Raw genomic sequence first — 57671 nt, 5'->3', positions numbered from 1 at the left:
GAATCGTCCCGATCGCGCCGACGATGCCCGGCCGGTCGGGGTAGCGGAAGAACAAGAGCACCCCGTCGGCGGTCAGGTCGAGGTCGAAGTCGTCGACGCCGGTCAGCTTGCAGATCTCGCGGGGACCCGCGGTGGTCAGGATGCCGGCGACACTGACCGTACGGCCGTCGGGGAGCGCACCGCGCACCGTCACCAGGTCTTGCCCGAGGTCGTCGCCGTCGGTGACCACCAACTCGACCTCGACGCCGCGGTCGGCGGCGAGCTGAGGAGCGTTCACATACGTCACCCGCTCGTCGACCACCGAGGTGAACAGGCCCTTGGTGGTAGCGAGCCGGAGCACGCCGACGTCGTGCGAGACGATCGCGCCGCTCACCTCGACCGTGACGCTGGCGGCGACGCCCCCGGCCACCGCGGTGAAGACCTTGCCGAGCTTCTCGGCCAGCGTGAGCAGCGGGCGTACGTCCTCGTCGACCACCCCGCCGGCCTGCACGTTGACCGCGTCGGGCACGAATTCGCCCTGGAGCGCGAGCTTGACGCTGCGCGCGACCGCGAGACCGGCCTTGTCCTGCGCCTCGGCGGTCGAGGCGCCCAGGTGCGGGGTGCAGACGACGTTGTCGAACTCGAACAGCGGCAGCCCGGTGGCCGGCTCGGTGGAATAGACGTCGAGGCCGGCCCCGGCCACGCGCCCGTCGCGCAGCGCGTCGGCGAGGGCCTGTTCGTCGACCAGGCCGCCGCGGGCCGCGTTGACGATGCGGACGCCCGGCTTGACCGTGGCCAGCTCCTTCTCGCCGATCAGGCCGACCGTCTCCGGGGTCTTGGGCAGGTGCACGGAGATGAAGTCGCTCTCGCGCAGCAGCTCGTCGAGGCCGACCAGGCGGACGCCCAGCTGGGCCGCCCGGGCGGGCTGGATGTAGGGGTCGTAGGCGATCAGGCGCGTGCCGAACGCGGCCATCCGCTGGGCGAACAACACGCCGATGCGGCCCAGCCCGACCACCCCGACCGTCTTGCCCTGCACTTCGACGCCGGTGTATTTGGAACGCTTCCACTCGCCCTGTTTGAGCGCGGCGCTGGCGCTCGCGGTGTGCCGGGCGACCGACAGCAGCAGCGCGATCGCCTGCTCGGCGGCCGAAACGATGTTGCTGGTCGGCGCGTTGACCACCATGACGCCGCGCGCGGTGGCCGCCGGGACGTCGACGTTGTCGAGCCCGACGCCGGCCCGCGCGATCACCTTGAGACGACCGGCTGCGGCGACCAGCTCGGCGTCGACCCGGGTGGCGCTGCGGATGATCAGCGCGTCGGCCTCGGCCACCTCGCGCAGCAGGGCGGCCCGGTCGGTGCCGTCGACGTGCCGCACATCGAAGTCGTAGGCGAGCACGTCGATGGCGGACGGGGCGAGCTCCTCGGCGATCAGGACGACGGGAGTCACATGCGCCTCCAACCGGGTGTTTCACGCGGAGACCGACCGCCGTTGGCCGCCTTTCCGCGATCGTAGGCCGCCCCGGACTCCCACCGTCAGCTCATCGCAGAGTGACCGACATCACACTCCGCGTACAGAAAACGCCCGGGCCTCCGCAGAGGCCCGGGCGTCGCCGAAAAGCCTTCTCAGGCCGTCTCGGTGATCGGGCGGTCGACCCAGCTCATCATGTCGCGGAGCTTCTTGCCGGTGACCTCGATCGGGTGCTGGGCGCCCTGCTCGCGGTACTTGGCGAGCAGCGGGCCGCCGTTGTCGTCGTCCTCGATCAGCTCGCGGGTGAACTCGCCCGACTGGATCTCGGAGAGGATCTTCTTCATCTCCTCCTTGACCGACGCGTTGATCACGCGCGGGCCGCGGGTGTAGTCACCGAACTCCGCGGTGTCGGAGACGCTGTAGCGCATCCGGGAGATGCCGCCCTCGTACATCAGGTCGACGATCAGCTTGAGCTCGTGCAGGCACTCGAAGTAGGCGATCTCGGGCGCGTAGCCCGCCTCGGTGAGCACCTCGAAACCGGTCTGCACCAGCGCCGCGGTGCCGCCGCAGAGCACGGCCTGCTCGCCGAACAGGTCGGTCTCGGTCTCCTCCTTGAAGGTGGTCTTGATGACGCCGGCCCGGGCGCCACCGATCGCCTTCGCGTACGAGAGAGCGAGCGCCAGGCCCTCGCCGGTCGGGTCCTGCTCGACCGCGACCAGGCAGGGCACGCCCTTGCCGTCGACGTACTGACGGCGGACCAGGTGGCCCGGGCCCTTGGGGGCGACCATCGCCACGGTCACGTCGGCCGGCGGCTGGATCAGCTCGAACCGGATGTTGAGGCCGTGGCCGAAGAAGATCGCCTTGCCGGCGGAGAGGTTCGGGGCGATCGACTCGGTGTAGATCTTGCGCTGGGCGGTGTCCGGCGCCAGCACCATGATCACGTCGGCCCAGGCCGACGCCTCGAACGGCGTCTTGACCTCGAGGCCCTGCTCCTCGGCCTTGGCGCGGCTCTTGGAGCCCTCCTTGAGGCCGACGACCACCTCGACGCCCGAGTCACGCAGCGACAACGAGTGGGCGTGACCCTGGCTGCCGTAGCCGATCACCGCGACCTTCTTGCCCTGGATGATCGAGAGGTCGGCGTCGTCGTCGTAAAAAACTTCCGCGGTCATTTCTTACCTTCTTGTCGGCGGCGCAGAGCGCCGAGCTTTACGCGGCGCGGAGCGCCGGGCCGGTCGTGATGGAGCGGGATCCGCGGCCGATGGCCACGAGGCCCGACTGGACCATCTCCTTGATGCCGTACGGCTCGAGGTCGCGCAGCAACGCATCCAGTTTGTCGGGATTACCGGTCGCCTCGATCGTGAGGGTGTCCGGGGCGACGTCGATCACCTTCGCCCGGAACAGCTCGACCGTCTCGAGCACCTGCGTGCGCTGCGCGCGATCGGCGCGCACCTTGACCAGCAGGAGCTCGCGCTGAACCGACTGCTGCTGGTCCAGCTCGACGATCTTCAGGACGTTGACCAGCTTGTTGAGCTGCTTGGTCACCTGCTCCAGGGGTGAGGAGTCGGCGTTGACCACGATCGTGATGCGGGAGACGTCCGGGTTCTCCGTCTCGCCCACCGCCAGCGAATCGATATTGAAACTGCGCCGGGAGAAGAGGCCGGCCACTCGCGCGAGGACACTCGGCTTGTTCTCCACCAGCACCGACAGGGTGTGCTTGTTCATCAGAGTTCATCCTCGTCGAAGGCGGGACGCAGGTCCCGGGCGTGCATGATCTCGTCGTTGCTGGTGCCGGCCGCGACCATCGGCCAGACCATGGCGTCCTTGCCGACCGTGAAGTCGATGACCACGGGCGCGTCGTTGATCTCCATCGCCTGCTTGATGATCTTGTCGACGTCGTCCTTCGACTCGCAGCGCAGCCCGATGCAACCGAGCGCCTCGGCCAGCTTCACGAAGTCGGGAATGCGGTGCTTGTGGGTGCCCAGCTCGGTGTTGGAGTAACGCCCCTCGTAGAACAGGGTCTGCCACTGCCGGACCATGCCCAGGTTGCCGTTGTTGATGACGGCCACCTTGATCGGGATGCCCTCGAGCGCGCAGGTCGCCAGCTCCTGATTGGTCATCTGGAAGCAGCCGTCGCCGTCGATCGCCCAGACCTGGGTGTCCTTCGCGCCGACCTTGGCCCCCATCGCGGCCGGCACGGCGTAGCCCATCGTGCCCGCGCCGCCGGAGTTGAGCCAGGTGCCCGGCTTCTCGTACGAGATGAACTGCGAGGCCCACATCTGGTGCTGCCCGACGCCGGCGACATAGATCGCGTCCGGGCCGACCAGCTTGCCGATCCGCTCGATCACGTATTGCGGGGCCAGGGTGCCGTCGGTCGGTTCGTCATAGCCCAGCGGGTAGCGCTCGCGGATGTCGTTGAGCGTGCGCCACCAGGCCTCGTATTCGCCGGGGCCGTCGGCGGTGGCCGACACCGCGGCGATCAGCTCGTCGATCACATGCCGGGCGTCGCCCACGATCGGGACGTCGGCGTGCCGGTTCTTGCCGATCTCGGCCGGGTCGATGTCGGCGTGCACGACCTTGGCGTCGGGCGCGAACGAGTCGAGCTTGCCGGTCACCCGGTCGTCGAACCGGGCGCCCAGCGTGATCAGCAGGTCGGACTTCTGCAACGCGTAGACCGCCGGGACCGTGCCGTGCATGCCGGGCATGCCCAGATGCTGCGGGTGCGAGTCGGGGAACGCGCCGAGCGCCATCAGCGTGGTGACGACCGGGATCCCGGTCAGCTCGGCCAGCTTGCGCAGCCCGTCGGTGGCGCCCGCCTTGAGCACGCCGCCGCCCACATAGAGCACGGGGCGCTTGGCCGCCGCGATCAGCCGGGCCGCCTCGCGGATCTGCTTGCCGTGCGGGTGCAGGGTCGGCCGGTAGCCGGGCAGATCGAGGGTCGGCGGCCAGATGAACGTGGTCTGCGCCTGCATCACGTCCTTCGGGATGTCGACCAGCACCGGGCCCGGCCGTCCGGTCGCCGCCAGATGGAACGCCTCGGCGATGATCCGCGGGATCTCCTCGGGCGTCTGGATCAGGAAGTTGTGCTTGGTGATCGGCAGGGTGATGCCCTGGATGTCGGCCTCCTGGAAGGCGTCGGTGCCGATCGACGGGCGGGCCACCTGGCCGGTGATCGCGACGATCGGAACCGAGTCCATATAGGCGTCGGCAATCGGGGTCACCAGGTTGGTCGCGCCCGGGCCGCTGGTCGCGATGCAGACGCCGACCTTGCCGGTGGCCTGCGCGTAACCGGTCGCGGCGTGGCCTGCGCCCTGCTCGTGGCGGACCAGGATGTGGCGCACCTTGGAGTCGTAGAGCGGGTCGTACGCCGGGAGGATGGCACCGCCCGGGATGCCGAACGCGACTTCGACGCCGAGGGCCTCGAGCGACCGAACGAGCGAACCGGCGCCCGAGGTGGCGACGGGAGAGGCTACGGCCGGGGCCGGGTTGACGGCCGCCGCGACAGTGGCCGGGTTGGCTCGGTGGGCGAGGGTCTCGGGAGTGGGTCTCGTCATGGCAGTTCCGTTTCAATCGGCCGGGCTTCTTTTGAGCATTAAAAAAGGCCCTCGTGCTTTAACAGCACGGGACCTAGCGCACTCAGACCAGTTGTTCAAACGGTCGGAGTGCGCTCACATAAGTACTCGGGTGAAGCACATGCCGCTAACCCTGCCCCATCTCACGCGGTGAGTCAACTGATCCCACATTTTGATCACCGGAGAGTGCCTCGAACGCGGGATCGGTCGGCAACAACGCTCTGAGCTGCCGCATCCCGGGACCCAGCATGACGACCTGACTGCGGGGCGCGGCGTCTCTCGGCGCCTCCTTGGCGGCCACCGGGACGGCCGCCGGGCGTCCGCGCAGCGTCTGCAGCTGGGCCTCCAGGTGCTCGGCCGGCACACCCCAGCCGAACAGCGAGCCCTGCCCGAGCCGGCAGCCCGCCTCCTCGACCACCGCCCGCTGGGCCGGGGTGCCGATGCCCTCGGCCAGCACCTCGAGGCCGAGCCGGTGCCCGAGGCGCACCACGACGTCGACCAGCGGAGCGGCCGTGCCGGTGCGCGACTCCGGCTCGGCGACCAGCGCGTGGTCGATCTTGAGAATGTCGACCGGGAGCGTGCGCAGCTGGCCGAGCGAGGAATAGCCGGCGCCGAAGTCGTCGAGCGCGATCCGTACGCCGGTCGCGCGCAGCTCGGCCAGGCGGCTGATCAGCTCCTCCATGTCGGTCGCGACCGCGTGCTCGGTCACCTCGAGGACCAGGCGCTGGGCCGGCACGCCGTACGTCGCGAGCACGTCGGCGACCTGACCCGCATAGTCGGCCGCGTGCAGCTCCTTGGGCGACAGGTTGACCGAGACCCAGACGTCGTGGCCCCGGGACAGCCACTCGGCGAGCTGCCGGCACGCCTGCTCGAGCACCCACGAGCCGATCCGGTTGATCAGCCCGGACTCCTCGGCGACCGGGATGAACTCGTCGGGCCGCACCGCGCCGAGCCGCGGGTGGTGCCAGCGCAGCAGAGCCTCGGCCCCGACCAGCCGCATCGACGGCAGCGCGACCACCGGCTGGAAGACCAGGCGGAACTCGTCGCGGTCGATCGCGTGCCGCAGCTCGCTCACGAGCGTGCCCCGCCGGCGCAGGAGCTCGTCGTATCGCGCCTGGTAGCGCTCGACCCGGTTTTTGCCCCGCTGCTTGGCATAGCGCAGCGCGAGGTCGGCGTCGCGCAGCAACTGGCCGGTGTCGGCCACGCCGAGGCTGGCCGAGAGGAAGACCGCGCCGCCGTCGAGCTCGTAGGGCTCGCCGAGCACGGCCAGCAGCCGGTGCGCGGTGAGCATCGCCTCGTCGGCCGAGCCGCGCATCAGGATCGCGAACTCGTCGCCACCCAGCCGGGCCGCCACGTCGCCGTCGAGCAGGTTGCGCCGCAGGCGGTCACCGACCTCGCTGAGCACCGCGTCGCCGACGTCGTGCCCGCGCATGTCGTTGACCGTCTTGAAGCCGTCCAGGTCGATGCCGACGAGCACCGATGAGCCGCCGGATTCGCGCAGCGCCCGCTGGAGACCGCGGCGGTTGGCCAGACCGGTCAACGGGTCGGTGTGGGCGAGCTCGCGGAAGTGGGCCTCGCGCTGGCCGAGCTGCAACGTGTAGCGGCGGACGTCGGTCAGCGCCAGGTATTGCCGGGCGACCAGGGCGAAACCCTCGACCGCGGCGCCGGCGAACGCGTAGGCGTCGAAGCTGCCACCGCGGGCCAGGTGATAACCGAGAGCCGTGACGATGACGGCCATCGGGAACACCGCGTACGCCCGGTTGCGCTCGACCACGTTGCCGATCGGCTGGACCGGGCGGTCGGCCGCCTTGACCGCGCGGGAGATCACGAACAGCCCGGCCGGCAGCAGCACCGCGCTGAGCATCTCGATCAGCGGCCAGTCCTGGCAGATGCTGCCGGCGATGCCGGTCGCCGCGATCGCGACCAGGCTCACCCCGCCGGCCACCCGCACGGTGATGCGCCGCGGCCGGTGGGCGTGCAGCATGAGCTCGCTGGTCAGGCCGAGGGAGATCACCGCGACGGCGGCCGGCAGCAGCAGCGACGGGCAGGCCATCGGGGTGTGGTCGCCGAGAATGCGGGTCGGCGAGGTCAGCAGGGTCCAGCCGGCGAGCCAGAGGGCGGCCGCGATGATCAGACCGTCGAGCAGGTGCCGCACGGCCGCGCCGGCACTCTCGGCCGCCCCGGGCAGCGCGGCCGTGCCCGCGAGGAGAACGGTCGTGCCGATCGCCATGCCCAGCGCGACCGCCGCGCCGAGACCCATCCGGGGCGGCGGGGTGTCGGTCATCAGCGCGCTCAGCACCCCGGCCAGGGCGGCCGCGGTGGCGACAGCGCCGCCGGCGGCCAGTAAGAGGTGGGCCCGGCGGGCCGGCCCGGTGTGCCGGCGACCGGAATCGGCCAGCACGGCGACCGCGGGCACGGCGACCAGAACGATCGCCAGGCCCGCAAGCTCCACGCCGGACGGTGACTGCACGGGAACACTGTGCCGGATCTCGCACCGTTTAAGAAGCCCCAGCCCATCCAACCGCCCCGCCCACCACCCAAAGCCGACTAAAGACTCGTCTCGCGTTGTGGACGTCCCTGGTCTCTGCCCCCGTGGCCGGTGGCACTATGAGGGGATGCCTGACCTGCGTTCCCGGACTTCGACCCACGGCCGGACCATGGCCGGCGCGCGCGCCCTCTGGCGCGCCACCGGGATGACCGACGACGACTTCGGCAAGCCCATCGTGGCGATCGCCAACAGCTATACCCAGTTCGTACCGGGCCACGTCCACCTCAAGGACCTCGGTGGCCTGGTGGCGGACTCGATCGCCGAGGCGGGCGGCGTCGGGCGCGAGTTCAACACGATCGCGGTCGACGACGGCATCGCGATGGGGCACGGCGGCATGCTCTATTCGCTGCCCAGCCGCGAGCTGATCGCCGACGCGGTGGAATACATGGTGAACGCGCACTGCGCCGACGCCCTGGTCTGCATCTCGAACTGCGACAAGATCACGCCGGGCATGCTGATCGCCGCGCTCCGGCTCAACATCCCGACCGTCTTCGTCTCCGGCGGGCCGATGGAGGCCGGCAAGACGGTGGCGATCGAGGGCGTCGTGCACGAGAAGCTCGACCTGATCGACGCGATGACCGCGAGCGCCAACGACAACGTCACCGACGAGCAGCTGAGCACCATCGAGCAGGCGGCCTGCCCGACCTGCGGCTCCTGCTCCGGCATGTTCACGGCCAACTCGATGAACTGCCTGACCGAGGCCATCGGGCTTGCCCTTCCGGGCAACGGCTCGACGCTGGCGACGCACGCCTCGCGCAAGGCGCTCTTCGAAAAGGCCGGCGCGCTGATCGTCGACATCGCCAAGCAGTACTACAAGAACGACGACGAGTCGGTGCTGCCGCGCTCGATCGCCAACCGGTCCGCTTTCGAGAACGCGGTCGCCCTCGACGTGGCGATGGGCGGCTCGACCAACACGGTGCTGCACCTGCTGGCGGCGGCCCGCGAGGCCGAGCTCGACTTCTCGGTCGCCGACATCGACGCGATCTCGCGCCGGGTGCCGTGCCTGTCCAAGGTCGCGCCCAACTCGCCGAAATACCACATGGAAGACGTGCACCGGGCCGGCGGCATCCCGGCCCTGCTGGGGGAGCTCCACCGGGGTGGCGCCCTGCGCACGGACGTCCGTTCCGTGCACTCCTCCTCTCTCGATGACTGGCTCGGCGAGTGGGACATCCGCGGCGAATCGCCCTCCGAAGCGGCGCTCGAGTTGTTCCACGCGGCGCCGGGCGGCGTGCGCACCACACAGCCGTTCAGCACTTCCAACCGCTGGGCGACGCTCGACACCGACGCGGTCGACGGCTGCATCCGGTCGGTCGAACACGCCTACACGGTCGACGGCGGCCTGGCGATCCTCTTCGGCAACCTCGCGCCCGACGGCTGCGTGGTCAAGACGGCCGGCGTCGACGAGTCGCTGTGGAAATTCAGCGGCCCGGCCCGCGTCTTCGAATCACAGGAGCAGGCGGTCGACGGCATCCTCGGCAAGCAGGTCGTCGAGGGCGACGTGGTGGTCATCCGCTACGAGGGCCCCAAGGGCGGCCCGGGCATGCAGGAAATGCTCTACCCGACCTCGTTCCTCAAGGGCCGCGGGCTCGGCAAGGCGTGCGCGCTGATCACCGACGGCCGGTTCTCCGGCGGCACCAGCGGCCTGTCGATCGGCCACGTCTCCCCCGAGGCGGCGGCCGGCGGCCTGATCGCCCTGGTCGAGACCGGCGACGAGATCACGATCGACATCCCGGGCCGCTCGATCACCCTCAACGTCGACGACGAGACGCTGGCCCAGCGGCGGCACGAGCAGGAACGGCGCGCCCGGCCCTACTCGCCGGCCGACCGGCAGCGCTCGGTGTCGGCGGCCCTGCGGGCCTACGCCTCGATGGCGACAAGCGCCAGCGACGGCGCCTACCGCAAGGTTCCCGAATAGGTCAGGCCCTCTTGACGTACGCCGGCGACGGTCCCGTTGGGGCCGTCGCCGGCGGCGTTCCCGGTGTCGGCGGGCCGCCCCCACCCGGCCGCCCACCGCCCCTCGCCTGCCGACCGTGGCTTCCCGCGCCCGGCCGCCCACCGCCCCCTCGCCTGCCGACCACTGCGCTCCGCGCCCGGCCGACCACCGTTTCCCACCCGCCCGGCCGACCATCGCGCCTCCCGCCGACCATCGCCTCCCACCCGCCAGGGCGACCACCGCGCCCTCACCCGGCCAACCACCAAGCACCCGACCGAGCCGACCACCACGCCGCCGCCCAGCCGACCACCACATCCCGCGCCCGGCGAACCACCCCGCCGCGCCTGGCCGCCCGCCCGAATCCCCGCCCGGCCGACCGCCGCGCCCCGCGCCCCGCCGACCACCGCGCCCCGCGCCTGGCCGACCACCCCGCCGCGCCTGGCCGTCTGCCCGCATGCCCGCCCAGCCGACCGCCGCGCCCGCGCCCAGCCGACCACCGCGCCCCGCGCCCAGCCGACCACCCGACCCGCGCCCGGCCGACCACCCGCCCCGCCTGGCCGCCTGCCTGCCCAGCCGACCGCCGCGCCGCGCCCGGCCGACCACCCGCCCCGTCTGGCCGCCCGCCCGCATCCCCGCCCAGCCGACCGCGGCACCGTCCGGCCGACCGCCGCCTCCCCGCCCGATGACCGCGCCCCGCCCGGCCAACCGCCGCCTCCCCACTCGACGGACTGCCCCATTGGCCGACTGCCGCCGTCCGACCCCACAGACCGCCGTCTCCCACCCGGGCAGACCGCCGCCTACCGCCCGGCGGACCGCCACGTCCCGCCCGGTCACCGCGTCCCGGCCCGGTCGACCGCCGCCTCAACACCCTGCCAACCGCCACGTCGCCGCCCGGTCACCGCGCCCGCCCGGTCGGCTGCGCCCCCGCCCGGTCAAGCGCCGCCTCCGACTCGACGGCCCGCTCCATTGGGCCGACCGCCGCCGTCCCACCCCGCGGACCACCGTCTCCTCACCCGGGCAGACCGCCGCCTGCCGGCCGGCGGACCGCCGCCTCCCCCACCCCGGCACTGGGTGGGCTGAGTAAAGCCGGGAGGCACGACAGTTCCCGGGCGCTATCCACAGTCGGAGCAGCCGGAGTGGCGGACTGATTCGCAGTTCTTCTATACAGACAGCTCAGCGCCACGACACGCAATCACGCGCATTGGGCAATGACGGACGTCACTTCGGCGTGTGAATTCGGGCGGTCGCGGGGGGAGGCCTTCGGCTCGTGACTGGGCCACAACTACCCGCCAGAATCGCCTTGAGCTGGGGAAATGCGCTGCCCTCACCCTGACCCACCGCATGGCCGGAGGCTGGGTGCGGCCTGGGGTGGCAGCGCCGTTTCCGCTGACGTGGGGACGAATATCGCTGCGGTTGGGGACGGCGCCGTGGCGTACGTTTCAAAGGTCCTCGGTTTTCGATTGATCTTGATCCTGGTAGCGGATTGAGAGCTTCCACACTCGTCTGACACCCGCGGGGTTGCTGTCTCGTTTGTGGGTAGTCCCCATGGCGTCGACGAAGGAGTTCAGCAATGAGCAGCAGTGCAGTCGCGGCGCCGGCCCAGGGCACGCCGCCGCCCCCATCCGCTTCGGCGGCCGGCGCATCGTCGGCGCAGTTGAGTCACCGGCAGATCCTCGAGATTCTCGGCGGGTTGATGCTCGGCATGTTCCTGGCCGCGCTCGACCAGACGATCGTCACGTCGGCCATCCGCACCATCGGTGACGACCTGCACGGGCTGTCGGTGCAGGCGTGGGTGACCACGGCCTACCTGATCACGGCCACGATCTCGACGCCGCTCTACGGCAAGCTCTCCGACATCTACGGGCGCAAGCGGTTCTTCCTCGCCGCCATCACGATTTTCGTGATCGGGTCGGCGGCCTGCTCGTTCGCGACGTCGATGTACATGCTGGCCGGGTTCCGCGCCTTCCAGGGTCTCGGTGCGGGTGGTCTGTTCTCGCTCGCGCTGGCGATCATCGGTGACATCGTGCCGCCCCGGGAACGGGCCCGCTACCAGGGCTACTTCCTGGCCGTCTTCGGCACCTCGAGCGTGCTCGGGCCGGTGATCGGCGGCTTCTTCGCGGGGACCCACAGCATCCTCGGCATCACCGGCTGGCGCTGGGTCTTTCTGGTCAACGTGCCGATCGGCGTGGTCGCGCTGGCCGTGGTGGCGCGCGTGCTGCAGATCGAGCACCGCCGCCGCAACCACCGCATCGACTGGTGGGGCGCGCTGACCATCTGCATCTGCCTGGTGCCGCTGTTGACCGTGGCCGAGCAGGGCCGCACCTGGGGCTGGGGCAGCGGGCGCTCGATCGTCCTCTACGCGATCGGCGCGGCCGGGCTGGTGCTGTTCATCGTCGCCGAGGCGCTGATGAAGGAGGACGCGCTCATTCCGCTGCGCCTCTTCCGTAACCGCACCTTCAGCCTCACCGCGATCGGCGGCTTCATCGTCGGTATGGGCATGTTCGGCGGTCTCGCGCTGCTGCCGCTCTATCTGCAGATCGTGCGCGGTGCCACACCGACCCAGTCCGGCCTGCAGCTGCTGCCGCTGACCGGCGGCCTCATGATCGGCTCGGTGATCTCCGGCCAGCTGATCAGCCGGACCGGGCGTTACAAGATCTTCCCGGTCCTCGGTTCGCTGCTGATGGTCGGCGGCCTGGTGCTCATGTACTGGATCCGGGTGGACACGCCGTACTGGCGCACCGCGATCTTCATGGCCGTCTTCGGGCTCGGGCTGGGCCTCATCATGCAGCCGATCACGCTGGCGGTGCAGAACGCGATGGCGCCGTCCGAGATCGGCGTCGCCACCTCGTCGGTGACGTTCTTCCGGCAGATGGGGGCCACGGCCGGCACGGCGATCTTCCTGTCGATCCTGTTCTCCTCGGTCGGCGACAAGATCGCGCACGCCTTCCGGACCGCCGGTCCCGGTCTGCAGCAGGCGTTGGGCGACAAGTCGATAACCAGCGACCCGAAAAACCGGCAGATCCTGGCGATCCTGCACGGTGGCGGGGGCGTCAACTCGTCGGCCCTCAACGACACCTCGTTCCTGTCCAAGGTGACGCCGGTGCTGGCCCGGCCGTTCAAGGTCGGGTTCTCCGACTCGATGGACATGATCTTCCTGGTCGCGGCCGGGGTCGTGCTGCTGGCATTCCTGCTGTTCCTGTTCCTGCCGCAGATTCCGCTGCGGACCCAGTCGGCGGCGGCCGCGCGCGAAACGCCGCCGCCGGCCCCTGAAGCCGCGCCGACCGAGCCCACACCTCCTGAAGCCGACATTCTGCGGCCCGCCATCCCGGTCAGCCCGGCCGCGGAACATCGACCACAAACGCTCGCCGACGTGCCCGCGCCCGCGCATCACGCCCCGGCCGCCCTCTCCAACGAGGCCGTCGTCAGCGGCCGCGTCGAGGGCGCCGACCACAACCCGGTCGCCGGCGCCACCCTGACGGTCACCGACTTCAGCGGCGGCCAACTGGCCCGCGCGGTCACCGCGACCGACGGCTCCTACCGGATGGTTCTCCCCACCGGCGGATCCTTCCTGCTCATCTGCGCGGCCGAGAACCACCAGCCGGCCGCCTCGATGATCACCGTCGTGGCGGGCGAGGTCCAGCGCGACGTGTCGCTCTCCGGCGCCGGCCAACTCGAAGGCCGCGTCGCCGACCAGGCCGGACGCCCGATCACCGGCGCGGCGATCACCCTCACCGACGCGCGCGGCGAGGTCGTGGCGACCGCGGTCACCACCAGCGAGGGCACCTACGCGCTGCCCGACCTCTACCCGGCTGAATACACGCTGACCGCCACCGCCGAGGGCACCCGCCCGGCGGCCCGCACGGTGTCGCTCGGCGCGGGCGGCGACAACCGGATCGACATCGTGCTGGTCACCAACGGGACGCTCGCCGGGGTCATCCGGGCCGCCGCCTCGGGTCAGCCGGTGCCGGACGCTTCGGTGCTCGCGGTCGACGGCTACGGCACGGTCGTCGGCGCCACGGTGACGGGGGCGGACGGGCGCTACGAGTTCGACGATCTGCAGCCGGGGACCTACACGGTGACCGCGAGCGGCTACGCGCCGGTGGCGACCCGGGTCCAGCTGGCCGGCGACCGCACCGACCACGACATCCTGCTCGGGCAGCCGTCGGCCAACGGCTCCTCGGCCAACGGCAAAACGCCCCACATCACGGCCTTCCCGGTCCCGGCCGAGAGCGGCGGCGAACGGTGACGGAGCAGGTCACCGGCCAAACGGCGACATCCGACGGCTGGCCCCTGCCCGGCGCCATGGTCACCCTGATCGGCCCGGACGGCCGCCAGATCGGCCGGACCGCCGCCGACGCGACCGGCCGTTTCGCGGTGCCGGCCGACGCCACCGGTCCGGCCACCCTGATCGTCGCGGCGGCCGGGCTCGACCCGGTCGCCCGCTCGGTCTCGCTGCCCGGCCGCGACCTCGGCACCATAGTTCTGCAGGCGGCCGGCCACGGCCGCCTGCCCACCCCGGGGTCCTGGACCATCGACCCGGCCCACTCGATCGTCCGCGCGACCGCCCGCCACCTCGGCATGTCCCGCGTCGAGGGCCGCTTCACCGAACTCGCGGGCACCATCACGGTCACCGACCCGATCGAAAGCTCCCACGTCACGGTCGTCATCGAGGCCGCGAGCATCGACACCGGCAGCCGCGACCGCGACACCCACCTGCGCTCGCCCGACTTCCTCGACGTCAAACAGTTCCCGACGCTCCGCTACCGCAGCAGCGGCCTGACCCGCCTGAGCGACGACCACTGGCAACTCGACGGCGGCCTGACGATCCGCGACATCACCCGGCCGGTCGCCCTCGACGTCCACTACGGCGGCAGCGGGCCCGACCCTTGGGGCGGCACCCGTATGGCCGCCACCGCCACCACCCAGCTGCACCGCAGCGACTACGAAATAAACTGGAACATGGGCCTGCCGGGCGGCCTCACCCTGATCGGCCCCACCCTCCGGATCGAACTGGATATCCAAGCGGTCCTCGGGGAATGACCCTCTTGGGAAGTACGCGTCGTGGCAGCCCTCAACCGCAGGGCAGGCCGCTCTCGGCCCGACAGCGCGACCCGCTGCCGGGTCAAGGCCGCAGCGCGACCTCCGGCCATGGAAAACTGCGGCTCGCTCGGTGTCGGTGGTCACTGCTCTCTACGCGATCCGGGCCCGGCACAGCGGTGCGGTGGACGCCGGCCGATCTCGTCCCGCCCGGCCGGCCGTGACCGTGGCGGGACGCCTCGCGGCGTACACCGACTCCGCCCTGGCCACCCTGGTCGAACCCGTGCGCGCAGCCAGCATCGGCGGCGCCTCGGGGGTGATCGACGTCGGTGACGTGCCGGTGTTCGTCAAGCGGATCCCGTTGACGCGACGGGAACTCGACCATCCGGGCAGCACCGCGAATCTGTTCGACCTGCCGCTCTACTGCCAGTACGGATTCGGCGGCCCGAGCTTCAACGCCTGGCGCGAGCTGGCGGCCAACCAGATCGTCACTGCCGCGGAGCCCGGCCTGTTCCCGCGGCTCTACCACTGGCGGGTGTTGCCGGGGCGGCCACCGTCGACGGTGGCCGGATACGGCCAGGCCGACCCGCTGGTGCACCACCGGCTGGACGAACTGGCCACGGCACCGGCCGGCCTGGTCCTGTTCCTCGAGTACGTCCGCTATCCGCTGCAGGATTGGCTGGACGCCGACCCGGCCGGACGGGCATCGACGCTCGAACAGCAGTTGGCGCAGATTGTCGGAGCGCTCCGGCAACACGAGCTGCTGCACATGGACGGGCACTTCGGCAACATGCGGTCCGACGGCCACCGGATCTACCTGACCGACTTCGGCCTGGCCACGTCACCCCGGTTCGAGCTGTCGGCGCCCGAACGCGAATTCGCCGCCCGCCACGCCGGCCACGATGCCGACTACGCCGCGATGAGGCTGGTCAACTGGATCGTCACGCGGCTCCGCAACGTGCCGGTTCCCACCGACGGCAGCGCCCCGGTGGCACGCAACGAATACGTTCGCCGGTGCGCCGAGGGCGACATCCCTCCGGGCCCCGCCGCGGCCGTACTCGCGCGGCACGCGCCGGCGGCGGCCCGGATGAACGCCCTGTATCGGAAGTTGTTCGGGGGCGACATCCACGCCGAATACGGCCGCTGATCAGTCTTCGTCGTCGTCGTCGAAGGGTTCGTCGCTCCAGCGCCACCAAGCCTCGTCACCCTGGATGTGCAACAGGAACTCCGGCACCTCGTTGCCCTCCGGGTAGCGCAGGGTCACCGCCACCCGCACCGCCTCCTCGCCGCCTCCCACTCGTCGACGGCGTCCTCGATGTGCTCGAGCAGCGCCAGCTCGGCGTCGAACAGCGGCCGGAACTCGTCAAGCCCTTCCGGCGCCTCCACCTTGGCGTTCACCCAGGGAAAATCCGAGTCGTAGATCACCAGGTCGGCCAACCTCGACCCATCGGTCTTGCGGTGCAGCGTCCACTTGTCGCCCTTCACCGCCCTCATCCTAAGTGGACCGGATCGAGCGCCGGGCGGGAACAGCGGCCGCCGCAACGGCCAGCACCAGCGTGCCGCCGAGGATGCCGGCGATCGTCACCCACGGCACCACGAGCGGCACGTGGGCGCCCATCTGCTCGCTGAGCCCGGCCCGGATGCCGAGCAGCGCCGGCACCGTGATCACCGCCGCCAGCAGCGCACCGATCACCACCACGAGGACCGCCTCACCCGCGGCGGCCCGGCCGATCTGCCCCGGGGTGGCCCCGGCCCGGCGCAGCAGCCGAAAGTCGGGCGCCCGGCCGGCGGCCGCCATGAGCAAGGTGTTGACGAGGGCAAGCGCGCCATAACCGGCCGACACCCCCATCAACAGCAGCACGAGCGTCCAGGCGACCCGGTCGTCCTGCGCGTCCTGCTCACCGGCCCACGTCGCGACGCTGATCACCCGCGCGCCGGGGCCAGACGCCCAACGTTTCGCCGGCAAATCCGCCGCCGTCGCGGGGCCGGAGCCGACCTCAGCCGGGCGTTCCGACGGCGAGCCTGCCGGCGTCGCGGGGCCGGAGCCGGCCTTAGCTGGAGGTTCCGACGGTGAGCCCGCCGGCGTCGCAGGGTCGGAGCCCGCCTCAGCCGGGCGTTCCGACGGCGAGCCTGCTGGCGTCGCGGGGGCGGAGACGGACGCGGCTGGGCGGCCCGAGGGCGAAGCCGCTGGGGGTGAGGTGCTGGAGTGGGGACCGGACGGTGGGTGAGCGGGCAGCAGCACGGCCGACGTCAGGGCGCCCGGGTCGTGGGACCGCAGCGTTGCCCGGTCGACCAGTACGTCGGCGGGGACGACGTTGTCTGGCAGCACGACCACGATGTGCAGCGGCATCGTCGTGCCGTCGGCGAACGTCAACCGCAGGGTGCCGCCCGGGGCCGCGGCGAGGCGGGTCGCCGCGGCCTGGCTGACGGCGGCCGCGTCCGGGGTGGTCAGCGCGGTCAGGGCGCGGGCCCGGTTGTCGGCCGCCGCGAGGGCGGCCGGGTCGGCGCCCAGCAGTTGCAGCGCCTGGCGGTCGGCGGTGTAAGCCACCGACGGCAGCAACACCGCGCCCCCGGAGTCGAGGATGGGCGCCACCGCCGCGTCGGAGAGGCCGGGCGTGCCGTCGGGTGCGAGCACCGAGCCGGCCTCGACCGCGGCCGTGCGGCGGGCCGCATAGGAGGCCGTCGTGGTGGCGAACAGGCCGGACACCAGCACCGAGAAGGCCAGGGTGAGAAGCACCGGCGCGGCGACCGAGGCGGTTCGGCGCGGGGCCGCGGCGGCTCCTTCGCGTACGAGCAGGCCGATCGCCCCGGGCCCCCGCGCCGGAATCGCGCCGAGCAGGCGGGCCAGCGGCGGGACCACGGCCGGGGCGAGCAGGGCCGCCGCGCTGATCAACGCCATCGCGGCCAGTGACGCCAGGTTGCCCAGCGACTGCAGGCTCCCGGCGGTGGCCATCAGCACGACCAGCCCGAGCCCGAGCGCGGCGAACAGCAACCCGGCGGTCCACCGCACCCGGCCCATCGGTCTTTCCTCGACGGCCGCGTCGCGCAGCGCGTCGAGCGGCGGCACACGCGAGGCGCGCCAGGACGCGGTCAGCGCGCCCGCGGTCGCCAGCAGCGGCCCGATCACCAGCGACACGGCGATCGGCCACCACGTCGGGCCGACGGTGTAGCCGGCCGGCTCGGCCCCCGCCGCGACGAGCGGGCCGGCCAGCAGCGGCGCGACGACGGCGCCGAGGACGGTGCCGGTCACCGAGGCCAGGGCGCCGACGGTGAGGGCCTCGGCGTAAAGCGATCGGCGCAGCTGGCGGGGTGTCGCGCCGAGCGTGCGCAGCAGGGCGAACTCGCGGCGGCGCTGGGCGACCGAGAACGCGTATGTCCCGGCCACGACGAAGATGGTCACGAAGCCGGACAGGGCGGCGACCGCGGTCAGGACCTGCAGACCGATCCAGCGGGTGCGCGCGTCCGCCGGAGGCTCCAGGGCGGTTCGCTCGGCGTGGATCAGGACCTTCCCGTCCGTACGCAAAAGGGCGCGCGCCGCGTCGGCGACCGCAACCACGTCGGCGCCCGGCGTGAGCCGGAGCCCGATGGACCGCACGCCCGGCGCGAGCGTCTCGGCGGAATGATCGCTCAGCCAGAGGCCGTCGTCGCCGTGGGCCACGACGCCGGTGACCAGGTAGTCGGCCGGACCGGCGGCGGTGAGCACGGTGAGGTGGTCGCCGGGACGGGCCCCGAGGCCGGAATCCACGACGGCTTCCCGGTCGGCGCGCGGCGGCATTCCCTCGGACAGGCGGTAACCGCCGAGCGTCGCGGCCGCCCAGCCGTGCCCGACCGTGGCGTCGGCGACCGCGTGGCCGCCCCGCATCGGCTGGGCGTAGAACTGGTGCACCGGAACGGCGGCGGCGACCCCGTCGAGCCGGGCCAGGCGGGCGGCGAGGGCGGTGGCGGTGGTTTGCGGCCACGGGACGGTCTCGGCGAAGTCTCCCGACGCGGCCGGACTCTGCACCACGACGGCCGCGTCGCGGTAGGCGGGCGGAATCTGGGGACGACTCGACGCGTAGAGCAGAGTGCTGATGCAGACCGCGGCCACGCCGAGCAGGGCGGCCACGAAGGCGCCGGCCAGCGAGCGACGGCGACCGCTCAACATGCCGCCTCCAGAGCGGCCATGCGGGCGGCGATCCGGCCGGCGTCCACTTCGGACAGCTCGTCGACCACCCGGCCGTCGGCCAGCAGCAGAACCCGCTCGGCATAGCCGGCCGCCACCGGGTCGTGGGTGACCAGCACGACTGTGTGCCCGTGCCCGTCGACCAGCCCCCGCAGCAGGTCGAGCACGTGCCGGGACGCGTTGCTGTCGAGGGCACCGGTCGGCTCGTCGGCCAGCACCACCGCCGGTCGCGCCACAACGGTTCGCGCGATCGCCACCCGCTGCCGCTCGCCGCCCGACAACTCGCTCGGCCGATGCCGTGCCCGGCCCGCGAGGCCGACGGATTCGAGCGCTTCGGCGATCGCCTCGGGCTCCGGCTTGTGGCCGGCGAGCCGCAGCGGCAGGGCGACGTTTTGGGCGGCGGTGAGGGACGACACCAGGTTGTAGTCCTGGAAGATCACGCCGATCCGGTCGCGGCGCAGGCGGGTCAGGGCGGTCTCGTTCAGCCCGGTGAGATCGGTGCCCTCGATGGTGACGGTGCCGCCGGACGGCCGCTCCAACCCGGCCGCGCAGTGCAGCAGGGTCGACTTGCCGGAACCGGACGGCCCCATCACGGCGGTGAACGTGCCGGCGGCGAACTCGGCGCTCACGCCGTCGAGGGCGGTCACCCGTCGTTGGCCGGTGCCGTAGCCGGCGCGTACCTCGTGCAGCGCGACTGATGTGGTCATGCCGGACAGGCTCCCGCACGGCGGGTCCGGGAGGCATCGGACCGTGGGCGGCTCTTGCGGCTCCTCCTCCGGGAGGACGCCCCGACGAGCTCGTCCTCCCAGAGGATGAGGGACCGTAGGCTGACGCGCCCCGGGTGTGCGGACGGCTAACGTCGGGGCGTGACCCTCACCCCCGGCCTGCTCGTGCGCGGTCTGCGCCCCCGCGGCCTCTACCTGCTCGACGCGCTGCTGGCCGCCGCGCTGACGGTGGCGTGCGGGCTGTCGGCGGGCGAACCGCCACGTTCCGGCGGCTGGCACGAACCGGTCGGCGTCACCCTGCTCGCCGCACTGCTGATCGGCGCGCCCGTCGCCGCGCGACGCCTTCGGCCCGTCCCGGCGCTGGCGCTCTCGCTCACGTTCTCGGCCGCCGCGCTGGCGAGCGGGGTCATCCCCGACTACGCCTCCGGCTCGGTCGTGGCGGTCCTCGCGTTCGAGCTCTATCTGGTCGGCTCCGAGGTGGCCACGCGGTCGGTGCCGACGCTGCTCGTGACGCTGGTCGTCCTCACGGTGGCGGTGATCCGCTCGGCGGGCGGCCGGGGTTCGCTGCTCGGCACGGCGTTCGTCTGCCTGGTGGCGGCCGGCGCCTGGCTGCTGGGGTGGATCCGGCGCGAGCGACGCCGGCACGCGGCACAGGTGGCCGAGCAGCTCACCCAGGGCGCGGTCGGCGACGAGCGGTTGCGCATCGCCCGCGAGCTGCACGACATCGTCGCCCACAGCATGAGCCTGATCGCGGTGCGGGCGGGGGTGGCCGACCACGTGTTCGAGGCGCGGCCACAGGAGGCTCGGGCGGCGCTGCGCGACATCGAGGCGACCAGCCGGAGTGCGCTCGGGCAGCTGCGGCAGGTGGTGGAGGTGCTGCGCGAGGAGGACCGTCCCTATGCACCGGCGCCCGGGCTCGCCGACCTGCGCACACTGGCCGACCGGGCGGCCTCCGGTGGCGTCACCGTGCGGCTGACGATCACGGACGATTCGATGCCGGGCGGGTCGGAGGCGGTCGGGCCGGCCGTGCGGGTCGCGAGTGAAGAAGCGAGGCAGCAGGCGCCGCCAGGGGTCGGGCCCGAGACGGCCGGGCGGAGCGCGCGGGTCACTGGTGCGGGTGGAGAGGTGACTGCGCGGGTGCCGGAGGCGGTGGGACTGTCGGCCTATCGGATTGTGCAGGAGGCACTGACCAATGTGGTCAAACACGCGGCTCCGGCCGCCTGCACGGTCACGGTGACCGTGACGGGGGCCGAGGTGCGCGTCCGCGTGGCGAACGACGGTGTGCGGCTGGCGACGACGCGCGCGCCGGGCGGTGGACACGGGCTGATCGGAATGCGGGAGCGGGTGGCGGCCTGGGGTGGTGAGTTCTCGGCCGGGCCGGGCGACGACGAGGGCTTCGTGGTGACGGCCACGCTGCCCTACCGGGGCGCCGACTCATGAGGGTGGCAACTCGACACGGCCGCCGACTCATCGGGGCCGATGACTCGCGAACGGCTGCGACTCGCGAACGGCCGCGGCCCGCGAACGGCCACGGCTCGTGAGGGGTGACTGCGGGTGATCCGGGTGCTTATCGCCGACGATCAGGCGCTGCTGCGGGGCAGCTTTCGGCTGCTGGTCGACCTGTCGGGGGATTTGACCACGGTGGCCGAGGCGGCGGACGGGGTTGAGGCGGTGCGGGCCGCGCTGGAGTGCCGGCCCGATGTGGTGCTGATGGACATCCGGATGCCGAGCATGAACGGCATCGAGGCGACCGAGCGGATCTGTGCGGCCACCGACGCCCGGGTGCTCATGCTGACGACGTTCGACCTGGACGAATATGTCTATGCCGCGCTGCGGGCGGGCGCCAGCGGCTTCCTGCTCAAGGACACCCCGCCGGCCGAGCTGCTCGCCGCGGTCCGGGTGGTGGCGGCGGGCGATGCTCTGCTGTCGCCCCGGGTGACGCGGCGGTTGATCACCGCGTTCACCCGGGCGCCCGGTCCGGTTCCGGTGAGTCGGGCCGGGCTGGAGACGATCACCGAGCGGGAGCGGGAGGTGCTGGTGCTGGTAGCGCGCGGGTTGTCGAACGCCGAGATCGCCGAGCATCTGACGCTGAGCCCCGCCACCGTGAAGACCCACGTGGGGCGGCTACTGACCAAGTTGGACGTCCGTGACCGGGCCCAGTTGGTCATCGTCGCCTACGAGACCGGGCTGATCACGCCGGCCGCCGGCAACCGATGAGGCCGGATGCCCGCGCAACGGCCTCGGGTGGCAGACGGTCGCGCTGTGCATTCGGGACGGGGTTGATGCGGTTGGGGGCGGGCAACGCCGTACGTTATCCGCGGTGCCATTTTTGATTGGCCGAGCCGCCGCAATCCCAGATCTGGAGGGCGGCGCCGTCGTTGCCGTTCCAGTCCTTGATGTCGACGCAGCGGTTGGCCTGCGGGTTGACCAGGTCGCCGGCGCCCGAGAGGGTGAATTGCTGGGCCGGGTTGCCGCTGCAGGTGGCGATCTGGAGGGCGGCGCCGTTGGCGGTCGAGCCGCCGGCGACGTCCATGCACATGTTGTTCTGGGTGCGCACCGTGCCGCCGGTGAAGGTCCAGCCCTGGGCGGCGGTGCCGTTGCAGCCGTACATCTGCAGGTGGGAGCCGTCGGCGAAGTTGGCGCCGGGCACGTCGACGCATTTGCCGTTCCAGTTGCTGACCAGCGACCCGCCGGACGGAGAGCCGCCTCCGCCGACCTGGTTGACCGCGGCCTGGGCTTCGGCCATGTGCGACTGGTAGGCGCCGTTGATGTACGTCGTCCACTGTGACCAGCCGCCGTTGGCCCAGATCGTGTGCGTGGACTGGGCGTTGCAGGTCGGGTCGAAGGCGCAGGAGTCGCTGACCTCGCCGTGCCAGAACGAGTTGATCTGCCACAGGCCGCGGTCGACGCTGCAGTCGGTGTTGATCAGGCGGGCGTGGGTCCAGCCGCCGCTTTCGGCTTCGGCGACCGCGACCGAGATGACCCAGTCGTTGCCGGAGAAGCCGGCCTGCTGGGCGAGTTGGGCGACCTGGACGGCCGAGTAGTGGTCGCCTTCGAGGAAGCTCTGCTGGGTGCAGGAGGCCAGCGGCTGCACGGTGCCGGCGTTGGCGGCTGTGCCCTGGACGATGGTCGCGCCGGCGAGCATGGCTAGGACGGCGACGGCGCGGCGGAGGAACGGCATGACGACCACCTCAAAAGGGAGCCAATTGTTAACAAGCTTCCTAGTAGGCGTATCGGCATGTGTCAATACGCGAACGGCCCGCCGGACATGCCGGCGGGCCGCGCTCGCGGCGGGAAGTCGCGGCGGGAACTAGCGGAGCGAGAGCTTCTTGGCCTTCGCCTTACCGGTCTCCAGCTTGCGGAGTGCCGGCTTGTTCGCGGTGATCTTGGCGTTCGCCTTGGCCGCCGCGCCGGCGGTCGGCAGCGGGTACGCCGTGTTCGGGGCGAAGTAGAAGTAGTACGGCGCCTCGGCGCCCGGGTCCTTGGTGCTGAACGCGACACCGAAGTCCGAGCCGGACGGGGCCAGGTAGGAGAAGAGCGTCGGGTCGCTGTTCGACTGCGACGCCGGGTCGGCCGGGTCGGACAGCAGGTGCCAGTCGGTGAGCGTGCCGGAAGCCTCCGACGTCTCGGCCGCGTAGTAGACGTTGCCGTCCGCGTCGCGGACAGCGACGGTAGCCGCGTTGTTCGCGGGCTGCATGACGGACGACGGGCTGCCGACCGCGGTCAGACCGGGGGCCGACTTCCAGTCGCCGGGCCACGACAGGTCGGCGTTCTGCTCCTTGTAGACGATCGTCCCCGCCGTGGTGTTGGAGAAGACGATGTGCCGGTAGCCGGTGAAGACCGACACCGCCGGCGTGCCGGTCAGGCCGGTGCCGCCCAGGCTGACCCAGTCGGACAGGGTGGTGTTGTCGGTGAACGTGGCCGTCTGGATCTGGCCGGCCGAGTTCAGCGCGAACACCTGGGTGCCGGTGCGGGTCTGGCTCGACACCGGGGTGCCGACCAGGCCGGAGCCACCGAGGTTGCGCCAGCCGCCGATCACGGGCAGCGCGTCGCCGACCGTCTCGGGAGCGGCCCACAGAACGCCGTTGACCGTGGTGAAGACGGCGAGCGATTTGGTGGTCGGGTTGCTCAGACCGACGCTCGGGTGGGTGGCACTGGTGCCGCCCATGTCCTCGGGGTAGGGGTATTCGCCCGAGCCGACCGCCTGCTCGTCGGTCACGAACGCGTCACCGGTCTGGGCGTCATGGGCGACGATCTGCACGCGGCCGTCGTTGAGCAGGGCGCTCGAGGTCGGGCCGGTGAGGCCGTACAGGTCCTGGGTGGCGATCCAGTTCGGATCCTGCTGGGTGCCGCTGGACGGGTCGAACGCGAAGTCGGTCAGCATGTTGAGCTGGTGCTCGCTGTCGACCCAGCTGAAGTGGACCGGCGCCTCGGCCGCCCCGGACGGCAGGCCGCCCTGGAGCACCGCGATCGGACGGTCCGGGGTGAACGGGCGCGCGACCGGGCTCGGCGAGGTGGTCGGCGGGAAGTAGAGCCGCTCGTTGCCCGCGCCGTTGGCCGTGCAGGCGTACTGCACCAGCTGGACGTTGTTGGCGGTTGAGGCGCCCGGCACGTTGACGCATTTGTCGGTGGCCGCGGAGTGCAACCGCACGGTGGGCCGGCCGGCGACCGCCTCGGGCCACCAGAGTTCGTTAGCCCCGGTGGTGCAGGTGTAGATGATGAGCGGGGCGTTGTTGGCGGTCGAGGCGTTGGTAACGGTCAGGCACTTGCCCGAGCCGACGCCCTTGACCTGGTAGCCCTTGCTGGTCGGAATCAGCTGCCAGCGGTCGTTGGTCGCGGCGGCGGTGCAGGTGTACTGCACGACCTTCGCGCCGTTGGCGGTGCTGGCGCCGCTGACGTTGAGGCACTTGCCGCCGGTTTCGACCTGGATCGTGATGCCGGCCGCGGCGGTCGTGGAGGCCAGGGCCTGCGACGCCGGAAGGCCGGCCGCGACCAGGGCACTGGCGGAGAGGATGGACAGCGTGAAGGCACGCCTGCGTGATGCCATGTGGCGATTCCCCCGAAGGATCGGATGCCTCGGATAGCCGAGGTCGAGAATCGTATTTGTCGATCATCGTCGGCCGGATCCGGTTCGGGAAACGCATGGACAACCGAGCATGAACTTGGAACCCCGTCGGAGCGAACTTCAGAGCGGCAGTGATCCGAGCAGCGCCAGCGCATCCTCGGTGGGCGATCCCGGCAGCGCCCGATAGACCACAAGCAACTGTCCACTGCCCTCGGTGACCTCGAACTTCTCGTAGTACAGCTCGAGATCGCCGACGATCGGATGTCGCATGTGATGCTTGCCGCCGCCCGGATGCTGCCGGGCGTCGTGCCGCGGCCACAGCCGCCGGAACAGATCACTCTTCACCGACAACTCGCCGACCAGGTCGGTCAGCCGCGGGTCGTCGACGTCCGGGCCGACCATCGCGCGCAGCGCCGCGATCAGACTGCCGACCCGGTGCCGCCAGTCGGGCAGGAACTCCTGCACCTCCGGGTCGAGCAGGACCGAACGCAGGATGTTGCCGCCGGGCCGGAAGACCGGCGACAACATGACGGCCAGGCGGTTCGCCGCCAGCACATCCTGCAACGGGCTTTGGACGTACGCCGGGGTGCTGGTCCATGCGTCGAGGAGTTGCTGCACGCCCGGCCGGACCCGCTCGGCGCGACGTCGCCGGGGCGCCTCCGGGGTGCCGAGCGCATGCAGGTACGCGGTGGCGTCGCCGTCGAGGCCGAGCGCGCGGGCGACCGCGTCGAGCACCTGGGCCGAGGGCCGGCGGTCGCGCCCCTGTTCGAGCCGCGTGTAGTACTCGGTGCTGATCCCGGCGAGCATGGCCAACTCGTCGCGCCGCAGACCGGGCACCCGTCGATGGCCGTTGTCGGGCAGTCCGACGTCCTCGGGGCGGATCAGCTCGCGGCGGGCCCGCAGATATTCGCCGATCAGGTTCACCCTTCCGACGATAGGCCGGGTGGCGGGCCGGGAGGGTAGCCCTGACAGCACCCCTCTCAGCAGGGGAATGGCTGTTATGCCGGATTCGCCGCAGGCTGTTGCCATGACTACACGAACCTGGTTGATCACCGGCGCGAACAGTGGCTTCGGCCGGCACCTCGCCTCCCAGTTGTTGTCGCGCGGCGACCGCGTCGCCGGCACGTTCCGGGCCGCCGGCAGCGTCGACGATCTGGCCGGCGAGAACTTTCGCGCCTACCACCTGGACGTCACCGATCCGGCCGAGATCACCGCGGTGGTCGACCGGGCCTTCGCCGACCTGGGCCGCATCGACGTCGTCGTGAGCAACGCCGGGTACGGGCTGATGGGCGCGGCGGAGGAGCTGACGGACGAGCAGGTCGAGCACCAGATCGCGACCAACCTGACCGGATCGGTACGGCTGATCCGGGCCGCCCTGCCGCATCTTCGCGCGCAGGGAGGCGGGCGGATCCTCCAGTTGTCGTCGGTCGGCGGGCAGGCGGCGTGGCCGGGCGGATCGCTCTATCACGCCACGAAGTGGGGCGTGGAAGGCTTCGCCGAGTCGCTGGCGGGCGAGGTGGCGCCGTTCGGCATCGGCGTGACGATCGTCGAGCCGGGTGGGGCCCGAACCAACTTCCGGTACGGCAGTTCCGTTCTGGCCGCCCGGATTCCCGCCTATGACGGCACGCCGGTGGCCGGGATCCGCCGCATCCTGACCGAGCGGACGACCCAGGGCGTCGGTGACCCGGCCCGGATGGCCACGGCGATGATCGAGAGTGTCGAGCGGGAGCCGGCGCCGCTGCGGTTGGTCCTGGGCAGCGACGCGGCGCAGGCGATGGAGGGCGCTCTGACCGCGCGGCTGGCCGACGTGCGGTCACAGCGCGAGACGGCGGCGGTGACCGACGCGCCTCTGAGCGACGCGGTCACCGGCGGCCCGGCCGACCTGAACGACTGAACCGGCGGCGCAGGCTCTGGACGGCCAGCAGACAGATGACGACCGCTGACAGCCCGGTGACCCCGTAGCTCAGGCCGTACTCCTGGGTGCCGTCAACGATCCCGATCGCGCCGTAGAACAGCACCAACAGGCCGAGCACCCCGAACGGGACGGCGAGCGCCAGCCCGATCGTGGTCCGGGACGGGGTCCAGTCGGCCGCACCCATGCCGGTCCGCCGGCGCAGCATCACCAGCGACCCGACGAGGACGAGCCCCGCCAGCCCGACCGCCAGGAACGGGAAGTCGGCGCCACCCCAGGGGACCACGGTGAGCTGACCACGCCGGTACGTGAAGCAGTCGACGTCGGACGGAATCCATCCCCGCTCGCACATCGCATGGAAGCCGAACGAGTGGGTCCAGATGAGCAGCCGGACCCACGGCCCGGCGAGGAGCCAGGTCAGGACGCCGCTCAGGCCGTACCACGCCAGGCCGATGCCGGTGAGCGCCCACGTGCCCGCCGCGAGCCGGCGCAGCGAGATGCGCAGGGTGCCGGAAGCGACCGGCAGCTGGCGGACGATGTCGGTCGCGGCGCCGAAGCGCTGGACGGCTTCCCGCTCGGCCGCTTCGGTGTCGAGGCCCCGTCCGCGGGCCTCGGCCACGGCGTCGGCCAGGTGTTGCTCGGCCTCGACCAGCAGTCGCCGGCCGTCCGGCCCGGTGCCGGCGAGGCGCTCGAACAGGTCGTCGAGGTAACTGTCGACGCTCGTCATGCCGATCCTTCCAGGGTCAGGGGGCCGATGACGGCCTGCATGCCGCCGACGAAGCCCCGCCACTCGCGCTTCTTCTCGGCCCGGGCGCGGTGGCCGTCGTCGGTCAGCCGGTAGACCCGCCGTCTGCGGGACGTCGACTCATCCCAGCCGCTGGTCACGAGCCCGGCGCGCTCGAGCCGCTGGAGGGCCGGATAGACGGTGCCCTCGGGGAGGTCGAAGACTCCCTCGGAACGGTCGCGCAATGCGGTGATCACCGCATAGCCGTGCACGGGGCCGGAGTCGGCGAGCACGGAGAGCAGGAGCAGGTCGAGGTGGCCTCGGACGTCCATACCCAGGCAGCCTAGGCATAGGCGGCCTAGGCGTCAACGGGGACAATGGCGCGATGCGAACCTCGCGGCTGGATCTCCGGCGACCGGTTGAGGCCGACATCGACGCCGTCTGGCGCATCCACACCGATCCACTGGCGTGCGCGCACAACCCGGGCGACGCGATCTCGACCCGGGACGAGGCCGTCGAGCGGTGGCAGAGCTGGGATGCGCACTGGGAGCGGAACGGGTTCGGCTACTTCACGGTTCGCCTTCTGCCCCATGACGAACCACTCGGATTCTGCGGGATCAAGCGGATGGAGCTGCACGGGAAGCCGGTGCTCAACCTGTTCTACCGGTTCGATCCGGCGGTCTGGGGCGGTGGGATCGCCACCGAGGCGGCGACCGCGGTCGTGCGATGGGCGGAGGAGCAGCGGCCCGGCGAGACGCTGATCGCGAGAGTGCGGCCGGAGAACGCGGCGTCGATCAAGGTGGCGGAGAAGGCCGGGCTGCGGCGGGCTCCGGAACTGGACGCGGCCGGCGAGGACGGGCTCGACTGGATCTTCGTAAACGAGGCAGCGCTGCCGCCCGCGGGCGGCAGCGCCCGGAATAATCCCTACGCCTAAAGGTCGTTCACACAGCGCAGGACCGGCTTGCTTACCAACTGTTTCTCGTCCAGAGGTTCGGCGGACCGAATGGTGAAGACGGCCGACTCGCCCGGGAGCAGCGTGACGTCGGCCCGGTCCGGTTCGGCGGACGGGGACAACCGGTCGGGGAACACCGTGAGCGACCGCAGGATCGTGCGGGCCGTGACGGTGAGCGTCGTGAGTTCGCCGCGCATCGAGACGTGGGTGGTGAAGTCGGCCGCGGGCCAGGCGATGTCCTTGTCCGGGACGAAGAACCACCAGGTGCGCTGATCACCGGCCTCGACCATCAGGAACTCGGTGTTCGGGTCGCCCGGCCCGGAAACCGAGGAGGGCAGCGGCACGGTGACCGCCCCGCCCGGTGCCACGTCGAAATCGGACTCGAAGCGGGCCAGGATCTCACCGGCGAGATTGCGGCGAGTGATGACGGCGGCCGACACCCAGGGTTCGCGGGAGTCGTTGACCACGATCAGGGCGGGGTCTTCCCCCGAGATGAATCGCTCGCCCGGGGCGATGTCGACCAGGGGGCCGCCTGGAGTCAGCGGCTCCCTCGACCGGGGGCGCAGGGTGAGCAGCCGGTCGGCGTACGCGTCCCGCATCGCGAACCACAGCGGCTTCTTACGCCCGTCGCCGTCGACCGCGGCCCACGAGATGACCGGCCAGCAGTCGTTGAGCTGCCAGAGGACCGCGCCCATGCAGAGCGGCCGCAGCGAGCGGAAGTGGGTGACGCCGTGCGAGACCGCCCGGGCCTGGTTGAGCTGGGTCAGGTAGTGCCAGTCGTCGAAGTCGCGCGGGGCCGGCAGGTGGTTGGCCAGGCCGCGGCTCAGCTTCCGGTCGCCGTCGCCCGCCTTCTGGTGGTGGGCCATGCCGGGCGAGTCGGGGGCCAGCGGGTCGTCGGAGATCGCGCGGCGCAGCGTGGAGAACGTGGGCGGTCCCTGGAAGCCGAACTCGGCCACGAACCGCGGACGGTAGGCCCCGTATTTGGTGTAGTCGTCGGTGTTCCAGACGTCCCAGATGTGCGTGGTTCCGAAGGCCGGATCGTTCGGATGACGGGACGGGTTTCCCGAATACGGGCTGCCGGGCCAGTAGAAGCGGCTCGGGTCGAGTGCGGCGACGATCCGGGGCAGCAGCTCGTAGTAGTAGCCGGCGCCCCAGGTCAGATCGCCGAGGGCGGGCTTCCAGTTCCAGTCCTCGTGGCCCCACAGGTTCTCGTTGTTGCCGTTCCAGAGCACCAGGCTGGGATGCGAGCTGAGGCGCACCACGTTTTCCCGCGCCTCGGCCTCGATCTCGCTCCGGTAGGGCTCCTCCTCGGGATAGGCGGCGCAGGCGAACAGGAAGTCCTGCTGCACCAGGAAGCCCATCTCGTCGGCCAGCTCGTAGAAGTCCTCGGACTCGTAGCGGCCGCCGCCCCACACCCGGAGGAAGTTGACGTTGGCGTCGGCCGCCTGCTGGAACCGGGAAGCGAGGCGGGTACGGGTGATCCGGTCGGCGAAGACGTCGTCGGGGATCCAGTTGACGCCGCGGGCGAAGACCGGCACCCCGTTGACGACCACGGTGAACGCGTCGCCGATGGTGTCGATGCGCACCGACCGGAAGCCGACGCGGCGGCCCCACGAGTCGAGCGACTCCCCGTCTTCGGACGTCAGGGCCACGTCGAGGTCGTAGAGAGCCTGGGCGCCATAGCCGCGCGGCCACCAGAGGGACGGGTCGTCGACGGTCAGGATCAGCAACGCCTCCACGCCGTCCACCACGGCCGAGGCCTTGCGTCCGCCCAGGGACGCGGAAACGGTCACCGGTCCGGCGGCCGCGCGCTCGAGGCGTACCCGCACCTCGACCCGCCCGACGCCGTCGGTCACCGTGACCTGCGGGCGCACCTCGGCGAGCCGGGCGACCGACCAGCTGTGCAGCCCGATCGGCTGCCAGACTCCGGCCGTGACCAGGGTCGGTCCCCAGTCCCAGCCGAAGTTGCAGGCCTGTTTGCGGATGAAGTTGAACGGTTCCCCGTAGGCGTCGGGCCGGGCGCCGAGCTTCGCTTGCGCTTCCGAGGCGTACGCGTAGGCGCTCTTGAACTTGATCTTCAGATCGTTGGTTCCCGGCCGCAGCACCGGTCCGACGTCGAAACGATAGGACCGGTGCTGGTTGGCCGTTTCGCCGATCGGCGAACCGTTGAGCTCGATCGACGCGACCGTGTCGAGACCGGCGCAGACGAGATCCACCCGGGGCGCCGACGGATCGAAGTCGAACGACGTCCGGTAGTCCCAGTCGGTCCGGCCGATCCAGGTCAGCTTGGTCTCGTTGGCGTCGAGGTAGGGATCCTCGATGCGCCCGGCGGCGAGCAGTGCGGTGTGCACGCAGCCGGGCACCGAGGCCGGGAGGTCGGACACGTCGGCTCCGGAGATCGTCCAGCCTTCGTGCAGGGGTCGATACGAGGTCACGGCTCTCCTCATCAGGACTTGACGGCGCCTTCCATGATCCCCCGGACGATCTGCCGCCCACCGATAAGCAGCAGAACGATCAAGGGAACGGTAGCCATGAAGGCGCCGGCCAGCACTCGGCGATAGATCACATAGTTGCCGGTCGCCAGGTTCGAGAGGGCCACCATCGAGGTCGGGAACTCGGTGCCGCCGAGCGTGATCAGCGGCCACTGGAAGTCGTTCCAGGCCATCACGAACGTCAGCAGGCCGAGCACGGCCAGCGCCGGGCGGATCGCCGGGAGCACGATGCTCCAGTAGACCCGCAGGGTCATCGCTCCGTCGATGCGGGCCGACTCGACCAGCTCGTCGGGCACCGCGTGGGCGATGAACTGTCGCATGTAGAAAACGCCGAACGCGCTGACCAGGCCGGGTGCGATGACCGCGAGCAGGGTGCCGTTCCAGCCCAGCTTGCCCATCAGGATGTAGAGCGCGACCACGCCGAGCTGGTTGGGCACGGTCAGGGTCAGGATCACCACGAACATCAGCGCGTTGCGGGCCGGGAACCGCAGCTTGGCGAAGGCGAAGCCGGCCAGCGAGCAGAAGAACAGCGTCGACGCCGTGATGACCAGCGCCACGATGAAGCTGTTGATCAGGGAGGCCGTGAAGTACACCTCCGACATCGACAGCACCTCGTGCAGGTTCGCGAAGAGGCGACTGCCCGGGATCACCGAGGGCGGGACCTGCGAGACCGCGGCGTCGGTGCTGGTCGCGATCACGAACATCCAGTAGACCGGGAACGCCGACAGGATCAGCACGACCGAGAGCAGGAGATACGTCTTCCAGGTGCCACGCGTGTCCTGCGGCGCGCGGTTCGCTAACGAGGTCACCGGTCTCCTCCGATGCGCTTGGTGAGCAGGGCGTTGACGCCGGCCACGATCAGGATGATCAGGAAGAGGGCCCAGGACATCGCGGCCGCGTACCCGAGGTTGAGGTCCTTCCAGCCGACCTTGTAGATCAGCTGGGCGATGGTCTGGAACTGGCCGGCCGAGCCGCCGGAGGCGGCGGCCGGGTTCTCGTCGAACATCATCGGCTCGTTGAACAGCTGCAACCCGCCGATGGTCGACAGGATCACGGTGAACACCACGACCGGCTGGATCATCGGGACGGTGATCTGCCAGAGCTGGCGCCACGGGCCGGCACCGTCGACCGCCGCCGCCTCGTAGACGTCCTTCGGGATCGACTGCATGGCCGACAGGTAGAGCAGCGCGTTGTAGCCGATCCACTTCCAGTTGACCATCGTGGCGATGGCGATCCAGCTGCTCCACTTCTCGGCCCGCCAGTCGAGCGGGTGGTCGTGACCGAAGCCGACCAGCGACAGGAACCAGTTGGCCATGCCGTTGTCGCGGGCGAAGAACACCGAGAACACCAGCGTCGAGGCGACCACCGGCGTGAGGTAGGGCAGCAGGATGCCGATCCGCCAGAACGTGGTGGCGCGCAGCTTGCGGTTGAGCAGGCTGGCGATGATCAGGGCGGCGATCAGCTGGGGAACGCTGGACAGGATGAAGATGCCGAACGTGTTGAAGAGCGCGTTCCAGAAGTCGGAGTCGCCGAACAGCTTGCTGAAGTTGGCGAACCCGGCCCAGCCGGTCCTGGTCGGATCATCGAGGCGCCAGTTCCGCAGCGAGACGATGGCGTTGAAGACGATCGGGAACAGGCCGAAGATCGCGAACAGGACGAAGAACGGGGCGATGAAGACGTACGGGATGGTCTTGGTGTCGAAGCGGTAGAGCCAGAGCTTGGTCCGGCCCGGTTTCCGCGGCGGCGCCGCGTGCTGCGGCGACGGCCGGAGCTGGGTGAGGGACACGGCCACTCCTAGGTAGGGAGGCGGGGCGGCCTTCGCCGCCCCGCCTTGTGCTTGTTTCAGGAAGTGGCGGCCTTCTGGGCCTGTTTGACGGCCTCCGGCCAGGCGGCGTCGGGCTTCAGCCCGCCCTGCTGTACGCGGGTGATCACGTTTTCCACCGCGACCCGGACCGGGCCGTTCTTCTTGCCGAGATACTGCGGCTTGAGGTTCTCCGCGGTCGCGGCGTAGATCTGGCCGGTCGGCGCGTTGTTCATGTACTCCTTCTTGTAGTCGAGCACCGCCGGGTCCTTGTAGAGGGCGGGCTGCGACGGAAGGTTGCCGACGGTCTTGAAGACCTCGATCTGCTGCGCCGGCTGGACCATCCACTTCACGAAGTCGGCCGCGGCGTCGATGTTCTTGCCCTGGGCCGGGATGGTCCACCAGGAACCGCCCCAGTTGCCGCCGCCGCCCGGGATCGCGGCGATGTCCCACTTGCCCTTCTGCTCCGGCGCGGTGTCCTGCAGGTGGCCGAGCATCCAGGCCGGGCAGGCGATGACCGCGAACTGGTCCTTCTTGAAGCCCTGGTCCCAGTTCGGCTGCATGCTGGCGAGGTTGGCCGAGATGCCGGCCTTGATGGCCTTCATGCTGTAGTCGAACGCGAGCTTCGGGCCGCCGTCCATCTGCAGCTGGTCGCTCGAGTCGAAGTAGCCCTGCGGCTGCTGGGACAGGATCGGGTTCATCAGGTTGGTCGCCGAGTCGACGAACTTCTTGCCGGTCTTGGCGGTGTAGTTCTTGCCGACGTTGATGAAGTCGTCCCAGGTCGGCCAGAGCTTGGAGACGGCGTCCCGGTCGGTCGGCAGGCCGGCCTTCTTGAACAGGTCGTTGCGGTAGCACATGGCCAGGCCGCCGACGTCGGTGCCGAGGCCGATCTGCTTGCCGTCCGGCGACATCGACTCCTGCCACTTCCAGGGCAGGTATTTGCCCTGGAAGTCGGCGCCGCCCTTGTCCATGAAGTTGACGAACTTGTCGGCCTGGCTGCGGAACTGGACGATGAAGCCCTCGTCGACGGCCGAGATGTCGGGGGCGCCGGAGCCGGCGACCAGCTTCTTCTGCAGGTTCTCGTGCTGGACGTTGTAGTCGCCCGCGTTCAGCACGATCTTGACGTTCGGGTGGGCCGCCTCGTATTCGGCCTTGAGCTTGTCGAGGCCCATGTCGCCCCAGAACGCGACCTTGAGCGTCACGGTGCCGCTCTTGTCGCCGCCGCCCTCGAGCTTCTGCCCGCTACAACCGGTGATCGCCAAAGTTGCGACGAGCCCCACGGCGGCCAACCGCAGACCTCGTTTGCCAAGCCGTTCCATCACGCCTCCACAGCGGAGAGAGTTTACTGAACCGGGTAAGTTGCTGAGACGCTAAGACGTGACTCGATGAGTGTCAATAGCGTGTTAAGCAGGCCGGTAAGCAGCGCAAAACGGGCATCAGGTTTACAACAGGGCGGTGATCGGCAACACTTAACCGATCAAGCAATAAGCGCCGACGCAGTTTTCGAAACCGTGCGATTCCGTGAGAGCGCTCTACCGGGCGGATGCCGGGCGCTCCAGGCCCCCACGCCTCGGTAAGCTCGGCGAGGACGTGCGCCGGAAGGCTCGGCGGGAAAAGAGGAGACCGGGTGAAGCGGCCTACGATCGCCGACATCGCGCGGCGGGCCGGAGTGTCCAAGGGCGCGGTGTCATATGCGCTCAACGGCCAGCCCGGAGTCTCCGAGGCGACGCGCCAGCGCATCGTGGCGATCGCCCAGGAGATCGGTTTCAACCCCAACAGTGCCGCCCGCGCGCTCTCCGGCGCCCGGGCCCGCGCCGTCGGGCTCACCCTCAACCGCCCGGCCCGCATCCTCGGCATCGAGCCCTGGTTCATGGGCCTGATCAGCGGTTTCGAGTCCGAGCTCTCCTCCCGGTCGTACGGCCTCACCCTGCAGGTGGTCGGCTCCGAGGAGCAGGAGATCGAGGTCTACCGCCGCTGGTGGGGCGAGCGCCGCATCGACGGTGTGATCGTGACGGACCTCCGCGAGGACGACATCCGCATCCCGGTCCTCCAGCAACTCCAGCTGCCGGCAGTGATCATCGGTGGTCCGGGCGAGACCGGCGACATCCCCCAGCTGTGGTCGGACGACGCCGGCGCGATCACCGAGGCGGTGCGCTACCTGGTCGCGCTCGGCCACCGTCGCGTCGCGCGGGTCGGCGGCCTCCCCGGCCTGCTCCACACGCAGGCCCGCACCCGCGCGTTCGAACAGGTCACCAAGGATCTCGGGCTGGTCGAGGCGATCACCGTGCCGTCCGACTACACCGGCGAGGAGGGCGGCCGCGCCACCCGGCGACTGCTCATCGACGCCGACCGGCCCACCGCGATCGTCTACGACAACGACGTGATGGCGGTCGCCGGCCTGGCCGTGGCCCAGGAGATGGGCCTGTCGGTGCCGGGCGATCTGTCCATCGTGGCCTGGGACGATTCCCCCCTGTGCAGCCTCGTGCACCCGCCGCTGACCGCGCTCACCCGCGACATCGCGGAATACGGCGCCCACGCCGTCCGGCAGCTGCTGGCCGCGATCGACGGCAACCACCTCGGCAGCGTCGAGGCCGGCACCGCCCACCTCACCCCGCGCGGAAGCACCGCTCCCCCGCGCTAGCCGGTGCGGTGGCTCTCCAGATAGGCCTCGATCCGTTCGGCCGGGGCCGGGCGGCCCAGCGCGAAACCCTGCCCATAGAGGCAGCCGGCCCGCGTCGCCCGCTCGATCTGCTCGGCCGTCTCCAGGCCCTTGCCGACGATCTCCAGGCCCAGCCGGCGACCCAGGCTGACCACGACGTCGATCACGGACGGGCCACCGGTCTCGGGCGTCGTGTTGACCAGCGTGGCGTCCAGTTTGAGCATGTCGACCGGCAACCGCCGCAGGTGCGACAGCGAGGCCTGACCGGCTCCGAAGTCGTCCAGCGCCGCCCGCACGCCCAGCTTCCGCAGCCCGGCCAGCGAAGCCACTATGGCCGGCACGTCCTCGGCCACCCAGTCCTCGGCCACCTCGACGATCAGGCGCTCGGGCGCCAGGCCGTAGCGCTTCAGGGTGCTCTGGACCCGGTCGGGGAAGCGGGCGGTGAGCAACTCGCGCGGCGACACGTTGACCGACAGCCAGAACGCGGTGTCGCCGGTCTGCCAGGCGGTCAGGTGCTTGCAGGCGGCGTCGAGCACCCACTCGTCGATCTCGGGCGCGATGCCGACCGCCCGGGCGATCGGCAGCAGCTCGGCCGGCAGGATCGTGCCGAGCTGCGGGTGCCGCCAGCGCAGCAGCGCCTCGACCCCGACCGGCTGCTGGTCGCGCAGGTCGACCAGGGGCTGGAAGACCAGGTCGAGCTCGCCCCGGTCGGCCGCGCCGAGCAGCTGCTTCTCGAGGTCCATCCGGCGGTTGAGCTGCACCTCGACGTCGGGGTCGTACCACTCGACGCGATCGCGGCCGAGCTGGCGGGCGCGGCGGCGGGCCAGGTCGGCGTGCCGCAGCACCTCATTGGAGTCGCCGCCGCCGGCCAGCTCGGCCAGTCCGACGCTGGTGTGCAGCTCGACGATCGAGTGCGGCAGCGAATAGGGCTCGGCGAGCGCGGTCGTGAGGCGGATGGCCAGCGCGTAGGCCAGCACGGCACCGTCCGAGGTGAGCACCGCGAACTCGTCGCCGCCCAGCCGGGCCGGCACGTCACCCTCGCGGAGCAGCGCCCGGATGCGCCGGCCGACCTCGATCAGCACGGCGTCGCCGGTCTCCCGGCCGCGCGAGTCGTTGATCTCGGCCAGCCCGTGCAGGTCGATCACCAGCACGCTGCCCGGCTGACCGGCCCGGCGGCGATGGTCGAGCAGGTCGCGCATCAGCTGCCGCCGGTTGGCCAGCCCGGTGAGCTGGTCGGTCCACGACATCCGGTGCAGCGTCCGCTCGAGGTGCTTGCGCTCGCCGACGTCGCGGACGTGCACCACCAGGGCGGCCACCTCGGGCACCGCCCGCTGGTCGGAGATCGTCGACTCGGTGTCGCGCCACAGCTCGGCGCCGTCGCGCATCCGCGCGTTGACCAGCGCCGGAGGACCGTCCGCGTGGTCGCCCGAGAGCACCGACTCGATCACCAGCTGGGCGTCGGCCACGTCGTCGGGGTGGATCAGATCGCTCCACTCGCGGCCGACGACCTCCTCGTCGTCGAGTCCGAAGAGCCGGGCCGCGGCCGGCGACTGCCACCGCACCCGCAGGCGCTCGTCGAGCACCAGCGTGAGGTCGGTGGCGCCGGCGACCAGCGAGCGGAAATGCGCCTCGGCCACCCGCAGCTGACCCGCGTACCGCCGGATGTCCCGCACGACCAGCAGCTCCCGCATGACCAGCACGGCCACCATCGAGATGCCCAGGATGATCGCGGTGGTGTCGAACGACCAGACGGTGACGAGGTGCCAGAGTGCGGCCACGACGCCGACCGCGGCCGGCAGGGCGAGCAGCGGATAACTGGCCAGATATTGGTCGGGGTGACGCGGTTCGAGCGGCGGCGCGACGAGGTCGCGGCGCCCGCCGCCATCGGCGGTGGCGGCCAGGCCGATCACGATCGGCAGACCGAGCAACGGTACGCCGATGCCACCGCGCCCGAGAATCTGGAACGTCGTCAGGGCCCCGACCCCGATCAGAACCGCGATCGCCCCGAGGCCACAGCTGATGGTCGGCCAGCGGTGCGGCCGGCCGCGCAGCACGGTCACCGTGACGACCGTGATGCCGGTGGCGGCCAGCATCGTGATCGGCAGCGTCGCCGGGGCGGCCGACTTGACCGGCGGGATCAGATAACCGGCGAAGGCGAGGCTGACGCCGAGCCCGACGCCGTCGAAGGCGCGGCGGAGCAGCACGCTCCACCGGGTCGCGATGCCCGGCAGAAGCAGCGTCCCCTGGACGTAAAGCAACGTCACGGCGCCGAAGCCGAGAGTCGCCCAGAGGGCCGCGCCCGGCGAGCCCCCGAGCGGAGCGACCGCGGTCAGGCCGGCCGCCAGCGCGCCGAGCCCGACGAAACCGGCGCCGCGACAGGCCACATATGACCCGTCGGAGTGGTGGATGGCCAGGGCCGTGCGCAGCAGGTGCAGGCCGGCCCAGAGACCGGTGCCGCCGACCGCGATGGCCAGGGCGGCCGGGCCCGGCGTGACACCGGCCGCGCCGCCGACCAGCACCGCGACCGCGACCGCCGGCACGGCGAACGAGGTCGCCCGGCCCGGGAGCCGGCTGTGCTCGAGCGGTGGCACGGCCACGACGGCGCATCCTCTGATGGGGGGGGTATCGAGGGGGCTCTGCACCAGCTCAACGAGCATCCCTCGAACAGGTTACGGCGGCCGGTCGGCCGGCGCATGGTCGGATCGTCGGGTATGGACAGCCGCTGGTCAATTCCCGGACACCATAGGTACCCCGTCCGGGTGCCCGTCGGGTCCCGCGGAGTGGATGGGAGGATGACGCGGTGAGTCGAAAGCCCCTCCTTCGCGTCCGCAAGACCGGCGCGCTGCTGGTCGCCGGCGTGATCGCGTTCGTGGGCACGGTCCCGCTGGCCGGGGCCTCCCGCGCGCTGGCCTGGGTGCTGGTGGTCCCGGCCGCGGTGATCGTCTGGGCCTGGCGGGCCGGCACCGACGTGCGGGAGGACGACCTGCGGGTCAAGGCCCTGGTCGGGAGCACGCGGGTGCCGTGGTCGCGCATCGTCGAGCTCGCCCCGGACGAACGCGGCCGCATCTCGGCACTGCTCGACAACGGCAACGCGATCAAGCTGACCGGGGTGACCCGCGACAACCTGGCCCGGGTGCTCGCCGTGGCCGGCAAGGCTCCCTCTCCCCCCGTGGCCTCGCCCGACGAAGAAGAGCCCTCGCCCCAGGATTGATCGTCGGGCACGGCACCGACCTGGCCCTCAGCTAACGTCGCTACCCTGGGGGCGTCGACTCGGGTCGGCACTCGAGGAGGTCGTGTGAGCGTGCGTAACCGCCGGTTCCGGGCCGTGGCCGTGGTCCTCGGCGCCGTGCTGGCGCTGACCACCGCGTGTGCTTTCGGCCCGCCCGGCCCGGACGAGGAGGGCGAACCGCCCAACCTCCCGCCGCCCTCCGCGCCGTCGCTCGGCCCCGACTCCAGCGACGGCGATCAAGAGGTCGTGGTCACCGTGCTGGCCAAGCACCTCGCGATCCCCTCCGGCATCGCGTTCCTGCCCGACGGGTCGGCGCTGGTCACCGAGCGTGACACCGGCCGCATCCTGCAGGTCGGCCCCGACTCCGACGCCAACGGCCTGACCGTCGCCGAGGCGCGCCGGCTCAACGAGACCCAGCCGTCCGGCGACGGCGGCCTGCTCGGCATCGCGGTGTCCCCGAAATACGCGTCCGACAAGACGATCTTCGTTTACTACTCGACGGCCAAGGACAACCGCGTCGCCAAAATGACGCTCAAAGGCAAGCTGCAGCCGATCCTCACCGGCATCCCCCGCTCCGAGGCGGCCGACGGCGGCGCGCTCGCCTTCGGCCCCGACGGCTTCCTCTACGTGGGCACCGGCGACGGCACCCCGGCCGGCACCCAGGCGCCCAACGCGAAAAACCTAGGCGGCAAGATCCTGCGGATGACCACGGCCGGCAAGCCGGCACCGGGCAACCCGGTCAAGACGTCGCTGGTCTGGGCGTCCGGCTTCCACAACGTGCAGGGCCTGGCCTGGGACAAAAACAAGAAGATGTACGCGAGCGACAACGGCCAGCCCAAGAACGGCGAGCTCAACGTCGTCGACAAGGGCAGGAACTACGGCTGGCCCAAAGCCGACGGGCCCGGCAGCGACGCCAAGCTGACCAACCCGCTGCTCAGCTGGCCCTCCGCCGACTCCACGTGCGTCGGCGTCGCGACCATGGAGCAGAGCGTGGCCACCGCGTGCCTGACCGGCAAGCGCATCTGGCTGGCCGGGGTGACCGCCAACGGCACCGTGCTGGGCAACCCGCAACCGCTGCTCGTCGGGCAGTACGGGCGGCTGCGGGCCCTGGTCGGCGCCCCCGACGGGTCGATCTGGGCGAGCACGTCAAACCAGGAGGAAGGCGCCACCCCCGGCCCCGACGACGACCGCCTGATCCGGCTGGTCTTCTCCGACGGCGGCGCCGGCCGGAGCTGACATGGGAATCTTCCAGCGCGTCTCCGCCGCTCTGCGGTCGGCGGCCGCCTTCGCCGGCCGGTGCGGGCGCAACCGGTGGACCCGCCGCGCCCGGACGGCCGCGATGGTCGGGCTGGTCAGCATCGGCGGCGTGATCATCGGGACGATGCTGTTCGCCCACACCACCCTCGACGTGGGCCCGTTCCGCGCCGAGATGTCGATCAGCCCGTCGTTCAAGGGCGGCACCGAGATCGACATCCCGCCGCTCGGCTCACTGCACCTGCGCAGCCACGACGGGCCGATCCACCTCAAGGTCAACCTGGGCTCGCTCGACCAGAGCCGCACCGAGGAACTCATCGACCGGCCCGGAGGCTTCTCGGCGGCCGGGGAGAACGCGGTCGACGACGTACGCACCGGGATGATGCGCCTCGGCGTACGCACCCTCGGCATCGGGGTGCTCAGCGCCCTCATCCTCGCCACGCTGATCTTCCGCAACGTGCGCCGGATCGCGGCGGCCGGGGTCACCGCGCTGGTCGTCACCGGCGGCAGCCTCGGCCTGGCGGCCGGCACCCTCCGCCCCGACTCGATCGCCGAGCCCCGCTACGAGGGCCTGCTGGTCAACGCCCCGTCGGTGGTCGGCGACGCCCGCAAGATCGCCGACAACTACGGCCGGTACGCCGACCAGCTCCAGCAGATCGTCAGCAACGTGAGCCGGGTCTACACGACGGTGTCGGCCCTGCCCAGCTACGAACCGGCCGGCAACACGACCCGCATCCTGCACGTCTCCGACCTGCACCTCAACCCGTCGTCGTGGGGCCTGATCCGCACCGTGGTCAAGACCTTCGACATCGACGCGGTGGTCGACACGGGCGACGACGTCGACTGGGGAAGCGCGGCCGAAACCTCGTACGTCTCCTCCATCTCGACGCTCGGCGTGCCCTACATTTACGTCCGCGGCAACCACGACTCGAGCGCGATCCAGTCCGCGGTGGCCAAGCAGAAAAACGCGGTCGTGCTCGACAACACGATCACCACGGTCGACGGCCTGACGATCGCGGGGATCGGCGACCCCGAGTTCACACCGGACAAGAGCACGACCGAGCCCCCGGAAGACCCGGCCACGTCGCCGCTGCTGCAGAGCGGCCAGCAGCTGGCCGACACGGTCCGCGGACACGACAAGCGGGTCGACTTCGCGATGGTCCACGACCCGGCGATGGCGCCCCCGCTGTCCGGCGTGGTGCCGCTGGTGCTGGCCGGCCACCTCCACCAGCGCCAGGTCAGCCTGCTGCCGGCGCCGTCCCCCTCACCGTCGGCCTCCTCCACCGACCCGGCCACGCCGTCACCCTCGATCTCGGCGTCCCCGTCCACCCCGCCGATCCCGACCCGCCTGATGGTCGAGGGGTCGACCGGCGGGGCGGGGCTGCGCGGCCTCGAAAAGGACAAACCGACGCCGCTCGAACTGTCGGTCCTCTACTTCGACGAAAACCACAACCTGAAGGCGTACGACGACATCCAGCTCGGCGGCACCGGCGAATCCAACGTCGAAATGCAGCGCAACGTCATCGGCGCCAGCGACGACATCCTGCCGTCCCCGTCCGCCTCCCTCTCCCCGTCCCCCGCGGACATCCCCGAGATCCAACCCAGCCGCTGATCGACCAGCCCCCGCCCGGCGCCGCCCGGCCTGCTCCAGGCGCTTGCCGCCGGCACGATCACGCTGGCCGGCACCCTCGCCGCCCGGCCGCTACCCGACGCGGCTCGCCCGCCGGCCAGCTCGCTCGCCGCCTGACCGCTACCGGACGCGGCTTACCCCACCTGGTCGGCTCGCTCGCCGCCCAACCCCTACCCGAAGCGGCTTGCCCCAGCTGGTCGGCCCGCTCGCCGCCCGACCGCTACTGGACACGGATTTGCTTCGGCTGGTCGATGGCACGCTCCTCCTGGTCACCGGGCTGTGCTGGCGACGAATGACCGCCGGCTTCGCTTCGCTGGGCATTCGGCGACGATGCGGGCGGGCGGCGGTCCGCCGGGGCATGGGTGCTGGCGTTTCGCCGTCTTCGTCGCGGTCGAGTGCGCCGCCGGGAAGTCGCTGGGCGGCCCGGACCGGATCGACCGGCTTGGTGGGCACCGTCGCCCGGGTCGCGTGGTCGGACCCGGCACTAGTGGTGACGGTGACGATGCACCGCGAGCAGCGCGGCAATGCCGGCCGCCGAGGCTATTTCACGGTCGCCACCGCCGCAGCCGCAGCCGCCATGCCGGACCCGTCGAGGCGGCAGCTTTCTGACGGGAGCCGCCTCAGCGACCCTCGATGCCGACGGCGCTCTTCCGCTGCGGAAGACCACCCGGTCGTTGGAGCGCCAATGTCTGCCGGCGTCGACTGCCGGCCCCTCGGAGCGCGCAGTGCCGGACGCCGTGGTGCGCCCTTCCCGGCGCGCTTCCAGCCCTGGCCGCAGAACGTCCCCAACCGCGGCCTCATCCATCGCGAACTCGACAACCCCGGTCCGCTCCCGGTCTGCGCCGCCCAGCCACATGAGCGACTTCAAGGCTGCGGCGTTTGGGGCACACCGGGCCGCGCTCTACGCATCGGGCGAACCGCCGGCCCGCACGGCATTCACCGCGCCGAACCACCGGCCCGACAGCGACCCGTCAGGGCCGCCGAACAGCCGGCGTGACGACCGTCGTCGGGCTCCGCTGAGTGGCCGGTGTGACGACCGTCGTCGGGCTCCGCTGAGTGGCCGGTGTCGGAGCTAGCGCTGAGCGGCTGGCCGGGGGCGGCCGCCGAGCGGTGCACGCGGAACGGTCCCGGAAGCCGCCGGGTCCGGCCGGCGGCCGGGCGCCGGGCTCAGCCCACCGCCTGGCCGGGCCGCTCCTCACGGGGCGGCCTCGGGTTGGGCGGGGCGGCTCAGCGCGTACGGAAAAAGAGCCTAAGCCCCCAGGCGGGCGAGAATCAGTTCCCGGACGGTTTTGGCGTCGGCCTGGCCGCGGGTGGTCTTCATGACCGCGCCGACCAGGGCGCCGGCGGCGGCGACCTTGCCGTCGCGGACCTTGGCGGCGATGTCGGGGTTGGCGGCGATGGCCTCGTCGACCGCTGCCGTGAGGGCGCCGGTGTCGGAAACCACCCCGAGGCCGCGGGCGGCCATGACGGCGGCCGGGTCGCCTTCGCCCTCGACGACGCCCTCGAGGACGGCGCGGGCCAGCTTGTCGTTGAGTTTGCCCTCGTCGACCAGCTTTTGCAGGGCGGCCACCTGGGCCGGGGTCGCACCGACCGCGGCCAGTTCGATGCTCTGCTCGTTGGCGCGGCGGGCCAGCTCGCCCATCCACCACTTGCGGGCGCCGGCCGGGGACGCGCCGGCCGCGATCGTCTCCTCGATCAGCTCGACTGCGCCGGCGTTGGCCACCGACTGCATGTCGGTCTCGCTGATGCCCCACACCTCGGCGAGCCGGGCGCGCTTGACGCTCGGCTTCTCGGGCAGGGCGGCCTTGAGCTCGGCGACCCAGGCCGGGTCGGGCGCGATCGGCACCAGGTCGGGCTCGGGGAAGTAGCGGTAGTCGGTCGCCTCTTCCTTGGACCGGCCGGAGCGCGTGTCGCCGGTGGTCTCCTGGAAGTGGCGGGTCTCCTGGAAGATGCGGATGCCCTGGTCGAGGAGCGACGACTGCCGGATGATCTCGGAGCGGACCGCCCGCTCGACCGAGCGCAGCGAGTTGACGTTTTTGGTCTCGGTGCGGGTGCCCCACTCGGCGCCGGGCTTGTTGAGCGAGGTGTTGACGTCGCAGCGCAGCGAGCCCTGCTCCATCCGGACGTCGGAAACGCCCAGCGAGCGGACGATGTCGCGCAGCTCGGCGACGTAGGCCCGGGCCACCTCTGGGGCGAGCGCGCCGAGGCCGGGCACCGGCTTGGTGACGATCTCGACGAGCGGGATGCCGGCCCGGTTGTAGTCGACCAGCGACTCGGTGGCGCCGTGGATGCGGCCGGTGGCGCCGCCGACGTGCAGCGACTTCCCGGTGTCTTCCTCGAGGTGCACCCGCTCGATGTCGACCCGGTATCGCTTGCCGTCGACCTCGACGTCGACATAGCCCTCGACGCAGAGCGGCTCGTCGTACTGCGAGGTCTGGAAGTTTTTCGGCATGTCCGGGTAGAAGTAGTTCTTCCGCGCCATCCGGCACCAGGAGGCGATGTCGCAGTTGAGCGCGAGGCCGATGCGGATCGTCGCCTCGATGGCCGCCCGGTTGGACACCGGCAGGGCGCCCGGAAGGCCCAGGCAGACCGGGCAGACCTGGGTGTTGGGCTCGGCGCCGAAGTCGGTGCGGCAGCCGCAGAACATCTTGGTGCGGGTGCCCAGCTCGACGTGAGTCTCCAGGCCGATGACCGGCTCGTAACGGCTCACCGCGTCCTCATAAGAGGGCAGAGCGGTCGTGGTGGTCATTCTTGGGGCTCCCTTCAACCGGACAGGGACCAGCCTATCGGGCGGCACCGACAGGTTTCCGCAAGCCCTGGAGCTGCCGGCGGCCGGTCTCATCCGACCGGGAATCGTTAGATATCTTTCCTAATAGTGGTCCCGCGGGTTAGCATCCCCGGCATGTGTCGACATCCGTCGATGCGTGCCGGTTCCTCTTTCCCCCAAGGAGTGCCGCTGTGAAATTCCGATCCCCCTTCACCCTGATCGCGGCGGTGGCGCTGCCCCTGGTCGCGACCGCGGCGATCGCCGCCACCTCGGGCCCCGCCTCGGCGGCGACCGGACCGACCGCGGCCCAACTGCTGGCCAAGATGGCATCCTGCACGGTCGCGTCGAACGGCAAATACGCGACCGACGACGGCGCGGCCTCGACGGTCAACATCTGCAAGAACGGCAACGTCTACCACTGGACATCCGACCTCGACGTCGACTGCGACGGCATCGGCACCACGAACTGCAACGGCTCGACCGACCCGTGGTATCAGGCGCAGACCTCGTTCGACACGTCCAAAGGGCAGTACTTCACCGCCGACACCACGCACTACTTCGTGATCCCGCTGCCCAGCTCGCGCTTCAGCTACCAGAGCGCCGGCATCAAACCGGGCAACGTGGGCGCGGTCATCTACAACAACAAGATCGTGTACGCGGTCTTCGCCGACGAGGGGCCCGACAACATCATCGGCGAGGCGTCCTACGCCACCGCCCGTGACCTGGGCATCAACCCGAACCCGGAAAACGGCGGCACCGACGGGCCGGTCACCTTCATCGTCTTCACCGGCACCGTTCCCAACCCGGTCGAGAACAACGCGACGATCGACTCGGTCGGCGCGGCCGCGGCGAGCGCGTTCGTCGGCAACGGCGGTGGCGGTACGACCACGCCGCCGACGACCGGCCCGACCACCAGGCCGCCGACCACCACGCCGACTACGCCGCCGGCGGGCGCCACGACCTGGGCGGCGGGGCACGCGTACAAGGTTGGCGACGTGGTGACGTACAGCGGCGTGCAGTACAGGTGCCTGCAGGCCCACACGTCGATCGCGTCGTGGGAACCGCCGAACACGCCGGCGCTCTGGCAGCGGCTGTAATTCACGGAAGGCGGCCCACGGAACCGCAGGGCCGCCTTTCTTTATCTCCGGTAACCCAGCGCGGCGAGCGATTCGCCAATGCGGGCTCGCGCCTCGGCGAACGACGGAACAGCGGAGAGACGGTCGAGGGAGATCGACTCAGCCAGTTCCTCATAGAAGTCTTCGATCGGGCGCTTGAGCCGACTGACGAGCTCACGGATCGGCACCTTGGGATCGGGTAGGCGCTCGACGTCGGCTGGGCGGGCGGGAACACCGAGCCGGGCGTCGGTCCAGTTGATGCCGAGAACGCTGCGGAGCGCGTCGCCGTCGGCGAGCACCCAGGCCTCGGTCTTCCGGACGGGAACCACGGGAATCAGTCGCTCGGCCCGCCCGTCGCCCCAGGCCACGACCAGCGGATCGATCCACTCGCGCTGGACCCGGTCGGTGCTGCCGTCCTGGTCGCGGTGCACGAAGACCAGATGGAACGTGTTTTCGTGCCGGCGAACGAGATCGACGATGTCTGGGACGGCAAGCGGCCTCATCCGTTCCCGGAGCACGGTCACCCGCTCGACGTCGACCATCTCCGAGAAGTCGGCCGCGCACACATCTTCCAGGCAACGTCGGAGAAGGAAAGGAAGAAAGCGGTCGTCGGAGCTGCCCTCGGCGATGAGCGCCGACATGAGAAACCGCATCAGACGCCGAGCTCCCGGCGAACCTCGAATTCGCTGATCTCCGCCGGGCTTACCAGCCGCGTATTCGGGTCGAATCTCTCTTGATCAACGAGTGAGGGTCGTTCGCCGTTCGAGATCAGTCTGGGCTGTGTGATGTGGCTACGCGACCGGCCTGGACCGACTCTGGAGACCGCAGCGAAGAAGACGACGTCCCCATGTACGCCGTCTGCCATCGCCGGTCCGAGCGCACGCAGCATCGCCGGTGAATGACTGCTGAGCAGCAACTGGGTGACCGGCGCGGCCGGGTCTGAAGCACGCCGATCGAGCGCGCGATCGACTATCGACCTGAGTCGGCGGACCAGGGTGATCAGTCGCTCGGGATAAATTCCGTTCTCCGGCTCCTCGAAGCACAACAAACCCGAGTTGGCTGGATCGTAGGCCGCCGTGAGCAATGCAGCGGCGCGCAGGGTTCCGTCGGAGGCGACTCGGGCGGAAACCACACCGCCTCCGCCTCGCGGCCGGAACTCGACTTCACGTCGAAGCCTTCGCTCATCCTCGTCGATGCTGATGCCGCTCACGTCCGCGATGACACTCGCGAGGTCGGCGGAAATGTCGCCGAGCACGCCGCCCGGTCGATCTTCGCTAGCGGTGGCCCGTGCGATCCGGTTGAGGGTGTTGGGCAGATGGGCGCCATCAGGACCTAGCGTGTCCGGCTCCCCAAAACTGTCCGGCCGGCGCAACACGACCGGATCGAGGTGCAGGTTGCGCCACGACTCGAGCTCCCGTTTCAGGGCATAGAGCACAGCGGACTCGGCGGTCGTGCCGATAACCGACAGGACCGTCGCGGCGGCGCTGTCGGCCGGCAACATTGAGCCGGAATGCGAGCCTTTGAAAATCTGGAAGATCGTCGGCTTACCGTCGCGCAGTTCGGTGTCGAGGTAGATGTCCTCGATCGCCCGATCGTCGCTGACCAGTCGGCCTGCTGTCGCAACGAACCGATTGGTCCAACGATCGTCAGCCGGCGCAAGTGCCCGCGCGTTCTCGTACGCGACAAAAGGCCTCGGACCGGCCGGACCGTCGCGCAGCTCGATCTCCAACTCGTACCGGACGCGTGTGGTCGGCATGGTGCTGGTCTCGCCGAACGCATCGGTGACGGCGTCGTCCAGCAAGACTTCAACGGCGAACCGCATGCGGTCGGCTCGGCGTCCCTCGGAGTCGGCGTGAAACAACTCGAGCAGGTCGCCGCGCGCGCCCTGCGCAGCCTTCACCACTGGTTGGCCGGCCAGGCGCGAGAGGAAGCGAAGTGCATCGAACAGGTTCGACTTTCCCGCGCCGTTCGGTCCGAGCAGGACCAGGAACGGCGGTAGGTCCAGCGCGAAGTCGCGGAACGTCTTGAACCCGTCGATCTCGATTCGAGTGAGCACTCGCTTCCTCCCAGGCCGGGAAAGCCGCTACAGCGCCGGCGGCGTGAGCGTGCCGACCGCTGACTCGAGGGCCGCCGCCACCCGGTACATGCGGTCGTCGGCCATCGTCGGGGCCATCACCTGGAAGCCGACCGGGAGGCCCTCGGACAGGCCGCACGGTACGGAGATCGCCGGCCCGCCGTAGAGGTTGGTCGGGATCGTGAAGAGGTCGGCCAGGTACATCTGGTAGGGGTCGGAGGTGCGCGACCCGAACGGGAACGCGACGAACGGCGTGGTCGGGGAGACCAGCACGTCGACCTGCTCGAAGGCGGACTGGAAGTCGCGCGTGATCAGGGTGCGGACCTTCTGGGCCTGGCCGTAGTAGGCGTCGTAGTAGCCGCTGGAAAGCGCGTACGTCCCCAGGATGATGCGCCGCTTGACCTCGGGGCCGAAGCCGGCGTCACGGGTCAGCGACATGACCTCCTCGAGCGACCGGTTGCCGTCGTCGCCGACCCGCAGGCCGTAGCGGACGCCGTCGAAGCGGGCCAGGTTGGATGAGCACTCGCTCGGGGCGATCAGGTAGTAGGCCGGCAGCGCGTATTCGAAGTGGGGGCAGGACACCTCGACGACCTCGGCGCCCAGCTTGACCAGCGCCTCCAGGCCCTCGCGGAACGCGGCCAGCACGCCGGGCTCGGAACCGTCGCCGGCGAACTCCTTGACCAGGCCCAGCTTGACGCCGGTCAGGTCACCCGAGGCGCCCAGCCGCGCCGCGCCGACCACATCGGGCACCGGCGACGGGATCGACGTCGAGTCGCACTCGTCGTAGCCGGCGATCACCGAGTGGAGCAGGGCCGCGTCCTCGACCGTCCGGGCACACGGGCCCGGCGTGTCGAGCGACGACGAGAAGGCGATCAGGCCGTACCGCGAGGTGCCGCCGTACGTCGGCTTGGCCCCGACCGTGCCGGTGACCGCGCCCGGCTGGCGGATCGAGCCGCCGGTGTCGGTGCCGATGGCCAGCGGCGCCTCGTACGCCGCGACCGAGGCCGCGCTGCCGCCGCCCGAACCGCCCGGGATGCGGCCGAGGTCCCACGGGTTGTGGGTCGGGCCGTAGGCCGAGTATTCGGTCGACGAGCCCATCGCGAACTCGTCCATGTTGGTCTTGCCGAGCATGACCGTGCCGGCGGCGCGCAGCCGCTGGACGATCGTCGCGTCGTACGGCGGTTTCCAGCCCTCGAGGATCTTGGAGGCGGCGGTGGTCGGCACGCCCTTGGTGGCGAGCACGTCCTTGACCGCGACCGGCACGCCGGCGAGGGGGCCGGTCACCTCGCCACGGTCGACGGCTTCCGCGGCCGCGAGCGCACCGGACCGGTCGATGTGCAGGAATGCATGTACTTGATCATCGACGGCGGAGATCCGGTCGAGGTGGGCCTTGGCGACCTCAACCGCCGAGACCTCACGCGACTTGATCATGGCAGCAAGAGCCGCCGCCGACTCACGGGTCAAATCGGTCATGGCGACTCAGGCCTCCTCGTCCAGGATCCGCGGCACCCGGAACCGGCCCTCATACGCATCGGGGGCGCCGGACAGCGCCTCCTCCTGCGTGAGGCACGGCCGCGGCACGTCGTCGCGGTAGACGTTGGTCAGGGGAACGGAATGCGAAGTCGGCGGGATGTCGTCCGCGGCCACCTCTCCGACCCGGGCCACCGACTGCAGGATCACGTCGAGCTGCCCCGCGAACTGGTCCAGTTCCTGGTCGGTCACAGCGAGCCGCGACAGGTGCGCGAGATGCGCGACCTCTTCGCGGGAGATGGCGGCCATCCGTTGCCCCCTCTTGAGTCGGAGAAGAAAGCTGACCGGACGAGTCTATTTGACGGGTGTCAGGCCGGGCCGCAGCGGGCGGTAGCGGACGAGCCAGTCGGCCAGGTCGGGGGCCGGCATCGGCCGGGCGTGGAACCAGCCCTGGGCGGCGTGGCACCCGGCCGCGGCCAGCAGACGCCAGGTCCGCTCGTCCTCGACGCCCTCGGCGACCGCCCGCAGGTCCAGCGCCTCGGCCAGGTCGATGACCGACCGGACGATCGCGGCGTCACCCCGGTCGGTGGCCATCCCGAGCACGAACGAGCGGTCGATCTTCACCTCGGCGAGCGGCAGGCGGCGCAGGTGCTGCAGCGACGAGAACCCGGTGCCGAAGTCGTCGAGCGAGATCGCGATGCCCATCCGGTCCAGCTTGGTGATCGTGCTGAGGACCCGGTGCGGGTCGGCCATCAACGCGCTCTCGGTGATCTCCAACTGGAGCAGGTCGGGCTTCACCGCGTACGCCGAAAGCAGTTCGCCGACCCGGTCGGCGATGTCCCCCGAATGCAGATCCCGGACGCTGACGTTGACCGAGGCCCGCAAGGGCCGGCCGGCCGCGTCCCACACCGACAGCTGGGCGATGACGTCGTGCAGCACCCGCTCGGTCAGCAGCCGCATGACCGGCGTCGGCTCGGCCACCCGGATCAGCTCCTCGGGGCCGACCATGCCGCGGTCGGGGTGCCGCCAGCGCAGCAGCGCCTCCACACCGACCACCTCGCCGGTCGCGATCGCGATCTGAGGCTGGTAGAAGAGCATGATCCCGTCGTCGGGCGCGTCCTCCCGCAGCACCCGGCGCAGATCGGCCAGCAGGGCCAGCCGGTCCGGCGAATGGTGCGCGGCCTCCGGGCCGTAGATCGCGACCTGGTCACCGCGCTGCTTGGCGTCATACATGGCGGCCTCGGCCGCCCGCAGCAACTCGGCGCCGTCCCCGCCGCGCTCGGTCTGCAACGCGATGCCGATCGACGCACTCACGTCCACCGGCAGCCCGTCCAGGGCGAACGGCCGATTCAAGGCCTCGGCCAGGTGCCGCGCGATCCGGCGGGCGCCCGGCGCCCCATCGACCCGGGTCGCCAGCACGGCGAATTCGTCACCCCCCAGACGTACGACGAGGTCGTGCGCCGGGACCACGTCGGAGAGACGGCGCGCGACCGCGATCAGCAGACGGTCACCGACGCTGTGTCCGAGCGCCTCGTTGACGTTGCGGAACCGGTCCAGATCGAGCAGCAGCAGGGCCACCGGGCGGCGTTCGGTGACGCTCGCCTCAAGCGCCCGCCGGTTGGGCAGGCCGGTGAGGGCGTCGACGCGCGAGGCCCGCTCGAACTCGCCGGCCGACCGGACCATGCGGTGCACGGCGTGCAGAGCCAGCAGCACCAGCGGCACGAACGGCAGCCCGACCTGGGCGGTGGCCAGCACAACCGGGCCGAGCAGCAACAAAGCCGAGGTGGCGAGCAGCTCGACGCCGCGTTTCCGGGGCCGCTTGTTGGCGGTGGCCAGCGAGATGAGGGCGGCCAGGCCGTAGCGGGCCAGAATCCAGGCGGTCGCGGCGGCCACGGTCAGGACGGCGTCGCCCCAGTGGGGTTGCGGCCCGACCGTCAGGCCGGCCAGGGCCGCCACGGCCGACGCCGCACCGAGGGCGACGGCATGCTGCAACGCCAGATGGAACGTACGGCGTACGGGCTGGCGCATCCGCCACCCGGCGACGGTGACGGCCACCAGCTGGACGGCCATCGCCGGTACGAATCCCCAGGCCAGCGTGATCGCGAAAGTGAAACAGATCGACGGGAGGATGACGGCGCTGGCCCGGCGGTCGGCGACCACATAGGGCCGCGAGTCGACGAGCACGGCGAGGACGGCCATGACCCAGTAGGCGCTGGGCAGCCCGCTGAAGTGACCGCGTCCCGTGGCCCAGAGGACCAGGTCGGCGGCCACGGTCAGGACGCCACTGACGAGAACGGCCCGTCTGTTCCCACCGTTCGCCGTGGAGCTGCGCGGCCGTGCGGCATCCATGCGACCTCCACCATGGCGTCGATCATTCCGATCGCTCTCACGATAGATCCACATGTCCTTTTCACCGCGAAACGGCTTCAGCGTTATCAAATCGGCATAAGCCTCCAAACGCTCAACAGCCGAAATTTCCCCCGCTCGGGTGATCGGAATGTTCGGTCGTGGGGCTGTGGGCAGCGGCCGGGAAATGTCAGAGGGGGCTGGTTTACTCACCCCACCCAAACGGGCGGGGTGGAGGGCGCCCAACGGCGCTGCTGCCAGGAGGCAAGGCGCGCCACGGCACAGCCGGCGCATGGAAGCCGTCGCGAGGTGCGCGACGGCACGGTCAGCGAGCGGGCGGCCTCGCAGGGTGCGAGCGCTGCCGGGGACGGCAGGCAGAGCGCGCGACAGCCCGGCCAGCGAGTGGACGGGACTCCCGAGTGCGCGACGGCACGGTCAGAGAGCGAACGGCGGCCTCGAGTGCGCGACGGCACGGCCTGAGAGCGGACGGCACCGCAAAGTGCGCAACGGCACGGCCCGAGAACGGACGGCACCGCAAGGTGACAGCGCGACAGCGCTGCCAGTAGGCGGCAGGCAGAGCGTGACAGTCCGGCCAGCGTGTGGACGGCACCGCCGCGTTCGCAACAGCACGGTCAGAGAGGGGACGGCACGCAAAGTGTCGGCCGGCAAAGCGCCCAACAGCGCTGCCATCAAACGGCAGGTCAAGCGCGGGACAGCACGGCCAGGGAGTGGTGGACGGCACTACAAAGACGCGTAACCGCACAACTGTGTCGCCGACACAGGCGGTAGCGGCCGCGGCGCAGTTTCGCGAGGCGCGGCCGAGCAGGCCCGGCCGAGCGAGTGCAGCCGAGCAGGGGCAGAACCGCTATTCAGCCGCCGGTTTCTCGGGTTTTTCTTGGGCCGGGGCGGCGATTTCGGCGATCGCTCGGGCGGCGTCGGGCCCCTCGGAAAGCAGGACCGCGAAACCTTCCTCGTCGAGCACCGGGACCTTCAACGACAGCGCCTTGTCGTATTTGCTGCCCGGGTTGTCACCGACGACCACGAAAGCCGTCTTCTTGGAGACCGAGCCGCTCACCTTGCCGCCCCGGTCGGTCACGGCGGCGGTCGCCTGGTCGCGCGAATGGGTCGACAGTGTGCCGGTGACCACTACGCTCAGGCCCTCGAGCGGGCGCGGCCCGGTGTCGACGCGCTCGTCGGCCATGCGCACGCCGGCCTCGCGCCACTTGCGGACGATGTCGCGGTGCCAGTCGACCGTGAACCACTCGCGCAGGCTCTCGGCGATGATCGGACCGACGCCCTCGACCTGCGAAAGCACATCCGGCTCGGCCTTCGCCTTCCGCGTGGCACCTTCTGAGGCCACGGCGTCACCGCCCTCACCCGACCCGGCCGCGCCAGAAACGTCAGCCGAAGCGCCAACCGACCCCGCCGCGTCCGAAGCCTCGACCGATCCGGCAGCATCCGCGGCCGCCTCCGCCTCGGCCAGCTGCCTCGCGGTCTGGGCGACGATCGCCTCGATCGCCTCCATTGAGCCGAATTCGCGCGCCAGCGCCTGCGCCGCCGTCGGACCCACGTGCCGGATCGACAGGCCGACCAGCACCCGCCAGAGCGGCCGTTCCTTGGTCGTCTGCAGGTTTTCCAGGAGCTTGGTCGCGTTGGAGCCGAGGCTGCCGTCCTGGTTGACGAAGAACGGCGACTGCGCCAACTGGTCGGCGGTCAGCGCGAACAGGTCACCCTCGTCGCTGATGACTCCGGAGTCGAGCAGGGCCTGGGCCGCCTTGTAGCCCAGCACCTCGATGTCGAAGGCGCCCCGCCCGGCCAGGTGGAACACGCGCTCGCGCAGCTGGGCCGGGCACGACCGGGTGTTGGGGCACCGGATGTCGATGTCGCTCTCCTTGGCCGGCGCCAGCCTGGTGCCGCAGGAGGGACAGTGGGTCGGCATCACGAACGGGTGGGCGTCGTCGGGTCGCAGGTCGATGACGGGGCCGAGGATCTCGGGGATGACGTCGCCGGCTTTGCGGAGCACGACCGTGTCGCCGATCCACACGCCCTTGCGTTCGACTTCGCGGGCGTTGTGCAGGGTGGCCTGGGCGACCGTGGACCCGGCCACCTTGACCGGTTCGAGCAGTGCGAACGGTGTGACCCGGCCGGTGCGGCCGACGTTGACCGCGATGTCGAGGAGCTTGGTGTTGACCTCTTCGGGCGGGTATTTGTAGGCGATCGCCCAGCGCGGCGCCCGGCTGGTCGAGCCGAGCCGGCCCTGGATCGACACCGAGTCGACCTTGACGACCACGCCGTCGATCTCGTGTTCGACGTCATGGCGGTGCTCGCCGTAGTAGGCGATGAACTCGCGCACCCCGGCCATGTCGTCGACCAGCTTCCACCGGCTGCTGGTCGGCAGCCCCCACGCCTGGAGTGCCTCATAGGCGTGGGACTGGGAGGTCGGCGTGAAGCCCTTGCGGGCGCCGATGCCGTGCACGACCATGCGCAGGCCGCGCGAGGCGGTGACCCGCGGGTCTTTCTGGCGCAGGCTGCCGGCGGCGGCGTTGCGCGGGTTGGCGAACGGGGCCTTGCCCTGCTCGACCAGCGACGCGTTGAGGTCGGCGAACGCGGACACCGGGAAGTAGATCTCGCCGCGCACTTCGAGCAGTTCGGGCGGGTTGTCGCCGGCGAGACGTTCGGGGATTTCGCGGATGGTGCGCACGTTGGGCGTGACGTCCTCACCCGTACGCCCGTCGCCGCGGGTCGCCCCGCGGATCAGCCGGCCGTTTTCATAGGTCAGGTTGATCGCCAGGCCGTCGACCTTGAGCTCGCAGATGAACTCGACCGGGCCGCCCGCGTCGCGCACCGTGCGCTCGGCCCATCCGGTCAGCTCGTCGCCGTCGAAGACGTTGTCGAGCGAGAGCATGCGCTCGGCGTGCTCGACCGGGGTGAAGAGCGTGGAGAACGACCCGCCGACGTTCTGCGTCGGGGAGTCGGGCGTGCGCAGTGCCGGAAACTCCTGCTCCAGCCCCTCGAGCTCGCGCAGCAGCCGGTCGAACTCGGCGTCGGTGATCGTCGGCGAGTCGAGAACGTAATAGCGGTATTGGTGGCCGCGGAGCTCGTCGGCCAGCTCGGCGTGCCGCGACGCGGCCTCGGGGGTGGGATCTTGGCCCGCGGCGACCACCTGGTCGGGGGTCGGGCCGCCGAACTCGATCTCCTCGCCGGCCGCACCGGAGGAACTCGAAGAAGAAGCCTGCTGGGGCACCGGGACCTCCGTCGTCACTCGCTTACGAGAAGACGGTAGCGGCCACCCCCGACAATTTCCGGCTCAGCCCTCCGCCTCGGCCAGTCGCTTTCCGGCCTCGCGGCACGCGGTCAGCGCGGCTCGGGCATATGCCGGGCTTGTCCCGGCCAGCCCGCACGCCGGCGTCACCACGACCTGCTGTCCGATCCGGGCGACCGGGAAGCCGAGCTGCTGCCACAGCTTGCGCACCCGTTCGGCGGCGGCCTTTCCGTCCGGTCCCGGCGAACCGGCGACGGGCACCGTCGGGACGGCACCGGCGAAGAGGCCGATTCCGGCCTCGATCGCCTCACCCAGAGGATCAAGATCTTTCAGCAGCCCGAGGTCGAGCGACACGCCGGCGGCTCCGGCGTCGCGCAGCGTCCGCAGGGGTACGCCGGGAGCACAGCTGTGGATCACGACGGGCACGCCGACGGTCTCGACCACGGTCCGCAGGGCGCTCGACGCGTCGGGTCCGTCGACCGCCGGGTAGGCGCCGAGCCCGCTCTCGGTCGGCACCCGCCCGGCCATCACCGTCGGCAGCGACGGCTCGTCGAGTTGGAGCAGCAGCGACGCTCCCGGCACCCGCTTGCGCACCTCGTCGACGTGCCGGCGCAGGCCCTCGGCCAGGGAGGTGGTCAGATCGCGCACGGCGCCCGGGTCACGCAGCAGCCGCCCGCCGATCTGCAGGTCGAGGCCGCCCGCGAGGGTCCACGGGCCGGCCGACTGCAGCTTGAGCACCCCGGTGTAGCCCTCGGCCTGCTCGGTGAGCTGGTCGAGGTCACGTTCGAGCAGGTCGGCGGTGACGCGCAGGTCGTGGCCGGGCCGCGGGGCGACCTGCCAGCGACCGGCGTAGAGCTGAACCGGCAGCTCGACCAGGAAGCCGGCGGTGCGCCCGAGCATGTCGGAACCCGGCCCGCGCCCCGGCAGCTCGGCCAGGTGCGGCAGGTCGGGCAGCTCGCCGAAGACGACGCGCTGCGCCTCGGCGATGTCGGTGCCGGGCAGCGACCCGACCCCGGTCGCCGATCCGCTCGGCCACGAAAACTCGCTCACCGCGCGGCCTCGGCCGAAACCGGCTCCCGGCCCGCCGGCTCGCTCGCGCGCACGCCGGCCGTGATGGTCGCCGAGCCGAGGACGACGTCGCCGCCGGAAGCGTCGGTGCGGTAGGCCACGATCGCCTGCCCGGCGGCCACCCCCCGCGCCGGCTGGTGGAGCCGGGCGCTCAGCACACCGTCGGCCACCGTCACCGTCGCCGGGACGACCTCGCCGTGCGCCCGCAGCTGCACCTCGCACTCGATCGGGGTCTGCGCCCCGTGCCAGATCGGCCGGGTCGCGGTGACCACGTCGACCTCGAGGTCTTCGCGGGGACCCACGGTCACCGTGTTGGTCACCGGGGTGATCGACAGGACGTAGCGCGGGCGGCCGTCGGCGGCCGGAACCCGCAGGTCGAGCCCCTTGCGCTGGCCGATCGTGAACGCGTAGGCGCCCTCGTGGCCGCCGAGGCGCTCACCCGTACGCCCGTCGACGATGTCTCCCGGAGCGGAACCGAGCCGGTCCTGCAGGAATCCGCGGGTGTCGCCGTCGGCGATGAAGCAGATGTCGTGCGAGTCGGGCTTGTCGGCCACCGCCAGGCCGCGCGCGGCGGCCTCGGCGCGCACCTGGGCCTTGGTCGAGTCGCCGAGCGGGAAGACCGCGCGGTCGAGCTGCTCGCGGGTCAGGACGGCCAGCACGTAGGACTGGTCTTTGCCCTGGTCGACGCTGCGCCGCAGCTGCCCGTCGGCGCCGAGCCGGGCGTGATGCCCGGTGACGACGGCGTCGAAACCGAGCGCGACCGCCCGGTCGAGCACCGCCTCGAACTTGATCTTTTCGTTGCAGCGCAGGCACGGGTTGGGGGTGCGGCCGGCGGCGTATTCGTTGACGAAGTCGTCGACGACGCTCTCGTGGAACTGTTCGGCCATGTCCCAGATGTAGAACGGGATGCCGATCACGTCGGCCGCCCGGCGCGCGTCGCGGGAGTCTTCCAGCGTGCAGCAGCCGCGTGCGCCGGTGCGGTAGGTCTGGGGGTTTCGGGACAACGCCAGGTGCACACCGGTGACGTCATGACCGGCGTCCCGGGCGCGCGCGGCGGCGACGGCGGAATCGACCCCGCCGGACATGGCCGCAAGAACTCGCATGCCTAGAGCCTATCCGCCTTTTCAGCGCGGCGTTTTCCAGGCCGTCGCCCGGCGGGCCCGCTCGACCGCGCCGGGCAGCGCGGCCAGGAGCGCATCGACGTCGGCGGCGGTCGAGGTGTGACCGAGGGTGAAGCGGAGCGAGGAGCGGGCCCGCTCGTCGTCGGCGCCCATCGCCAGCAGCACGTGGCTGGGCTGGGCGACGCCGGCCGAGCACGCGGAGCCGGTCGAGCACGCGACGCCCTGGGCGTCGAGCAGCATCAGCAGGGCGTCGCCCTCGCAGCCCGGGAAGCTGAAGTGGGCGTTGCCCGGCAGGCGGTCGTCGGCGTCGCCGTTGTAGATCGCGTCGGGCACGGCCGCCCGGACGCGGGCGATCAGGTCGTCGCGGAGGGCGCCGACCCGGGCGGCGTATTCCTCCCGGCCCTTGACCGAGGTCTCGACGGCCACCGCGAAGGCGGCCACGCCGGCCGTGTCGAGGGTGCCGGAGCGCACGTCGCGCTCCTGACCGCCGCCGTGCAGCACCGGCGTCGCGGCGACGTCGCGGCCCAGCAGGAGTGCGCCGACGCCGACCGGGCCGCCCAGCTTGTGCCCGGTGACGGTCATCGCGGCGACCCCGCTGGCGGCGAAGTCGACCGGGATCTGGCCGACCGCCTGGACGGCGTCGGTGTGGAAGGGAACGCCGGCCTCGGCGGCCAGGCGGGCCAGCTCGTGGATCGGCTGGACGGTGCCGATCTCGTTGTTGGCCCACTGCACGCTGATCACGGCGATCTCGTCGCGGTAGCGGTCGAGCAGCTCGGCGACGGTCTCCACCGAGACCCGGCCCAGGGCGTCGACCGGCAGCAGGCCGGCCACCGCACCCTCGTGGGTGGCCAGCCAGTCGGCGGCGTCGAGGACGGCGTGGTGCTCGACCGAGGAGACGAGGACCCGGTTGTGGTTGAGCGAGGTGGCCTTGCGGGCCCAGAAGATGCCCTTGGTGGCGAGGTTGTCGCTCTCGGTGCCGCCACTGGTGAAGATCACCTCGGACGGGCGGGCCCCAAGTGCCGCGGCGATGCGCTCGCGGGACTCCTCGACCAGCCGGCGGGCACAGCGCCCGGCGGCATGCAGGGACGACGGGTTGCCGACGTCTCGGGCGGCGGCGACGTAGGCGTCGAGCGCTTCCGCGAGCATGGGCGTGGTCGCCGCGTGATCCAAGTAGGTCATCGCTGCCAAGCTTATTCCGTGCGCGAAGGAAGTGAGTTGCCAGCGATCGCCGCGGGCGCCATGGCGCCCGCGGCGTACAAAAACAAAGATCTCCGTATTGTCAAGTATTTTAAAAGAGTGATGATACTAT

General features: G+C 71.0%; 41 protein-coding genes and 2 pseudogenes (1 of these 43 running past the window's edge). 13 read left to right on the top strand and 30 right to left on the bottom strand.

Features of this window, described 5'->3' with window-relative positions; translation table 11 throughout:
- From serA to AB0M88_RS29075, 5 genes are all read right to left on the bottom strand, one after another.
- Positions 1-1426, bottom strand: the 5' portion of a protein-coding gene (gene serA / locus AB0M88_RS29095) for a phosphoglycerate dehydrogenase (protein ID WP_364107731.1). Its footprint begins 173 nt before the window's first position; only the first 1426 of its 1599 coding nucleotides appear in the window; the start codon lies at positions 1424-1426; its stop codon lies off the left edge, out of view.
- Between the two features lie 176 nt (positions 1427-1602).
- Complete coding sequence (ilvC, locus tag AB0M88_RS29090) at positions 1603-2616, bottom strand: ketol-acid reductoisomerase (protein WP_364107729.1); 1014 nt, start codon at positions 2614-2616, stop codon at positions 1603-1605.
- Between the two features lie 37 nt (positions 2617-2653).
- Positions 2654-3169: an acetolactate synthase small subunit gene (gene ilvN / locus AB0M88_RS29085; RefSeq protein ID WP_364107727.1), complete on the bottom strand. Its 516-nt coding sequence runs from the start codon at positions 3167-3169 to the stop codon at positions 2654-2656.
- Positions 3169-4998 carry an acetolactate synthase large subunit gene (locus AB0M88_RS29080; protein WP_364107725.1) on the bottom strand — a complete coding sequence of 610 codons (1830 nt, stop codon included), beginning with the start codon at positions 4996-4998 and terminating at the stop codon, positions 3169-3171. The genes ilvN and AB0M88_RS29080 overlap by 1 nt, the downstream gene beginning before the upstream one ends.
- Before the next feature lie 145 nt (positions 4999-5143).
- The gene (locus AB0M88_RS29075; protein ID WP_364107723.1) at positions 5144-7486 is read right to left on the bottom strand and encodes a bifunctional diguanylate cyclase/phosphodiesterase; all 2343 of its coding nucleotides are present in this window, start codon (positions 7484-7486) and stop codon (positions 5144-5146) included.
- Positions 7487-7631: 145 nt separating this feature from the next.
- On the opposite strand from AB0M88_RS29075, the gene ilvD reads away from it, so the two are divergent.
- The 4 genes from ilvD (at position 7632) to AB0M88_RS29055 (ending at position 15681) form a co-directional block, all read left to right on the top strand.
- Positions 7632-9479 carry a dihydroxy-acid dehydratase gene (gene ilvD, locus AB0M88_RS29070; protein ID WP_364107721.1) on the top strand — a complete coding sequence of 616 codons (1848 nt, stop codon included), beginning with the start codon at positions 7632-7634 and terminating at the stop codon, positions 9477-9479.
- A 1588-nt stretch (positions 9480-11067) separates the two neighbouring features.
- Positions 11068-13743: an MFS transporter gene (locus AB0M88_RS29065; RefSeq protein WP_364107719.1), complete on the top strand. Its 2676-nt coding sequence runs from the start codon at positions 11068-11070 to the stop codon at positions 13741-13743.
- Positions 13740-14537 (top strand): YceI family protein, encoded by a 798-nt coding sequence (locus AB0M88_RS29060; RefSeq protein ID WP_364107717.1) that lies wholly within the window; start codon positions 13740-13742, stop codon positions 14535-14537. Before AB0M88_RS29065 ends, AB0M88_RS29060 begins: the two co-directional genes overlap by 4 nt.
- A 130-nt stretch (positions 14538-14667) precedes the next feature.
- The gene (locus tag AB0M88_RS29055) at positions 14668-15681 is read left to right on the top strand and encodes a serine/threonine protein phosphatase (RefSeq protein WP_364107715.1); all 1014 of its coding nucleotides are present in this window, start codon (positions 14668-14670) and stop codon (positions 15679-15681) included.
- Here AB0M88_RS29055 and AB0M88_RS29050 read toward each other — a convergent pair whose 3' ends face one another.
- The 4 genes from AB0M88_RS29050 to AB0M88_RS29035 are packed head-to-tail and all read right to left on the bottom strand — an operon-like array spanning position 15682 to position 19403.
- The gene (locus AB0M88_RS29050) at positions 15682-15804 is read right to left on the bottom strand and encodes a hypothetical protein (RefSeq protein ID WP_364107713.1); all 123 of its coding nucleotides are present in this window, start codon (positions 15802-15804) and stop codon (positions 15682-15684) included.
- Complete coding sequence (locus tag AB0M88_RS29045; protein WP_364107711.1) at positions 15795-16019, bottom strand: hypothetical protein; 225 nt, start codon at positions 16017-16019, stop codon at positions 15795-15797. The genes AB0M88_RS29050 and AB0M88_RS29045 overlap by 10 nt, the downstream gene beginning before the upstream one ends.
- A gap of 10 nt (positions 16020-16029) precedes the next feature.
- Positions 16030-18678, bottom strand: coding sequence for an FtsX-like permease family protein (locus AB0M88_RS29040; RefSeq protein WP_364107709.1), 2649 nt, complete (start codon positions 18676-18678; stop codon positions 16030-16032).
- Positions 18672-19403 carry an ABC transporter ATP-binding protein gene (locus tag AB0M88_RS29035; RefSeq protein ID WP_364107707.1) on the bottom strand — a complete coding sequence of 244 codons (732 nt, stop codon included), beginning with the start codon at positions 19401-19403 and terminating at the stop codon, positions 18672-18674. The genes AB0M88_RS29040 and AB0M88_RS29035 overlap by 7 nt, the downstream gene beginning before the upstream one ends.
- A 159-nt stretch (positions 19404-19562) precedes the next feature.
- On the opposite strand from AB0M88_RS29035, the gene AB0M88_RS29030 reads away from it, so the two are divergent.
- Entirely contained in the window at positions 19563-20861 is a 1299-nt protein-coding gene (locus AB0M88_RS29030) for a histidine kinase (RefSeq protein WP_364107705.1), read from the top strand.
- Between the two features lie 114 nt (positions 20862-20975).
- Complete coding sequence (locus AB0M88_RS29025; RefSeq protein ID WP_364107703.1) at positions 20976-21638, top strand: response regulator transcription factor; 663 nt, start codon at positions 20976-20978, stop codon at positions 21636-21638.
- A gap of 94 nt (positions 21639-21732) precedes the next feature.
- Here AB0M88_RS29025 and AB0M88_RS29020 read toward each other — a convergent pair.
- The 4 genes and pseudogenes from AB0M88_RS29020 to AB0M88_RS29005 all read right to left on the bottom strand — a co-directional run.
- Positions 21733-22083, bottom strand: a pseudogene (locus AB0M88_RS29020) (RICIN domain-containing protein); the annotation flags it as partial.
- A 123-nt stretch (positions 22084-22206) separates the two neighbouring features.
- Positions 22207-22566: pseudogene (locus tag AB0M88_RS29015) on the bottom strand (hypothetical protein); the annotation flags it as partial.
- 165 nt (positions 22567-22731) lie between these two features.
- A complete protein-coding gene (locus tag AB0M88_RS29010; RefSeq protein ID WP_364107701.1) occupies positions 22732-24468 on the bottom strand; it encodes an RICIN domain-containing protein in 1737 nt (578 codons plus the stop codon).
- A gap of 138 nt (positions 24469-24606) precedes the next feature.
- Complete coding sequence (locus AB0M88_RS29005) at positions 24607-25410, bottom strand: helix-turn-helix transcriptional regulator (RefSeq protein ID WP_364107699.1); 804 nt, start codon at positions 25408-25410, stop codon at positions 24607-24609.
- Positions 25411-25513: 103 nt separating this feature from the next.
- Here AB0M88_RS29005 and AB0M88_RS29000 point away from each other — a divergent pair, with 103 nt between their 5' ends.
- Positions 25514-26380 (top strand): SDR family oxidoreductase, encoded by an 867-nt coding sequence (locus AB0M88_RS29000; RefSeq protein ID WP_364107697.1) that lies wholly within the window; start codon positions 25514-25516, stop codon positions 26378-26380.
- Here AB0M88_RS29000 and AB0M88_RS28995 read toward each other — a convergent pair.
- Positions 26349-27125 (bottom strand): permease prefix domain 1-containing protein, encoded by a 777-nt coding sequence (locus AB0M88_RS28995; protein WP_364107695.1) that lies wholly within the window; start codon positions 27123-27125, stop codon positions 26349-26351. The two genes, AB0M88_RS29000 and AB0M88_RS28995, sit on opposite strands and share 32 nt — an antisense overlap.
- Entirely contained in the window at positions 27122-27454 is a 333-nt protein-coding gene (locus AB0M88_RS28990) for a helix-turn-helix transcriptional regulator (protein ID WP_364107692.1), read from the bottom strand. The genes AB0M88_RS28995 and AB0M88_RS28990 overlap by 4 nt, the downstream gene beginning before the upstream one ends.
- A gap of 53 nt (positions 27455-27507) precedes the next feature.
- On the opposite strand from AB0M88_RS28990, the gene AB0M88_RS28985 reads away from it, so the two are divergent.
- A complete protein-coding gene (locus tag AB0M88_RS28985; RefSeq protein WP_364107690.1) occupies positions 27508-28056 on the top strand; it encodes a GNAT family N-acetyltransferase in 549 nt (182 codons plus the stop codon).
- Here the strand turns inward: AB0M88_RS28985 and AB0M88_RS28980 are convergent.
- Genes AB0M88_RS28980 through AB0M88_RS28965 form a run of 4 tightly spaced genes read right to left on the bottom strand, consistent with a single transcriptional unit; the run spans position 28053 to position 33686 of the window.
- The gene (locus AB0M88_RS28980) at positions 28053-30509 is read right to left on the bottom strand and encodes a glycoside hydrolase family 2 protein (RefSeq protein ID WP_364107688.1); all 2457 of its coding nucleotides are present in this window, start codon (positions 30507-30509) and stop codon (positions 28053-28055) included. The genes AB0M88_RS28985 and AB0M88_RS28980 overlap by 4 nt on opposite strands.
- Positions 30510-30520: 11 nt before the next feature.
- Entirely contained in the window at positions 30521-31375 is an 855-nt protein-coding gene (locus tag AB0M88_RS28975) for a carbohydrate ABC transporter permease (RefSeq protein ID WP_364107686.1), read from the bottom strand.
- Positions 31372-32352, bottom strand: a complete 981-nt coding sequence (locus tag AB0M88_RS28970; protein WP_364107684.1) for a sugar ABC transporter permease — start codon at positions 32350-32352, stop codon at positions 31372-31374. The genes AB0M88_RS28975 and AB0M88_RS28970 overlap by 4 nt, the downstream gene beginning before the upstream one ends.
- A 56-nt stretch (positions 32353-32408) precedes the next feature.
- Entirely contained in the window at positions 32409-33686 is a 1278-nt protein-coding gene (locus AB0M88_RS28965) for an extracellular solute-binding protein (RefSeq protein ID WP_364107682.1), read from the bottom strand.
- A 308-nt stretch (positions 33687-33994) separates the two neighbouring features.
- Between AB0M88_RS28965 and AB0M88_RS28960 the strand changes: the two genes are divergently transcribed.
- The gene (locus tag AB0M88_RS28960) at positions 33995-35008 is read left to right on the top strand and encodes a LacI family DNA-binding transcriptional regulator (RefSeq protein WP_364107680.1); all 1014 of its coding nucleotides are present in this window, start codon (positions 33995-33997) and stop codon (positions 35006-35008) included.
- Here AB0M88_RS28960 and AB0M88_RS28955 read toward each other — a convergent pair.
- On the bottom strand, positions 35005-37623 hold the full coding sequence (locus AB0M88_RS28955; RefSeq protein WP_364107678.1) for a bifunctional diguanylate cyclase/phosphodiesterase: 2619 nt from the start codon (positions 37621-37623) through the stop codon (positions 35005-35007). The two genes, AB0M88_RS28960 and AB0M88_RS28955, sit on opposite strands and share 4 nt — an antisense overlap.
- Positions 37624-37826: 203 nt before the next feature.
- Between AB0M88_RS28955 and AB0M88_RS28950 the strand changes: the two genes are divergently transcribed.
- From AB0M88_RS28950 to AB0M88_RS28940, 3 genes are all read left to right on the top strand, one after another.
- Complete coding sequence (locus AB0M88_RS28950; RefSeq protein WP_364107676.1) at positions 37827-38237, top strand: PH domain-containing protein; 411 nt, start codon at positions 37827-37829, stop codon at positions 38235-38237.
- An 84-nt stretch (positions 38238-38321) separates the two neighbouring features.
- On the top strand, positions 38322-39491 hold the full coding sequence (locus AB0M88_RS28945; protein WP_364107674.1) for a PQQ-dependent sugar dehydrogenase: 1170 nt from the start codon (positions 38322-38324) through the stop codon (positions 39489-39491).
- Position 39492: 1 nt separating this feature from the next.
- Positions 39493-41121, top strand: coding sequence for a metallophosphoesterase (locus AB0M88_RS28940; protein ID WP_364107672.1), 1629 nt, complete (start codon positions 39493-39495; stop codon positions 41119-41121).
- Positions 41122-42388: 1267 nt separating this feature from the next.
- Here the strand turns inward: AB0M88_RS28940 and gatB are convergent.
- Positions 42389-43888 (bottom strand): Asp-tRNA(Asn)/Glu-tRNA(Gln) amidotransferase subunit GatB, encoded by a 1500-nt coding sequence (gatB, locus tag AB0M88_RS28935; protein WP_364107670.1) that lies wholly within the window; start codon positions 43886-43888, stop codon positions 42389-42391.
- A 209-nt stretch (positions 43889-44097) separates the two neighbouring features.
- On the opposite strand from gatB, the gene AB0M88_RS28930 reads away from it, so the two are divergent.
- A complete protein-coding gene (locus tag AB0M88_RS28930) occupies positions 44098-45003 on the top strand; it encodes a glycoside hydrolase family 75 protein (RefSeq protein WP_364107668.1) in 906 nt (301 codons plus the stop codon).
- 41 nt (positions 45004-45044) lie between these two features.
- Here the strand turns inward: AB0M88_RS28930 and AB0M88_RS28925 are convergent, their stop codons facing one another.
- The 9 genes from AB0M88_RS28925 to AB0M88_RS28885 all read right to left on the bottom strand — a co-directional run bounded on the left by AB0M88_RS28925 (position 45045) and on the right by AB0M88_RS28885 (position 57541).
- The gene (locus tag AB0M88_RS28925; RefSeq protein ID WP_364107666.1) at positions 45045-45674 is read right to left on the bottom strand and encodes a DUF4276 family protein; all 630 of its coding nucleotides are present in this window, start codon (positions 45672-45674) and stop codon (positions 45045-45047) included.
- Positions 45674-47077, bottom strand: a complete 1404-nt coding sequence (locus AB0M88_RS28920; RefSeq protein ID WP_364107664.1) for an AAA family ATPase — start codon at positions 47075-47077, stop codon at positions 45674-45676. The genes AB0M88_RS28925 and AB0M88_RS28920 overlap by 1 nt, the downstream gene beginning before the upstream one ends.
- Before the next feature lie 27 nt (positions 47078-47104).
- Positions 47105-48568 carry an Asp-tRNA(Asn)/Glu-tRNA(Gln) amidotransferase subunit GatA gene (gene gatA / locus AB0M88_RS28915; protein ID WP_364107662.1) on the bottom strand — a complete coding sequence of 488 codons (1464 nt, stop codon included), beginning with the start codon at positions 48566-48568 and terminating at the stop codon, positions 47105-47107.
- Positions 48569-48574: 6 nt separating this feature from the next.
- Complete coding sequence (gene gatC / locus AB0M88_RS28910) at positions 48575-48874, bottom strand: Asp-tRNA(Asn)/Glu-tRNA(Gln) amidotransferase subunit GatC (protein ID WP_364107660.1); 300 nt, start codon at positions 48872-48874, stop codon at positions 48575-48577.
- A gap of 45 nt (positions 48875-48919) precedes the next feature.
- Positions 48920-50914 (bottom strand): bifunctional diguanylate cyclase/phosphodiesterase, encoded by a 1995-nt coding sequence (locus AB0M88_RS28905; RefSeq protein ID WP_364107658.1) that lies wholly within the window; start codon positions 50912-50914, stop codon positions 48920-48922.
- 862 nt (positions 50915-51776) lie between these two features.
- Positions 51777-54104 carry an NAD-dependent DNA ligase LigA gene (gene ligA, locus AB0M88_RS28900; RefSeq protein ID WP_364107752.1) on the bottom strand — a complete coding sequence of 776 codons (2328 nt, stop codon included), beginning with the start codon at positions 54102-54104 and terminating at the stop codon, positions 51777-51779.
- 114 nt (positions 54105-54218) lie between these two features.
- The gene (locus tag AB0M88_RS28895; RefSeq protein ID WP_364107656.1) at positions 54219-55223 is read right to left on the bottom strand and encodes a methionine synthase; all 1005 of its coding nucleotides are present in this window, start codon (positions 55221-55223) and stop codon (positions 54219-54221) included.
- Positions 55220-56344, bottom strand: coding sequence for a tRNA 2-thiouridine(34) synthase MnmA (gene mnmA / locus AB0M88_RS28890; RefSeq protein ID WP_364107654.1), 1125 nt, complete (start codon positions 56342-56344; stop codon positions 55220-55222). Before mnmA ends, AB0M88_RS28895 begins: the two co-directional genes overlap by 4 nt.
- A 21-nt stretch (positions 56345-56365) precedes the next feature.
- Positions 56366-57541, bottom strand: coding sequence for a cysteine desulfurase family protein (locus AB0M88_RS28885; RefSeq protein ID WP_364107652.1), 1176 nt, complete (start codon positions 57539-57541; stop codon positions 56366-56368).
- Between the last annotated feature and the right edge of the window lie 130 nt (positions 57542-57671).

The sequence above is a fragment of the Actinoplanes sp. NPDC051411 genome, from assembly GCF_040682075.1.
Classification (GTDB): Bacteria; Actinomycetota; Actinomycetes; order Mycobacteriales; family Micromonosporaceae; genus Actinoplanes.
This window is presented reverse-complemented; position numbering and strand designations above follow the sequence as displayed.

Excerpts from the sequence above, each read along its gene's own strand:
- ilvC (WP_364107729.1), bottom strand. The coding sequence starts at position 2,616 with ATGACCGCGGAAGTTTTTTACGACGACGACGCCGACCTCTCGATCATC.
- ilvN (WP_364107727.1), bottom strand. The coding sequence starts at position 3,169 with ATGAACAAGCACACCCTGTCGGTGCTGGTGGAGAACAAGCCGAGTGTC.
- AB0M88_RS29080 (WP_364107725.1), bottom strand. The coding sequence starts at position 4,998 with ATGACGAGACCCACTCCCGAGACCCTCGCCCACCGAGCCAACCCGGCC.
- ilvD (WP_364107721.1), top strand. The coding sequence starts at position 7,632 with ATGCCTGACCTGCGTTCCCGGACTTCGACCCACGGCCGGACCATGGCC.
- AB0M88_RS29065 (WP_364107719.1), top strand. The coding sequence starts at position 11,068 with ATGAGCAGCAGTGCAGTCGCGGCGCCGGCCCAGGGCACGCCGCCGCCC.
- AB0M88_RS29040 (WP_364107709.1), bottom strand. The coding sequence starts at position 18,678 with ATGTTGAGCGGTCGCCGTCGCTCGCTGGCCGGCGCCTTCGTGGCCGCC.
- AB0M88_RS29035 (WP_364107707.1), bottom strand. The coding sequence starts at position 19,403 with ATGACCACATCAGTCGCGCTGCACGAGGTACGCGCCGGCTACGGCACC.
- AB0M88_RS29010 (WP_364107701.1), bottom strand. The coding sequence starts at position 24,468 with ATGGCATCACGCAGGCGTGCCTTCACGCTGTCCATCCTCTCCGCCAGT.
- AB0M88_RS29000 (WP_364107697.1), top strand. The coding sequence starts at position 25,514 with ATGACTACACGAACCTGGTTGATCACCGGCGCGAACAGTGGCTTCGGC.
- AB0M88_RS28995 (WP_364107695.1), bottom strand. The coding sequence starts at position 27,125 with ATGACGAGCGTCGACAGTTACCTCGACGACCTGTTCGAGCGCCTCGCC.
- AB0M88_RS28990 (WP_364107692.1), bottom strand. The coding sequence starts at position 27,454 with ATGGACGTCCGAGGCCACCTCGACCTGCTCCTGCTCTCCGTGCTCGCC.
- AB0M88_RS28985 (WP_364107690.1), top strand. The coding sequence starts at position 27,508 with ATGCGAACCTCGCGGCTGGATCTCCGGCGACCGGTTGAGGCCGACATC.
- AB0M88_RS28965 (WP_364107682.1), bottom strand. The coding sequence starts at position 33,686 with ATGGAACGGCTTGGCAAACGAGGTCTGCGGTTGGCCGCCGTGGGGCTC.
- AB0M88_RS28940 (WP_364107672.1), top strand. The coding sequence starts at position 39,493 with ATGGGAATCTTCCAGCGCGTCTCCGCCGCTCTGCGGTCGGCGGCCGCC.
- gatB (WP_364107670.1), bottom strand. The coding sequence starts at position 43,888 with ATGACCACCACGACCGCTCTGCCCTCTTATGAGGACGCGGTGAGCCGT.
- AB0M88_RS28925 (WP_364107666.1), bottom strand. The coding sequence starts at position 45,674 with ATGCGGTTTCTCATGTCGGCGCTCATCGCCGAGGGCAGCTCCGACGAC.
- gatA (WP_364107662.1), bottom strand. The coding sequence starts at position 48,568 with ATGACCGATTTGACCCGTGAGTCGGCGGCGGCTCTTGCTGCCATGATC.
- gatC (WP_364107660.1), bottom strand. The coding sequence starts at position 48,874 with ATGGCCGCCATCTCCCGCGAAGAGGTCGCGCATCTCGCGCACCTGTCG.
- AB0M88_RS28905 (WP_364107658.1), bottom strand. The coding sequence starts at position 50,914 with ATGGATGCCGCACGGCCGCGCAGCTCCACGGCGAACGGTGGGAACAGA.
- mnmA (WP_364107654.1), bottom strand. The coding sequence starts at position 56,344 with ATGCGAGTTCTTGCGGCCATGTCCGGCGGGGTCGATTCCGCCGTCGCC.
- AB0M88_RS28885 (WP_364107652.1), bottom strand. The coding sequence starts at position 57,541 with ATGACCTACTTGGATCACGCGGCGACCACGCCCATGCTCGCGGAAGCG.